Origin of the sequence: Xanthomonas sp. LMC-A-07, from assembly GCF_030208825.1 — a bacterium.
Lineage (GTDB): Bacteria > Pseudomonadota > Gammaproteobacteria > Xanthomonadales > Xanthomonadaceae > Xanthomonas > Xanthomonas campestris.
In genome coordinates this window covers 114,484-170,263 of sequence record NZ_JARVTF010000013.1, presented here as the reverse complement: position 1 = coordinate 170,263, position 55,780 = coordinate 114,484, and the positions used below count along the sequence as shown (strand labels likewise).

Here is a 55,780-nt window from a genome sequence, read left to right as displayed (position 1 = left end):
CAGGTGTGGACGGTGAAGCAAGTGCGGCGCGCACGCCAGCGGTGCCCGCGTGCAACAGCGCTCCACTAACGCTGCTACAGGCCGTGTTGCGCCAGCGCCCAGCCCACATGCTCGCGCACCAGGGCGGAGTCGTCATGGCGCCGCGACTCCAGCGCGGCGAGCACGTCTTCGCTGCCGGGGGCATTGCCCAGGCCAACGGCGATGTTGCGCAGCCAGCGTTCGTGGCCGCTGCGGCGGATCGGGCTGCCTTCGGTGCGGCGCAGGAACTCGGCCTCGTCCCAGGCGAACAGCTGCGGCAGGGTCGCCACATCCAGATCGTTGCGCGCGCGGAAATCCGGCTCGTCGGTGCGTTGGGCGAACTTGTTCCAGGGGCAGATCAGCTGGCAGTCGTCGCAGCCGAAAATGCGGTTGCCGATCGGCTTGCGCATGTCTTCGGGAATTGCGCCGTCGTGCTCGATGGTGAGGTAGGCAATGCAGCGGCGTGCATCCAGCCGGTGCGGCGCGATGATGGCCTGGGTCGGGCAGATGTCGATACAGCGCGTGCAGGTGCCGCAATGCGCGGTGGCCGGCGTGTCGATGGGTAGTGGCAGGTCCAGGTAGATCTCGCCCAGGAAGAACCACGAGCCGCCGCGGCGGTCGATCAGGCAGGTGTGCTTGCCGATCCAACCCAGCCCTGCATTGCGGGCGAGGGCGCGTTCGAGCACCGGCGCCGAATCCACGAACACACGGTAGCCGAACGGGCCGACCTCGGCCTGGATGCGCTCGGCCAGTTTCTGTAGCCGGCTGCGCATCAGCTTGTGGTAGTCACGCCCCAGCGCATAGCGCGCCACGTACGCGCGGCGGCCGTCGTGCAAGGTGTCCCAGGCCTCGGTGTCGTCCTTGCGGCCGTAGTCCATGCCCACCGACAGCACCCGCAAGGTGCCCGGCACCAGTTCCTGCGGGCGCGAGCGCTTGTCGCCGTGCTGCGCCATCCAGTGCATCGTGCCGTACAGGCCTTCGGCCAGCCAGCTGCGCAAGTGCGCTTCGTCCTCGCCCAGCTCGATGCCGGTGATGCCGCAGCGCTGAAAGCCGGCCTCGCGCGCAAGCGTGCGGATGCGCGCGGCGGCATCGGTCGGGTCGGGGCGGGCAAGGACGGCGGACATGGCGACAAGTATAGAATTCCCGGCATGTATGCACCGCTCGCTCTTTACGACACCGCTGCCGCGCGCATGCTGGACGCGCAGGCCACCACGCTGCTCGGCGGCGACGGCTACACGCTGATGCAGCGCGCCGGGCAAGCCGCCTGGCAGTGGTTGCAGGAACGTTGGCCGCGCGCACGCCGCATCGTGGTGGTGTGCGGCACCGGCAACAATGGCGGCGACGGCTATGTGCTGGCGCGGTTGGCTCACCGGGCCGGACGCCAGGTGCAGGTCGTGCATCTGCCCGACCAAGGGCCAGCCAGCGAACTGGCGCAACGCGCCTGCACGGACTATCTGGCCGTGGGCGGTGCGATCGCGCTGTTCCCGTGTGCGCTGGCGCATGCGGATGTGCTGGTGGATGCGGTATTCGGTATCGGTCTCAACCGCGCGCCCGATGCGCAGATGAGCGCTTTGTTCGATGGCATCAACGCCGCCAGCGTGCCGGTGCTGGCGCTGGACGTGCCCAGTGGCATCGATGCCGATCGCGGCATCGCACCCGGCAGCGCCGTGCGTGCCACCGCGACCTTGCAGTTCATCGTGCCGCATGTGGGCCTGTACACCGGCGATGCGCTGGAATACGCCGGCGAGCGCGACCTTGCCATGCTGGAGGTGCCGGGCTCGGCATTCGACGGCCTGGCACCGGTTGCGCAGCGCTGGGAGCGTGATGCACTGGCCGCGCATCTGCTGCCGCGCCGACGCAATACCCACAAGGGCGAATCCGGGCGTGTGCTGTGCGTGGGCGGCAATGCCGGCAGCGGCGGCGCCATCATGCTGACCACTGAAGCAGCCCTGCGCAGCGGGTCGGGCCTGGTGCAGGTGGCAACCCGCGCCGAGCATGTGGCGCCGCTGCTGGCGCGCTGCCCGGAAGCGATGGTGCGTGGGGTACAGGACGACGCCGACATCACCGCGCTAGCCGAGGCCGCCGATGCGGTCGCTCTGGGCCCCGGGTTAGGCCAGGACAGCTGGGCGCGCGCCTTGTGGGGCGGTGTGCTGGCATCGGCCACGCCCACCGTCATCGACGCCGACGCCTTGAACCTACTCGCGTCCACCGCCATGCCTGCGCGGGGTCCGCGCGTGCTCACGCCGCATCCGGGCGAAGCGGGGCGTTTGCTTGGTCAATCCACCGCACAGGTGCAGCGCGACCGCCTGGGCGCTGCGCGTGCGCTGGCCACGCGCTTTGATGCGGTGGTGGTGCTCAAGGGCGCCGGCACCGTGGTGGCTGCGCCAGATCGCTTGCCGCGCCTGATCGACGCCGGCAATGCCGGCATGGCAGTGGGCGGCATGGGCGACCTGCTGACCGGCGTGATCGCCTCCTTGCTCGGCCAGGGCTGGGCGCCCTTCGATGCCGCCAGCCTGGGCGCCTTGCTGCACGCCTGCGCCGGCGATGCTGCCGCCGCCGACGGCGAGCGCGGCCTGCTTCCCACCGACCTGCTGCCGGCGCTACGCCGTCTGGCCAACGCTGGAGCCATTGCATGACCACGCTGCACGCCTTTCTGGCCGACGTCGATGCCACCGAGCAGGTCGGGCAGGCCCTGGCGGCCGCCCGGCCCGCCACCGCCGTGGTGCAGTTACATGGCGACCTGGGCGCCGGCAAATCCACCCTGGCACGTGCCTTGTTGCGCGCGCTCGGCGTCACCGGCCCGATTCGCAGCCCCACCTACACGCTTGTGGAACGGTATCCCCTGACTGCCGGGGGCGAAGCCTGGCATCTGGATCTGTACCGCATCGGCCACGCCGGGGAGCTGGATTTTCTCGGGTTGGACGAGGGCAGTGCCACTCTGTGGCTGGTCGAATGGCCGGAGCGCGGGGCTGGCGCTTTGCCTGCGGCGGATCTGGAGGTCGAATTGGCAGTGGCCGGGGAGGGACGCGCGCTGACCCTGCGCGGCGCAAGCCCAAGCGGGCAGGCATGGGTGAACGAGCTGGCAGCACGGGACGAGTTGCGGGCGCTTTTTGCCGCCGCACAAGAGGAATGAACGCCAGGTTATGGATTATTAAGGGAAATTGCCTTGCAATTCATGCGTTCGGGTGATTGAATCCGGCTCCATGACCCAGGGGAGCCACCATCGCTTTGCTTTTGCCCTGACCGCCGGCCTGAGCCTGGCGGTTTTTAGTGCGTGGGCAGGCGAAATCAAGCAGGTGGATGTCAGCACCGGGGCCACGGGCACGCGTGCAGAGATCCAACTTGCCGGCAGCGGCGGGTTTAAGACCTTGTCGCTGGCCAATCCCAATCGATTGGTGGTGGATTTCCCGGCCTCCTCGGCAAAGAGCGGCTTGAAGCTGCCGGCCGCCGCCGGGCTGGTGACGTCGGTGCGCACCGGCCAGCCGGTTCCGGGGACCTTCCGGGTCGTGTTCGAGCTGGCAACGCCAGTCACCGCGCTGAAGCCGCAGATGCAGACCCTGGGCAGCGCCTCGACGCTGGTGATCGAGTGGCCCGGAGATTTCGCGCCGGCCAAGCCGGTTGCTTCAACATCGAGCGCTGTGCCAGCAACAGCAACGCCGCCAGCCGCAGTGCCTGCCACACGTCCGCTGGATGCACAGGCGGAAGCTGCACGTGCCACTGCGGCGCTCGCGGCCTCCGCACAGCGCGCCTCGGCGCTTCCACCGCCAACCCCGGCAGCAGCGCCCACGCCGGTACCCGTGCCTGCATCGGCAATGCCGACAGTGACGCCTGCGCCGGTGCCCACGACGATTGCTACTGGCGTGCCGACTCCGCGTCCCGGGACGGTTGCCGCATCAGGCGCGCCCGCCACGACCGGCGGTACCCGCACCGCGATCGCCACGGGCACGCCGTCGCCGGCGGTCATCTTGAACGGTGGCAACGTGGCGCAGGTCGCGCCGCAGGGCGCAGCTGTGACGTCGGCCGGTGTGGCTGCCGCCGATGCGCAAAATGACGATGTACCGCCGCGCCCGCTGCTGCCAAGCGAGGCATCGCGCGTCAAGATGGCACCCGGCATGCGTCCGCTGGTGGTGGCCATCGATCCCGGTCACGGCGGCCAGGACCCCGGCGCCATGGGCCCGACCGGCAAGCGCGAAAAAGACGTCACGCTGGCCATCGGCCGCGAGCTCGCACGCCAGATCAACGCCACGCAGGGCATGAAGGCGTATATGACCCGCGATACCGACGTGTTCATTCCGTTGCCGATGCGCGCGCAGAAGGCACGCTCGGCCAAGGCCGACATCTTCATCTCCATTCATGCCGACGCCGCGGAGAACCGCAGTGCCACAGGTTCATCGGTCTATGTGCTGTCGACCAAGGGCGCGTCGTCGCAGCGCGCACGTTGGCTGGCCGACAAGGAAAACGCCGCCGACCTCGTCGGTGGCGTGCGCCTGCAGCAGACCGAAAGCACGCTGGCCAACGTATTGCTGGACCTGGCCCAGAGCGGCCACATGAAGGCATCCGAAGACGCCGCAGGCCATGTGCTGGGCGGTTTGAAGCGCATCGGCAACAATCACAAGCCGCAGCTGGAACGCGCCAATTTCGCGGTGCTGCGCACTTCCGACATGCCGGCGATGCTGGTGGAAACGGCCTTCATCTCCAACCCGGATGAAGAGCGCCGGCTGATCGATCCGGCGTATCAACGCAAGATCGCCTCCGCGGTGCTGGACGGTATTGATACATTCTTCACCCGTCAGCCGCCCCCGGGCACCTTGTTCGCGGCACGTGCGCAGGCCGAGGCCGACGCCGCAGTCGGCACCGTGGCCGGCGGCAGCCGTTGAGCCGCTCGGCTATCATTCCGCACTGATTCCTCGATGACGGCGCCTGGCGCCGCCGGATGGCCGTGCCGACGTTTTTCCCCTTGATTTCATCATTCGCCCATGCGGGCAGCCAGTGCGTGCGCGCAGCGCATCTGCCAGGGAGCGCCCGCTGATGGCGATCCGGCAATTGCCCGAAATCCTGATCAACCAGATCGCTGCCGGCGAGGTGGTCGAGCGCCCGGCATCGGTCGTCAAGGAACTGGTCGAAAACGCCCTCGATGCCGGCGCAACGCGCGTGGATATCGATCTGGAAGAGGGCGGCGTGCGGCTGATCCGCATCCGCGACAACGGCGGCGGCATCGCGCCGGAAGAGCTGCCGCTGGCGGTGTCGCGTCATGCCACCAGCAAGATCGCCTCGCTGGATGATCTGGAAACCGTCGCCACGCTGGGCTTCCGTGGCGAAGCCTTGCCGTCGATCGCCTCGGTCAGCCGCTTTACGCTGGCCTCGCGTCGCCCGGATGCCGAGCATGGCTCCGCGCTGCAGATCGAAGGCGGGCGCCTGGGCGAGGTGATGCCGCGTGCGCATGCGCCGGGCACCACCGTCGAGGTGCGCGAGCTGTTCTTCAACGTGCCGGCACGGCGCAAGTTCCTGCGCGCCGAGCGCACCGAGTTGGGCCATATCGAAGAGTGGCTGCGTTCGCTGGCACTGGCGCGCCCGGACGTGGAATTGCGCGTCTCGCATAACGGCAAACCGTCGCGGCGCTACAAGCCGGGCGATCTGTATTCGGACGCGCGGCTGGGCGAGACCTTGGGCGAGGATTTCGCGCGCCAAGCGTTGCGCGTGGACCACAGCGGTGCCGGCCTGCGCCTGCACGGCTGGGTAGCGCAGCCGCATTACTCGCGTGCCAGTACCGATCAGCAGTATCTCTACGTCAACGGCCGCTCGGTGCGTGATCGCAGCGTGGCTCACGCGGTGAAGATGGCCTACGGCGATGTGCTGTTCCACGGGCGCCAGCCGGCGTATGTGCTGTTTCTCGAGCTGGACCCCGCGCGCGTCGACGTCAACGTGCACCCGGCCAAACACGAGGTGCGCTTCCGCGAGGCGCGGCTGATCCACGACTTCGTCTATCGCACCCTGCAGGACGCACTTGCGCAAACCCGTGCCGGCGCGCTGCCCGCTGATGTTGGCGTCGGCGGGTCGGCAGCCTTCGGTATTGGTGCCGGTGCTGTGCAGGGCGGCGGAAGCTACGTCGCTGGCGCCAGTGCAGGGTACCCGGGCGCTGGCAGTGGCTCCGGCTATGCAAGCTGGGCGCCGTCGCAGGCACCGCTGGGTTTGCGCGTGGACGAGGCGCGCGCCGCCTACGCCGCGTTGTATGCGCCTGCGGCCGGCAGCGCGTTGCGCGACGACGGGCAACCGGTGCTGTCCGGCACCGGCTTGCCGGCGACCGCGCACGACAGCGGAGTGCCGCCATTGGGCTACGCGGTGGCGCAGTTGCACGGCATCTATATCCTCGCGGAAAACGCCGAAGGCCTGATCGTGGTCGACATGCATGCCGCGCATGAGCGTATCGGCTACGAACGCCTCAAGCAGGCGCACGACAGCATTGGCCTGCATGCGCAGCCGCTGCTGGTACCGATGACGCTGGCAGTGGGCGAGCGTGAGGCCGAAACCGCCGAGCGCGAGGCCGATACGCTTGCCAGCCTGGGCTTCGAGATCACCCGCAGCGGCCCGCAATCGCTGCACGTGCGCAGCATTCCGGCGCTGCTCGCCAACGCCGACCCGGAAGCGTTGTTGCGCGATGTGCTCGGCGATCTGCGTGAGCACGGCCAGAGCCGGCGCATCGCCACCGCGCGCGACGAGTTGCTGTCCACCATGGCCTGCCACGGCGCGGTGCGTGCAAACCGCCGGCTCAGCGTGCCGGAAATGAACGCCTTGCTACGCGACATGGAGGCCACCGAGCGCTCGGGCCAATGCAACCATGGCCGGCCAACCTGGGCCCGGTTTACGCTGGGCGAAATCGATCGCTGGTTCCTGAGGGGACGTTGATGACAGTGCTGCACAGGGGGAGGGGCTGGCTGCTCGGCATGTTGGTAGCGGTAGGTGTGCTCGGCTGTGGCCGCGAGGCACCACCCGCACCGGCGCCAGTGGCGTTGGACAAGACGTTTCTGGCCGATAACGCCGCCTGGCGCGAGGCGCGCCTGACCGAGCTGCGCGCGCCCGATGGCTGGACCAGTCTGGTCGGCCTGCATTGGCTGTCGTTGAAGGCGCACTACATCGGCCGCAGTGCCGACAGCGGTATCCGCCTGGCCGTGGGGCCGCCCAAGATGGGCATGGTGTCCAGCGAGCGCGATGCGGTGTGGTTCGTGCCCGAGCGCGGCGCGGCACTGACCGTCGGCGGCAAACCGCTTACCGGCAAGATCCGCTTCCAGTCCGATGTCGATCCGCAGCCAACGCTGATCGGCTTCGACGACGGCAAGGGCGTGTTGAGCCTGATCCACCGCGGCGATCGCTACGCGCTGCGGGTCAAGCATGCCGATGCGCCGTCGCGCACCGGGTTTGCGGGGCTGGAGTACTGGCCCATCGATCCGTCCTGGCGCATCCAGGCGCGCTACGTGCCCAACAATGTCGGCAAGACCATTCCCATCGTGGATATCGTCGGCATCAGCAGCGAGCAGCCCAATGCCGGTGCGATCGAGTTCGAGCGCGATGGCAAGACCTATCGGCTGGAAGCCATTGGCGAGCCGGGTCGCCCGATGTTCGTGGTGTTCGCCGATCGCACCAGCGGCCACGGCAGTTATTCGGCCGGGCGCTTTCTTGATCTGGAAGCCCCGGACGCCTCCGGGCACGTGGTGGTGGACTTCAACCGCGCCATCAACCCGCCGTGCGCGTTCACGCCGTTTGCGACCTGCCCGTTGCCACCGCCGGAAAATCGCATCGACCTAGCCGTATCGGCGGGCGAAAAAGCCTACAAGGCAGCGCATTGATGCGCTGGATGACACGGACGCGTCGCGCGCTGCTGCCCGCCTGCGCCGGCCTGCTGGCGATCGCTGCATTGTGGGGCGGCACAGCGGCTGCCGCCTCGGCCCGTGGCGCCGCTGCTGCCGCCAGCCCGCCGGTGCCGCTGCTGTGGAAGGTCGATGGCAATGGCGGCACGCTGTATCTGCTTGGCTCGTTCCATCTGCTCAAGCCCGACGACTACCCGCTGTCGCCGGATGTGCTGCAGGCCTTTGCGCAGGCCGACCGGCTTACCTTCGAACTGCCGCCGGCCGATGTGCAGTCGCCCGAATTGGCGGCCAAGATGCTGCGTGCCGCCCGCCGCAGCGATGGCAAGCGCTTGCAGGATGCGCTCGAAGCCCCGACCTGGCAGGCACTGGCCACGCAGGCGCGCAAGCACGGCATCCCGCTGGAGAGCCTGCAGCCGATGAAGCCGTGGTTTGTCGCCCTGACGCTCAGCCTGGCCGAGATGCGACGCCAGGGCATGCAGGCCGATGCAGGGCTGGACAATTACCTGATGCAGCTGGCGCAGGCACGTGGCAAACCGGCCGATGGCCTGGAGCGCGCGGACGAACAGATCGCCCTGCTCGACAGCATGACTGCGACCGAACAACAGCAACTGCTGGCCGAAACCCTCGATGAGGCCGGTGCCGCCGATCAGGTCAACGCGCTGCACGACGCCTGGCGCCGTGGTGACGTCCATCTGCTGACCACGCAAATGGCCGAAGACATGCGCAAGCAGTATCCCGCGCTGTATCAGGACATCAACGTCGAGCGCAATGCGCGCTGGGTGCCGCGTCTGGAGCAGCGGCTGGGCAAGCAGGGCGGCACTACGCTGGTGGTGGTCGGTGCCTTGCACCTGCTGGGTCGCGACGGGGTGGTGGAGCGTCTGCGTGCACGCGGGTATCGCGTGGAGCGGATCTGCACGGCCTGCGCGGAGCAGGCCGGCCACTGACGTGATGACCGGGCGCGGCGCAGGTTGCGCCACGCCGGTCAGGGCTCAGCCGCGATTGCGGGCCTTGCCGGTGGTGCCGGTCGCGTTGCTGCTGCTGGTTCCGCTGCCTAGACCGCTGCCCATGCTGCTGCCGGGCGGGGTGGGCGGCGTACCAGGGCCACCCGGGCGGCCGAAGCCGGCGCCGAAGTTGCGCTGGAATTCCTGCCAGAGCTCGAGATTGCGCTCGGTGAGCTGGTTCATCATCGCCCAGGGCGTCTGCCCGAGCAGGTTGCCCATCTGCTGGCGGAACTGCTGCTGCTGGTCCAGGAACACCTGCATGCTGCGCTCCAGGTAATTACCCATGAAGCCCTGCAGGGAGTCGCCGTAGAAACGGATGATCTGGCTCAGCAACTGGGTGGAGAGCATCGGCTCACCGTCCTGTTCCTGGTCGGCGATGATCTGCAGCAGCACAGCGCGGCTGAGGTCTTCGCCGCTTTTTGCATCGCGGACCTCGAACTCCTCGCCGTCGATGATCAGTTGGCGCACATCCTCGATGGTGATGTAGCTGGAAATTTCCGTGTCGTAGAGACGGCGGTTGGGGTACTTCTTGATGATGCGAAGTCCGGCCATGGAACGTTCACTCACAACGATAGTGCGCGCAGGATGGCGCACCGCAGCAGCGCTTGCAACAGCCAGAACGCCTTATTTTCTTAAGCAGACGGGAAAAAAATGCTGCGCAGCATGATTTGACACGGATTTCCATGCTGCACCGCTCATCTGCAGCAAACGTTACCAGCCCATGTGGTGGCCGCCGTTGATGTCCAGGTTGGAGCCGGTAATCCACGCAGCCTCTTCGGCCACCAGAAACGCCACTGCATAAGCGATTTCCTCCGGCCGCCCAAGCCGGCCGGTGGGGATATCGGCGACGATCTTGGCGCGCACTTCTTCCGGCACTGCCATCACCATGTCGGTGGCCACGTAGCCCGGCGACACCGTGTTGACGGTGATGCCGAAGGCCGCATTTTCGCGCGCCAGCGAGATGGTGAAGCCATGCATGCCGGCCTTGGCTGCGGCGTAATTGGCCTGGCCGTACTGGCCTTTGAGCCCGTTGATGGAGCTGATCTGGATCACCCGGCCCCAGCCGCGCTTGCGCATGCCTTCGATCACCGGGCGGGTCACGTTGAACACCGAATTGAGATTGGTGTTGATGACGTCGTGCCACTGCTCGGCGGTCATGCGATGGAACGTGGTGTCGCGGGTGATGCCGGCGTTGTTGACCAGCACTTCGATCGGCCCGAGTGCGGCTTCCACGTCGTCCACCAGCGCGCGCGCATGGTCGGACGAGGCTACATCCCCACGAAACAGGGCGAATTCGTAGCCTTGGGCCTGCATGCGCTGCTGCCACTCGCGTGCTTTTTCTTCGTTGCGGAAATTGCTGGCGACCCGGTGACCCTGGTCGGCCAGGCGCTTGCAGATGGCGGTACCGATACCGCCGGTGCCGCCGGTGACCAACGCGACGCGAGATGTCATGCGCAACTCCAATAAGCAGATAGGGCTGGCGGCGCCCGCGACGCTGCGGAGGCGTCAGGGCGAAAGCCGGTGCTGGGTCGCAATTCTAGTCAAGCCGGGGCGTCGATGCGCGTGGCAGCGTCCAGGCTGGCAACGCGCGGCAGCCGCTGCGGCGAAAAATGCTGCACAGCATGCTGCAGCACTCCGGCCACCGATACATGCGCGGGCAGGACCTCCGGTGCCTGGCCCAGCGCCCGCCAGGCCGCGCGCAACGCCGGCAGCGGGTCGCTGTCATCCACTGGTTGCGCCGCATGCGACTTGGAAAGCTTGCGCCCGTCGGCGCCCAGGATCAGCGGCAGATGCAGATAGCGCGGCGGTGCCACGCCCAGGGCCTGCTGCAGCACCAATTGGCGCGGGGTGGAGTCGAGCAGGTCCGCCCCGCGCACCACATCGGTAATGCCCTGCGCCGCATCGTCGACCACCACCGCGAGCTGGTAGGCCCAGTAGCCGTCGGCACGGCGCAGGACGACGTCGCCTACCTCGGCGTACACATCCTGGGTGATGCGCCCCTGCAGCGCGTCCTGAAAGCTTGCCTGGGTGTTCGGCGGCACCCGCAGGCGCACGGCGCGGCGGATGCCCAGTGGCGCCACGCAGACGTGGTGTATGCCACCCATCGCGGCTAGCTCTGCGCGGCTGCAACTGCATTCGAACGCCGCACCGCTGCGCAGCAGCCGCGACAGTGCTGCCTCGTAATACGCATCGCGGTCGGACTGATACAGCACCGGCCCGTCAGCGTGCAGCCCGAACGCAGCCAGCGTATGTAACTGGCGCTGCGAGGCGCCTGGCTCGGCACGCGGCGGGTCGATGTCTTCGATTCGCACATGCCATTCGCCACCGGCATGGCGCGCGAGCAGCCAGCTGCCCAACGCAGCCAGGAGCGAGCCGAAGTGCAGGGGGCCGGTGGGCGAGGGCGCGAAGCGGCCGCGGTAGGGGAGTGAGGACATGGGCAGCTGAATCGTCGGTCAGGTGCTTGCTTGATTTCAACCCGCCACGTCCGCAGATCCGCAGCAGTTCATCCTCTTTGCGTGCGGAGCCACTGCCTCTATGTTCAACCGTGTCGTCCTGTTTCTCTTGACCAACTTTGCGGTGCTGATCCTGGCCGGCATTGTGATGTCGGTGCTGGGCGTCAATCCGGCACAGATGAGTGGGCTGCTGGTGATGGCCGCCATCTTCGGCTTCGGCGGCTCGTTCATTTCGTTGCTGCTGTCCAAGTTCATGGCCAAGCGCAGCACCGGTGCGCAGGTGATCACCGAGCCGCGAACGCAGACCGAGCGCTGGTTGGTGGACACGGTGCGCCGCCAGGCCCAGGCGGCCGGTATCGGCATGCCGGAAGTGGCCATCTACGACGGACCGGAAATCAACGCCTTCGCCACCGGTGCCAACCGCAACAATGCGCTGGTGGCGGTTTCCACCGGCTTGCTGCAGCACATGCGCGAAGACGAGGCCGAGGCCGTGCTAGGCCATGAGATTGCCCACATTGCCAATGGCGACATGGTCACCATGGCCTTGCTGCAGGGCGTGCTGAACACCTTCGTGATCGTGCTGGCGCGTGTGGTGGGCGGCATCATCGACAGCGCGCTGTCTGGCAATCGCGACAGCGGGCGTGGATTTGCCTACTACATCATCGTATTCGTGCTGGAGATGGTGTTCGGCCTGTTCGCCACGATGATCGCGATGTGGTTCTCGCGCCGCCGCGAGTTCCGTGCCGACGCCGGTGGCGCGCAGCTGGCCGGCCGCAACAAGATGATCGCCGCGCTGGAGCGTCTGTCGCTCAATCACGGCCAGAACACCTTGCCCTCGCAGGTGCAGGCGTTCGGCATTTCCGGCGGTGTGGGTGAGGGCTTGCGTCGCCTGTTCCTGAGCCACCCGCCGCTGACCGAGCGCATTGCCGCCTTGCGTGCGTCCAGCGGTACGGCGATGTAAGCCAGCGGTTTGCCTCTCAATAAAAAACCCGCGTCATGCGGGTTTTTTGTTACAGCGTGTTTCTTTGAGTCTCGGCAGCGCACCGCCGCGACAAACCGCACACGGCGCCAGCCAGCATGGCGCCTTACGCGGGTGGTTATGGCCTCAGCCGAACTCGTAGTTCATCAGCGGGCCGGTGGGCGCGACGAAGTCGCCTTGAACGTAATCGACCCCCGCAGTGAAGAAGCTGCTCATCGACTGCGCATCGGCTACGAACTCGGCCACCGTGAGGATGCCGGTCGGCTGCGCCCGTGAGGTGATCTCGCGGATCTTTTCCTGGCTTTCGCGGGCAGAGGCGATGTCGCCGGTGATGCTGCGGTCGAGCTTGAGGAACGCGGGCTGGAAATGTGCGAGCAGCTGGAACGAATCCAGTCCCGAACCGAATTGCTCCAGCCCCACCTTGCAGCCCATTGCCGAGACCGAAGCCAGGAATTGCTGGGCGTTGCGCAGGTGAGTGAATACCTTCGATTCCGGGGTCTGCAACCACAACCGCTCGCCTGGCACGCCGTACACCGCCAGCTGTTCGCGGATGGTGTCGATCATCTGTGGGTCGGAGAACGAATTGGGTCCGATGCGCACCAGCAAGTGGGTCTTGTGCCCGGCGCGCTGGCGCTCGCCCAGCTGGCGGATCGCACGTGCCACCACCCAGCGGTCGATCTCGGTGATCAGGTCGTGTTCTTCGGCAATGGCCATGAACGCATTCGGCGACATCATCTCGCCATTGCGCTCCAACCGCAGGAACGCCTGATACAGCTCCAGCGGCTCGCCCTGCAGGTTGAGCACGGGCTGGTAATGCAGCAGGAAGCCGTCGCCGATCAGTGCCTCGCGCAACTGTTCCACCCAACGCTCGATGCGTTCTTCCTCGGCGCGATCGGCGGCGGCCGGGTCGAAGATGCTGACCGCATTGCCACCGAGCTCGGCCGTGGTGCGCACCGCCTCGGTGCCGCGGTTGAGCACCTGCCCGATGCTGGCGATCTTTTCGCCGATCTGCACACCGCCGATGCTGACCGTGACCGTGGCCGAGCGTTCGCCAACACTGAACACGTGCTGCGCAAACGCGTCACGCACCAATTCGGCCAGCGCATGCGAGCGCGCATAGTTGCCGTCCATCAACAATGCAAAGCTGTGCTCGCCGAAGCGCGCGGCCACCACGCTGTCGTCCAGCACGCTGGCCAGGTGCGCCGCCAGTGAGGCGATCAGTGCATCCGCCGAATCCAGGCCGATCTCCGGCAGGATCCGCGCGTAATGATCCGGTTCGATCAACAGGAAGCCGGACTGGCCTTCGCTGCGGCCGGCCTGTGCCACCGCCTGTTCGAGCGCCACCATGAAGGTGGGGCGGTTGAGCAGGCCGGTGACCTGGTCGCGTTGGCGCAGGTCTTCGACCTCGCGCGCCAGTTCCGGGTCGAACTCTTCGCGGCGCCGGAACACCACCTGGATGCAGGGCTCGCCCTCATAGGTGGCGGTGGCAAATTCCATGGTCGCCGGAAAGGTGTCTCCCTCCAGCCGCCGCGCGTCGACCTTGTACTGCGCGGGCGGTGGCTCGCCCTTGGACAGGGCCTTGAGCAGTTGCTTGAAATCGTCCACGTATTGCGCGGCGATCATGTCCAGCAGCGACACGCCTTCCACATCCTCGAAGGATTCGAAGCCGAACATCTCCAGATACGCCTCGTTGGCGCGGATATGCATGCCTTCGTGGACGTAGGCGATCGGGTCGCGCGATGAGGCGATCAGTGCATCGCAGCGGCGCTCGGTTTCGCGCATCTGCGCTTCGATACGACGCAGGCCACGGCGTGCCTGCAGGTCGGCCCACTCCGAGCGCACCAATGCCAGCAGATGTTCGGTGCGATGGCGCAGCGCGATCGCGCGCACGCCATGCGCAGCGGCTTCGACCAATGCGTTCTCTTCGATGCGATCGGCCAGCTGGATGATCGGGATGTCCTTGCCGCTGCCGGCAATGTGCTGCTGCAGGGCCGACATCGGAATCTGCTGCGCCTGGCCCTGCACCGCCAGGTCGATCTGCCCGGACAACATGCTGCCGAGCTCTTCCGGTGTCTGCGGGCGTGACGGCCGCACGGCGATGCCGCCGTTGCGCAGCGCGGTCACGATGGCCTCGGCACTCTCCACGCTGTCATCGACAATCATCAGGCGGAGGGTGAGATCTTTGCCTTTCTGCATGCGCGGCTCCCTAGAGACGGGCTTTAATACACGAAGGGGTTCGGCGCGTCCATGTATGTGGACGGGCGCGCAGCGACGGTGAGACCTAGGCCACGCTTCCGGCAGCATGCCCGGACGCCCAGGCCCATTGGAAGTTATAGCCGCCCAGCCAACCGGTGACGTCGAGCACTTCGCCGACGAAGTACAGCCCGGCCACCAGGCGCGACTCCATCGTCGCACTGGACACCTGGTCGGTGTCCACGCCGCCCAGCGTGACCTCGGCGGTGCGATAGCCCTCGGTGCCGCTGGCCACCAGCGGCCAGCCACCGAGCAGGTCGGCAGCTGCGCGTAGCTGCGGTGGATCGAGCTGGCGCACCGGCTTGTCCAGCAGCCACACCTCGCACAGCCGCTGCGCAAAGCGCCGTGGCAGGACCTCGCCCAGCACGTTGCGCAGCTCAGTGGCCCCGCGTAGCTGCTTTTGTTCGCGCAGCCAGGCCTCGGCGTCATGGCCTGGCAGCAGGTCCAGGCGCAGATCATCGCCGGGCTGCCAGAACGAGGAGATCTGCAGGATCGCCGGCCCGCTGACGCCACGGTGGGTGATCAGCATGAAGTTGCGGAAACTGGCGCCATTGCAGTGCGCCTCGACCGGCACGGCCAAGCCGGACAGATCCTGCAGGCGTTCCTGATGCTTGCCGCTGAGGGTGAGCGGCACCAGCCCGGCGCGGGTAGGCAGCAGCTGATGACCGAATTGCCTGGCCAGAGTGTAGCCGAAGCCGCTTGCGCCCATGCCCGGAATCGACAGCCCGCCGGTCGCCACGATCAGCGCCTGCGCCTGCACGCGGCCTTGGCTGGTGTCCACGCTGAAGCCGTCGCTGTCGCGGCGCACCGCCTGCACCTCGCATTGGGTGCGGATCTGCACGCCGGCCGCCTCGCATTCGTCCAGCAGCATGCGCACGATCTGCTTGGACGACACATCGCAGAACAACTGGCCCAGCTCTTTCTCGTGATAGGCGATGCCGTGCTGCTCCACCAGTTCCACGAACGCGCCCGGGGTGTAGCGGGCGAGGGCGGACTTGCAGAAGTGCCGGTTTGCCGAAACAAAGTTGGCCGGAGCAGTGCCGGTATTGGTGAAGTTGCAGCGCCCACCGCCGGACATCAGGATCTTCTTGCCCACCTTGTTGGCGTGGTCGATCACCAGCACCTGCCGCCCGCGGCGACCGGCCGTGAAGGCGCTCATCAGCCCGGCAGCGCCGGCGCCGATGACCAGCACATCGCAACGCGTGCTCATTCCGCCGGGGCTTGTCGCACGATGGGCGTGAGCGTGACGGTGCCTTGGTCGGCCAGCATCTGCACTTCGCCGTCCTGGATGATCACGTCAAAGCGCATGCCGCGCTGGATCAGCGCACCGAGCGCCTCGGTGGCCTGCGATTCGAGCTCCAGCACGCGCAGGTTGCGGTGCCGGCCGAGTGCGTTGGCATGCTTCTTCCACCAGGTCTCGGTGGCCTGGCCGCCGTACCCGATGACGACTACTTCCCGCGACCGGTTGCAGGCCTTGCGGACGCGGCTCTCGTCGGGCTGGCCCAGGTCGATCCACAGGTCGGGGTCGCCGGTGTAGTCGCGCCGCCAGAGATCCGGTTCGTCGTCATTGCTCAGCCCGCGGCCGAACTCCAGGCGGTCATCGGCGAACAGGGCAAACGCCAGCAGGCGCACCATCAGGCGTTCGTCGGTTTCGGAAGGGTGCTGGGCCAGGGTCAGCGAATGGTTGGCGTAGTAGCCGCGATCCATGTCGCTGATCTGCAGTTCCGCCCTGCGGACGGTGGCGGTGAGAGCCATCGGGAAACCAGTTGCAAAGGGCGGTCATGATACGCCTGCAGGCTCCGCGCGAGGGTCTTCATGGCCGGGCGGATTGCCGTGCCAGCCAGCGATCCAGTTGCGCCGCGAACGCCTGGCGGTCGCGTGCGTGCAGCGCAGGCGGCCCGCCCGTGGCCACGCCGGCACCGCGCAATTCCTCCAGAAAACCGCGCACCGACAGGCGCTCGGCGATGCTGTCGCTGCTGAACGGCTCCCCGCGCGGACTGACCGCTGCGGCGCCGCGTTCCAGTACGCGCGCCGCCAAAGGAATGTCCTGGGTCACTACCAGATCGCCAGCGTTGACCCGCTCGGCAATGGCGTCATCGGCCGCATCCGGGCCGCCGGGCACCTGCAGCGCCCGCACATGGGCCAGGGTTGGCGTGTGCAGGAAACGGTTGGCGACCAGGGTGACGGAGATACCGGTGCGCTGGGCGGCGCGGAACAAAATGTCGCGAATGACCGCCGGGCAGGCGTCGGCGTCGACCCAGATCTGCGCAGGACCTGACGGGAGTGGCGTATTCATCTAGGAAATCGGGAAGGAAATGGCCTGACAGGGGGTCAGAATGCGCCCGACAGCAAAACTTTTGTCCGAAGGTGTCGCTTTTTGCATAAAACACGAGTACTGTGCACCCACTGTGTTTGCAAGGGTCACCGTGAATCGTGGCCTGGTGTAGCTAGATCTCATTCGATCCCGCTCCATCGTTCCGCTTTACCAACGCCTGCAACTCAGTCTCAGCGCCGGTTTTTCGGTTGCTGCGATTTATCCATCTAAAAGTTCAGGAGTTAGTAAAATGTCAGATCGTCAGAACGGTGTCGTGAAGTGGTTCAATGATGCCAAGGGCTTCGGCTTCATCACCCCGGAAAGCGGCCCGGACCTGTTCGTGCATTTCCGTGCCATCCAGGGCACCGGCTTCAAGTCGCTGCAGGAAGGCCAGAAGGTCTCCTTCGTCGCCGTGCAGGGCCAGAAGGGCATGCAGGCTGACCAGGTGCAGGCGGTCTAATCCGTCTGCAACCGTAAGGTTGCCAAAAACGCCGGGCGCGCAAGCGTCCGGCGTTTTTTTATTGTCTGCGATTTGTCGCGTCGCCCCAATCTGCACGTTCGGCGCCACCGCGTTGCACGCCGGTGCGAGGGTTTACGGATGCGGTGAGCACGGCAATGACGTGGGCCTGGGTAGGATGTGCGCTTTCCGCACGCCGGCTCTCCCATGCTTACTGTCCACCACCTCAATAATTCCCGCTCGCAACGCGTGCTCTGGTTGCTGGAAGAGCTGGCATTGCCGTACCAAATCGTGCGCCACGAGCGCGACCCCAAGACCATGCTGGCGCCGCCTGCGTTGCGCGCGATCCATCCGCTGGGCAAGTCGCCGGTGGTGGTCGATGGTGCGCTGACCATCGCCGAGTCCGGCGCGATCCTGGAATACCTCACCGAGCGCTACGACACCGAATGCGCGCTGTCGCCGTCGGCGCGTCCAGCGGAGTCTCCCGAGCGCCTGCAATTTCGGTACTGGATGCATTACGCCGAAGGCTCGGCGATGCCGCCATTGCTGATGACGCTGATCTTTGGGCGCATCTGCTCAGCCCCGATGCCCTTTTTCGCCAAGCCCATTGCGCGCGCGATTGTCGACAAGGCGATGTCTGGCTTCGTCGGGCCGCAACTCAAGTTGCACATGGACTGGATGGAGCAATCGCTGGGCGGCAGCGGCTGGTTCGCGGGTGAGCGCTTTACCGCGGCCGACATTCAGATGAGTTTCCCGGTGCAAGCGGCGGCTGCGCGAGGCGGCGGGCTGGAGGCCTACCCCAAGCTGCGCAGCTTTATCGAGCGCATCGAGGCGCGGCCGGCATATCAGGCCGCACTGAAGAAGGGCGGGCCGTTTGAGCTGCAGCGGGCCAAGCCCGCCACCTGAGTCGTTCGCAGCTAGCCGGCTGACTGATGCGGGCTGCCCGATAGGCGGGCTCTCCCGTCAAGGAGCCTTGCAGTTACGCAGGAACTGCAGGGTGTCACGCAAGGCGGGCGAGTCGGCCGGGTTTTTGCGCAGCGACAGCACCAGGCCCATGTGCCCCATGCCGGGATAAAACGTGGTGTTTGCCTGGACGCCGACGCGCCGTTCGGCAGCGGCCAGCGAGGTGCTGTTGCGTGGCTCCACGACGCGGTCGTCTTGTCCATGCAGCAGCAACATCGGCGGCTCGTCGCCATCTGCGTGAACCACAGGCTGCGACGCGGCCTGCTGTGCGGGTGAGGTGCCGAAGACCTCGATGAGTTCGGGGTCGGTCATGGGCGAGAAATCATACGGACCGGCAAGTCCGACGAAACCGCACAGTTGTTGCGGACGCAGGCCCTGCGCCTGAAGCCACCTGCGATCCGTCACCAGCAGCCCGGCAATATGCGCGCCTGCCGAATGCCCCATCACCGCCACGCGTGTCGGGTCGCCGCCATAGGCCTGCGCATGTTGATAGCCCCATGCCGTTGCCTTTGCGGCATCGGTCATGAAGCCGTCCAGCCCGACCTGCGGATACTTGCGGTAATCGGCGACCAGCGCGACCACGCCCTGACGCGCGAGCGAGCGGCCGACCCAGCTGTAGTTCTGGCGCGTGCCGCGCTTCCAGGTGCCGCCGTAGAAGAACACCACCACCGGCGCATTGAGTGCGTTGCGCGGTTGATAGACGTCCAGCGCCAGCCCGAGGGCCGGGTCGAACACCTCGTTGCGGTGCTCGATCACGCCCTCGCGACTGGTGGCGGCATTGATGCCACCGAAGAACACACTGCTGCAGGCGCTCAAGGTCAGCGAACCAAGTAGCACGAGGGCGGGGCGGAACCAGCGGGAAGCGCGTGAGGGCATGGGCGGTGTCGCTCGAAAGGCAAGAAGAGAGGGTGCTGGGCGCGTGGTGACTGCAGGCAGGCCGAGCCTGCTTGGCAATGGTGCAGCAGGTGAAGATACGATGCCGGCGCGCGCGTGGATGCGCGCTGCCCGCATGCGAAGTTCATCGCCAGTGCCCTAGGCTTGCACGCATGACGCATCTTCAATTCGATAACCGTTTGCGCGCCCAGTTGCCGGGCGACCCGGAAGAAGGCCCACGCCGCCGCGAAGTGCTGGCAGCCTGGTCTGCAGTGCAGCCGACGCCGGTCGCTGCGCCCACGCTGCTGGCGTATTCGGCCGATGTGGCGCAACGCCTGGGCCTGCGTGCCGAGGATCTTGCCAGCGCACAGTTTGCCGAGGTGTTTGGCGGCAATGCCTTGTATCCGGGAATGCAGCCGTGGGCGGTCAACTACGGTGGCCACCAGTTTGGGCATTGGGCGGGGCAGCTGGGCGATGGCCGCGCGATCTCATTGGGCGAGGCCCTCGGGGTCGATGGCGGGCGCTACGAACTGCAGCTCAAGGGCGCCGGGCCAACGCCGTATTCGCGTGGGGCGGATGGCCGCGCCGTGCTGCGTTCGTCGATCCGCGAATTCCTGTGCAGCGAGGCGATGCATTACCTGGGCGTGCCGACCACCCGGGCGTTGAGCCTGGTGGGCACCGGTGATGCAGTGGTGCGCGACATGTTCTACGACGGGCATCCGCGCCGCGAGCCGGGCGCGATCGTGTGCCGCGTGGCGCCCTCGTTCATTCGATTCGGCAATTTCGAACTGCCCGCCGCGCGTGGCGACGTCGATCTGCTACGGCAGTGGGTGGACTTCACCCTGGCACGCGATTTCCCTGACCTGCCGGGCAGTGGCGAAGACCGGATTGCCGCCTGGTTCGGCCAGGTGTGCGAGCGCACTGCGGTGATGGTTGCGCACTGGATGCGTGTGGGCTTCGTGCATGGGGTGATGAATACCGACAACATGTCCATCCTGGGGCTCACCATCGACTACGGCCCCTACGGCTGGGTGGACGATTACGACCCGGATTGGACGCCCAACACCACCGATGCGCAGGGTCGCCGTTATCGCTTCGGCACCCAGCCACAGGTGGCGTACTGGAATCTGGGGCGGCTGGCTCAGGCACTGTCGCCGCTGTTCGGCGATGCGGCGCCCTTGCAGGCCGGGCTGGACCAGTTTCGTGACACCTATCTGGCCTGTGACCGGCGCGATACCGCGGCCAAGCTGGGGCTGGCCGAGTGCCAGGACGAGGATCTGCACCTGATCGACGACCTGCGTGCGCTGATGCGCGAAGCGGAGATGGACATGACGCTGACCTTCCGTGGCCTGATGAATCTGTCGCCGCAGCGGCCAGACGCCACTGTGCTGCGCGAGGCCTTTTACGACGAGACCAAGCGTGCTGCGCAGGCGCCAGCGCTGGACGCCTGGCTGCAGCGGTATGCCGCACGTTGCCTGCAAGACGGCGCGTCAGATGCGGTTCGCGCTTCGCGGATGCGGGCGGCCAACCCGCGCTACGTGCTGCGTAATTATCTGGCGCAGCAGGCGATCGACCAGGCCGAGCAGGGCGATCTGTCGGGCGTGCACGCGCTGCTGGAGGTCATGCAGCGCCCGTACGACGACCAATCCGGGCGTGAGGCATTCGCGGCCAAGCGCCCGGACTGGGCGCGAGACCGCGCGGGATGCTCGATGTTGTCCTGCAGTTCCTGACGCGCTCATGTCGGCAGCGGTTGTCGGCGCCGCACAGTCGGCCTGCTCGCCTAGAATAGAGCGCTCCCACTGGCCACGACCGCCATGAACGACTGCAGCCGCTGCGCCGGTTCCACCTCTTCCGGACCGACCCACTGGTCGGGCCGGATCCGCGACATCGCCGATTTTCCCAAGCCGGGCATCGTGTTCAAGGACATCACGCCGCTGTTGTCCGATGGCCCGGATTTCGCTTCTGCGCTGGATGAAATGGCGCAGCCCTGGCGCACCACACCGCTGGATGCGGTGCTGGCCATCGAGGCGCGTGGCTTCATTCTGGGCGCGGCGTTGGCGCGCGAGCTGCGCACCGGCTTCGTGCCGGTGCGTAAGCCGGGCAAATTGCCCGGGCGCACGTTGATCCAGGAGTACGCGCTGGAATACGGCACCGACCGCATCGAGATGCACGAAGATGCCCTGCCGCGCGGTGCACGGGTCTTGATTGTCGACGATGTACTCGCCACCGGCGGTACCCTGCGTGCAGCCCTGGGCCTGGCCGCGCAGCTGGAGCTGGAAATCGTCGGCGCGGCGGTGCTGGTGGAGCTGCAGGCCCTGCAGGGCCGCAGCAAATGGCTCAACGATGTGCCGCTGCTGGCGACGCTGAGCTACTGAGCAAGGGATCGCTGTACCGGTGCAGCGGCCAGACCGCTGCATCGCGGAGCCCATCTGAGTGGGCTCCCGATTCGGCGATGCGCGCTGCCTAGAGCTTGGTGACCCGGAAGCGACGGCCCTTGATCTTGCCGGCCTGCAAGTGGGTCAGTGCACGAGCGACCTGCGCCCGCGCAATCGCCACGTACGAGCGGGTGGGGTAGATGGCGATCTTGCCGATCGCCGCACCCGACAAGCCCGCTTCGCCGGTCAATGCGCCAAGAATGTCGCCGGCGCGCAGTTTGTCGGTCTTGCCGCCGTCGATGCGCAGCGTGGTCATCGCGGCCAGCGGCAATTGCGCCGGGCGCGCGGTGGCCAGCGGTGCGCGCGACCACTTGAGCGGCTGGCCGTGCTCGGCCTCCAGCGCCTGCGCACGGGCGCTTTCGCGCGGGGCCACCAGGCTGAGTGCCAGGCCGTGCTTGCCGGCGCGCGCAGTCCGGCCGATGCGGTGGCGATAGGTTTCGGTGTCGGTGGGAAGCTCGTAATTCACCACCGCCGCGAGGTCTTCCACATCCAGGCCGCGCGCGGCCACGTCACTGGCAACCAGTACGTTGCAGCTGCGATTGACGAAGCGCACCAGCACCTCGTCGCGGTCGCGTTGCTCCATGTCGCCATGCAATGCCAGCGCGGAGAACCCGAACTCCTGCAGCGAGCCGGCCACTTCGTCCACTTCCTTGCGGGTATTGCAGAACACCACGCTGGATTCGGGATTGAAGCGCAGCAGCAGCCCGGCCACCGCCTTCTGCCGATAAGTGGGGTCCACTTCGAAGAACTGCTGGTCAATCTCCGGCGCGTTGTCCGCGCCTTCCACGGTGATTTCCACCGGGTCCTTCAACAGCTCGCGCGCCAGCGTGCGGATGATGTCGGGGAAGGTCGCCGAGAACAGCAGGCTCTGACGGTGTTTGTCGCAGCGGCTGGCGATCTCGCGGATGGGTTCTTCAAAGCCCATGTCGAGCATGCGGTCGGCCTCGTCCAGCACCAGCGTGCGCACGCCGCCCAGATGCAGGGCGCGTTTGCGCGCCAGTTCCTGGATGCGGCCGGGCGTGCCGACCACGACCTGCGGGTCGTGCGCTTCGAGCGATGCCAGCTGCGGGCCGAGCGGCATGCCGCCGGTGAGCACCAGCAACTTCATGTTGGGAATGCCGGTGGCCAGCTTGCGCAGCTGCTTGCCGACCTGGTCGGCAAGCTCGCGCGTGGGGCACAGCACCAGCGCTTGCGCACGGGTCAGTGCCGGGTCGAGCTTTTGCAGCAGGCCCAGCCCGAACGCGGCGGTCTTGCCGCTGCCGGTGGGCGCCTGGGCAATCACATCCAGCCCCTGGAGGATCGGCGGCAGGCTCTGCGCCTGGATCGGCGTGAGGGTGGTGTAGCCCAGGGCATCGATGCCGGGGGCCAAGGCTGGCGAGAGCGGCAGCGCGGAGAATTCGTTCATGGCGCATTTTAGCCCGGGATTGGGCATTGGGGATTTGGGATTCGTCACCGCGACAGCCCGCGCTCCTGCCAATCCCGAATCCCCAATCACCAATCCCGTACAATTGCGCCATGCCTTTAATCACTCTGCAAAGCGTCGACTACAGCGTCGGCGGCCCCTTGTTGCTGGAAAAAACCGACCTGACGATCGAGCCGGGCGAGCGTATCGCCCTGATCGGCCGCAACGGTGCCGGCAAATCGACCCTGATGAAATTGATCGCCGGCGAGCTCAAGCCCGATGACGGCGAAGTGCGCGTGCAGCAGGGCGTGCGGATCGCGCGGTTGGAGCAGGAGGTTCCGCAGGGAACCGGCGGCAGCGTGTTCGACGTGGTGGCCGACGGGCTGGGTGAACTGGGTCACTGGCTGGCCGAGTTCCATCAACTCAGCCACGCCGAGGTCTTCGATGCCGATGCCTTCGGCAAGGTGCAGGCCAAGATCGATGCGGCCGAGGGCTGGGCGTTGGATCAGCGCGTCAGCGAGACGCTGACCAAGCTCGATCTGGACGGCGATGCGGAGTTCGCGCGGCTGTCCGGCGGCATGAAGCGACGTGTGCTGCTGGCACGCTCGCTGGTAGCTTCGCCGGACGTGCTGCTGCTCGACGAGCCGACCAACCACCTGGATATCGAAGCCATCGATTGGCTGGAAACTTTCCTGAAGGGCTGGAACGGCAGCGTGCTGTTCGTCACCCATGACCGGCGCTTCCTGCGCGCGTTGGCCACGCGCATCGTCGAGATCGATCGCGGCCAGGTCACCAGCTGGCCAGGCGACTGGGCTAATTACGAGCGCCGGCGCGAAGAGCGGCTCAATGCGCAGGCGCAGGAAAATGCCCGCTTCGACAAGATGCTGGCGCAGGAAGAGATCTGGATCCGTCAGGGCATCAAGGCGCGCCGCACGCGCGACGAAGGCCGCGTACGGCGGCTGGAATCGATGCGCAACGAACGCGTGCAGCGCCGCGATCTCACCGGCAATGTGCGCATGGAAGTCTCGCAGGGCGAGTCGTCCGGCAAGAAGGTGATCGAGGCCAAGGAAGTCACCTTCGCGTTCGGCGCGCGCACGATGGTCAAGGACTTCTCGAGCATCATCCAGCGTGGCGACCGCATCGGCCTGATCGGCCCCAACGGTAGCGGCAAGACCACCTTGCTCAAGCTGTTGCTGGGTGACCTGCAGCCGCAGCAGGGCGAGATCCGCATCGGCACCAATCTGCAGATCGCCTATTTCGACCAGTACCGGGCCACCTTGCGCGAGGACTGGAGCGCGATCGAGAACGTGGCCGAAGGGCGCGACTTCATCGAGATCAACGGCAAGCGCAAGCACGTGCATGCGTATCTGCAGGACTTCCTGTTCACGCCCGAGCGTGCACGTGCGCCGATCACGCGCTTGTCCGGTGGTGAGCGCAATCGCCTGCTGCTGGCGCGCCTGTTCGCGCAGCCGTCCAACCTGCTGGTGATGGACGAACCGACCAACGACCTGGACGTGGAAACGCTGGAGCTGCTGGAAGAGCTGCTCGGCGAATACACCGGCACCTTGCTGTTGGTCAGCCATGACCGCGACTTCCTCGACAACGTGGTGACCTCCACGCTGGTGATGGAAGGCGATGGCCTGATCGGCGATTACGTCGGCGGATACAGCGATTCGCTGCGCCAGCGCCGCACCGCGCCGGCCAATGCGATGGCGGTGGCCAAGGCCTCGGCAACTGCTGCGGCGACCACGCCGGTGGCCGCTGCTGCACCGGTACCGGCCGTGGCCGAGGAGGCTGCGCCCAAGCGCAAGCTCAGCTACAAGGAAGCGCGCGAGCTGGAGCAACTGCCGGCGCTGATCGAGACCCTGGAGCAGCAGGTCGCCGCATTGACCGACGCCATGAACGACCCGGCGTTCTATCAGCGCGATAGCGCGGCGATGACCGCGCACACTGCCGCCCTCACCGATGCGCAAGCGCAGCTGGATGCGGCCTACGCACGCTGGAGCGAGCTGGATCGCTGAACAAGTGTGCGGGGCAGGTGACGCCGATACGCACGTGCTGCGTCGGCGTAGCAGCTGTCTTGCGCGTCAGTCGCAGGCGCTTGCCGGCGCGACGAAGGCGGCAAAGCTGCGTCCGCGCGCCGCCCAGGCGGTGGCGGCTTCGTCGAGGATGTCGAGCAGGCTGTCGCGGTCGGCCGGTGCGTGGGTGGCCAATGCATCGGCACCATCGAGCAACAGCGCGTAGCCGTGTGGTGCCGGCAGCCAGCTGAGATCGCGCAGGGCATCACTCAACGCGTCCCAATTACGACCGAAGCCTGGCGGGAAATCGAGCTGGATTGCCAGGCGCATCAGCAGGGTGCGTTTGTCGGCGCAGGCCGCCAGATCCACCCGCAGGATGCGCAGCCCGGCATCGCGTGCCAGGGCGGCCATGGTGTCCAGGTCCTGGGTCTGCGCCTGGTACACGCCTGACTGCTGTGGGTCGGATAGATCCAGCGCAAAGTCGCCGGCACTCATGGTGCCTGCTCCGGGGTGGGGCCCTGGAAGGATTTGAAACTGGCGTAGTGATCGTCGCTGTAGTACCAGCTCTGCGGCGGCGTGCCGCCGGTGACGATCCGGCGTGCGCCGCGATCGGCGCTGCCGGGCGTGTCCACGGTGTACTCGTGGTAATAGCCGCGCGGCCGTTCCGGCAGCCGCTGCTCACGATTGCCGAACACCGCGCCGTCCTGCGGATAGGGAAACGGCCCGCCGCGTTGTATCAACACGATGGTTGCCATGGCTTCGGTCGGCAGGAATGCCGGCAGCCGCGGCACCTGGCGCGCCGACGTTACGGCTGGTGCGGCAGTCACCGGTGCCGACAGTTGCGGGGCGAACTGCGGCTTGGGCGTCTGCACGACACGCATGCCCCAGAGCCCGGCCACAAGCAGGACGATGGCGACGATCAGCAAGGCGGGTTTGCGCATGGGTGGTCCGAAGCGAAAGAGGCAACCGCAGCCATGGCGGATGAGAGACCAAGTATGCCGTCGCGCGACTGTGTCGACTTTGAACGTGGCGGCGGGGAAGGGCACGCCCGGTTCACGCCCAAGTAACCGGGGCATGGTGCAAGGTGTGCAGCCGAGGAACTGCGGCACTGCGCAGGTGATGGGATGAAGTTTCCCTCGCCTCACCCTTGGTAAGCGCAGTCCAGGTCCTTACCATCTACCCCGCAACGCCCGGTCTTTTGCCGGGCGGCAAGTCCAGGAGACCCTCATGGCTTATACCCTTCCGCAGTTGCCTTACGCTTACGACGCGCTGGAACCGAACATCGATGCGCAGACGATGGAAATCCATCACACCAAGCATCACCAGACCTACATCAACAACGTCAATGCGGCGCTGGAAGGGACCGAGTACGCCGACCTGCCGGTTGAGGAGCTGGTCTCTAAGTTGAAGAGCCTGCCGGAAAACCTGCAGGGCCCGGTGCGTAACAACGGTGGTGGCCATGCCAACCATTCGCTGTTCTGGACCGTGATGTCGCCCAACGGTGGCGGCGAGCCCAAGGGCGAGGTCGCAAAGGCGATCGACAAGGACATCGGCGGTTTCGAGAAGTTCAAGGAAGCCTTCACCAAGGCCGCGCTGAGCCGTTTCGGTTCGGGCTGGGCATGGTTGAGCGTCACCCCGGACAAAAAGGTTGTAGTCGAAAGCACCGCCAACCAGGACAGCCCGCTGTTCGAAGGCAATACGCCGATCCTGGGCCTGGACGTGTGGGAACACGCCTATTACCTGAAGTACCAGAACCGTCGCCCGGACTACATCGGCGCGTTCTACAACGTGGTGAACTGGGACGAAGTCGAGCGCCGTTACCACGCCGCGATCGCCTGAGTCTTGAGTTGACGCTGTAACGCAAGAAGGCCGGGAGCGATCCCGGCCTTCTTCGTTTATTGCGGTCTGTCGTGTAGGAGCGACCTTGGTCGCGAAGAGGCGTTCCCTGGGAAAGCTCCATCGCGCGCGAGCGCGCTCCTATGATTGCCCGGGTGCCGATCAGAACTTCGAATCGAATTCGCGTGCGTAGCCGGTGTTGACGATCACCTTCTGCAGTGCGTCGCTGATCTTGATGTTGCCCGCCACGATCTGCTGCGTTTCCGGGCCCATGTTGTCCATGCGCGGCGGGGTGGCGCCCTTGTAGTCGCAAACGCGGCCACCGGCCTCGCGCACCAGCAGCACGCCGGCCGCGATGTCCCAGGCTTTGACGCCGGCTTCGAAATACGCATCGGCACGGCCGCAGGCGACATAGGCCAGGTCCAGCGCGGCCGAGCCGGTCCGGCGCACGTCTTCTGCCTGCACCAGCAGCGCGTCCACGCACTTGAGCTGGGCGCTGGCGCGTGCACGCTCGCGCGGCGGGAAACCGGTGTGGACCATCGCGCCTTCCAGATCCTTGCGTTCGGCAATGCGGATGCGGCGATCGTTGAGCACTGCGCCTGCGCCACGGCTGGCAGTGAACAGCTCGTTGCGCAACGGGTCGAAGATCACCGCGTCGGTCGGCTCGCCATTTTCCACCAGCGCAATCGACACGCAGTAATGCGGGAAGCCGCGCAGGTAGTTGCTGGTGCCGTCGAGCGGGTCGATGACCCAGGTGTAGCGGCCACTCTTGCCGCCCTGCACACCGCCTTCTTCGCCGAACACGGCGTATTCGGGGTAGCCGCGCTTGAGTTCCTTGATGATGACCTTCTCGGCATCGGCATCGACTTCGCTGGCGTAGTCCATGCGGCCCTTCTGCACCACGTTGAGCGCATCGAGCTTGTTGATACCGCGCAACAGCACATTGCCGGCGAGGCGGGCGGCTTTGACCATGACGGTGACGGCGGGTTTCTGCATGGTTAAAGCTCCCGTGAAGGCAGAATCGGAAATGGCGAAGGTAAAAGAGCGGTCCGGCGCGAAAGCCGGCCGCGCAGTTTACCATCTACGGCCGAACTGCTCCCCAATCTCCGTTCATGTCCGTCAGTCAGCGCATCCGTTTTGTTCTCGTCGGTACCCAGCATCCAGGCAACATCGGCGCCGCCGCGCGCGCGATGAAGACCATGGGGCTGACGCGCCTGGTGTTGGTCGCACCGGAAAAGGCACTCGATGAAGATGCCTACCGCCGTTCCGCAGGCGCCGAAGACGTGCTCAGCGATGCACCGATCTTCGAGACGCTGGCCGAGGCGGTGGCGGACTGCACGCTGGTGATCGGCTGCACGGCGCGCGCGCGCCGGGTAGCGCTGGAAGAGTTGGCACCGGACGCGGGCGCGGGCCGCGCCTGCGCCAAGGCGGCCGAACCGGCCGAGGTGGCGATCGTGTTCGGGCGCGAGCGCACCGGGCTGACCAATGATGAATTGCAGCTCTGCCATGCGGCTGTGCATATCCCGTCGGACCCGCAGTTCAGTTCGCTCAACCTGGCCTCGGCGGTGCAGGTGCTGGCCTACGAGGTGCGCCTGGCACAGCTTGCGGCGGAGGCCACGCCCGCAGCACAGGCCGCGCCGGCCGCGGACAGCGGTGGTCCACGTGAGCTGCCGGCCAGCCATGCGCAGATGGAAGGCTTGTTCGGCCAGCTGGGCCAGACCCTGGACGAGATCGACTTCCATAAGGGCCGTGCGCCGGATTCGGCGATGCGCAAGTTGCGCCGGCTGTTGCTGCGCGCGGAAATGACCGAGCAGGAAGTGCGTCTGCTGCGCGGCATCCTGGCCGATGCCCAGCGCATGGCGGGGCTGGCGCGCCAGGCCGGAACCTGACGGCTGTCACAACCTGGAAGATTCGGCTAAGGTGTCGGCGACTCTAGGGGAGTAGCTGGTTTGCGCGGTCTACGATGCTGTCTGATTGCGTGGCTGCTGGCCTGCGCAAGTTTCGCCGCGACGGCTGCGGCAGCGCCTTCTTCGGTCCTGGTCCTGGGGCGTATCAGCGATGATCCGGCCACCCATTACGATCAACTCAAGCCGCTGCTGGACTACGTGGTGCCGCGCATGCGCGGGGTCGGCATCCGCAGTGGCGAGATCCTGATGGCGCCGGATGCGCGCCAGATGGCCAGTTACCTGCGCCGTGGCCGGGTGGACTGGGTCAGCGAAACCGCCGGTGCGGCGATGCTGCTGGAGCAGCGCGGCAGCGCACATCCATTGTTGATGACCGAACGTGGCGGGGTGCGTGACTTCCACACGGTGTTCTTCGTGCGGCGCGACAGCCCGATCCGTTCGCTGGCGCAGTTGCGTGGCCACACGCTGGCGCTGCAGAACGCCTCGTCCACCAGTGGCTACCTGGTGCCGATGCTGGAGCTGGTGCGCAATGGCCTGGCCTGCGATGTGCTGCTGTCGCCCGACGATACCCAGGTGCTCGGTTCGGTGGGCTACCTGTTGGTCGGCTCGAAGTTGAACATCGCCGCCTTCGTGCACAAACGGCTGATCGACGCCGGCGCTTTCAGTAACCTCGATTGGGACGACGAGCGCCACCTGCCGCCCACGTTCAAGCGCGAGTTCCGCATCGTGCACCGCAGTGCGTCGGTGCCGCGCGCGGTGGAGATGGTGCGTACCGGCATCGATCCGGCGGTGGAGCGGCGCCTGCGCGCGGTGCTGTTGCAGGCCGCGGCCGACCCGCAGGCCGGCCCGGCGCTGAAGCGCTTTTTCGGCACCACGGCGTTCCATCCCGTGGACGCGACCAGCCGCGCGCGCCTGGAGGCGTTGCGCAACGGGCTGCAACAGGTCAGGACGCAGGTGGAATGACGCAGGTGCGCTTTGGATTGCAGGCCCGGTTCCTGCTGGTGATGGCGCTGACGCTATTGCTGGTCGGCGCCATCCTGGCCTCGCTGTTGCAGCGGCAAAGTTCGATGCAGCGCGAGGTGCGCAGCCTGAGCGCGCAGATCCTGCATGAGTTGTTCGACCGCAGCCTGCGCACGCGTGGCGAGACCCTGGCCACCGAGCTGGCCTCGGGCCTGGCCAACCCGCTGTACTACTCGGATCTGGCAGCGGTGGGCGCGCTGGTGCGCAATGCCTCGCGCCAGCAAGTGGTGAGTTACGTGCTGGTGTTCGACCGCCGCGGTCGGCTGGTGCACGACGGCAGCGCCACGCTGCAGGGCTATGGCCAGCCCATGCAGGACCCGCTCGCTGCCAAGGCGATCGCCGCGCCGGCCCTGCTGTTGCAGTCTTCGCCGGAAGTGCTGGATGTGACGGTGCCGATCAAGGTCGGCGACCAGCGCATCGGCGGCGTGCGGGTGGGCATGTCGCGCGAGCGCGTGCGCAAGATCGAATCCAGCGCCAACCTCACCCTGGTGCAGAATCTCAATGCGATCGGCAAGCGCGATCTGGGCTGGCTGCTGGTACTGCTGGCCGCGCTGGTGGCGCTGGGCATCCTGCTGGCCATCTATGTGCAACGCACGCTGGTGGCACCGGTGCGCCTGCTGGCGGCGGCGGCGCGGCAGATCGAACGTGGCGACTATCTGGTGCAGCTGCCGCCGCATCCGCGCAATGACGAAATCGGCGAGCTGATTTCCGCGTTCGGGCGCATGAGCGAAAGCATTGCCCGGCACGATCGCGAGGTGCGCCACATGGCCTACACCGACGCGCTGACCGGGCTGACCAACCGCCTGGGCTTCCGCGAAGGCCTGGACCATCTGCTGCACACCGCACGCAGTACCGACAGCAAGCTGGCGCTGTTGTTCGCCGACATCGACGACTTCAAACGGGTCAACGACACCCTGGGCCACGAGGCCGGGGACGAAGCGCTGCTGCAGTTCTCCAGTCGCATCAGTCGCGCGGTGGCGGCACTGGGCGGCGATGACGCGATCCTGGCGCGGTTCGGCGGCGACGAGTTCGTGATCCTGCTGCAGAGTGGCGATGTGACCTTGCTCGCCGCGCAGCTGGCCGACCGCCTGGTGCATGAGTTGAGTAGGCCGTTGAACGTGCAGGGACGCGAGGTGTTTTTGGGCACGTCGATCGGCATCACCTTGTTCCCGGACGATGCCAACGACGCCACGGCGCTGCTGAAGAACGGCGACATCGCGATGTACCAGGCCAAGGTGGCCGGCAAGAATTGCCACCGGTTCTACAGCCGCGCAGCCGACCATGCGGTAGAGCGCCGCGTGCACATGGAGCACGAGTTGCGCGGTGCCTGGGAGCGTGATGAGTTGCGGTTGGTCTATCAGCCGATCTACCGCACCAGCGACCGCGTGCTGGTGGGTGTGGAAGTGTTGCTGCGCTGGCAGCACCCGGCGCTCGGCACGATTCCGCCGTCCACCTTCATCGATATCGCCGAGCAGAGTGGGTTGATCGAAGTGATCGGCCCCAAGGTGCTGCGTGCGGCCTGCCTGGAAGCGGCCAAATGGCCGGTGGTGGGCGAGGGCTTGTTTATTTCGGTCAACGTCTCGCCGCGGCAGCTGCGCAGTGGCGACCTGATCGACACCGTGGCCGAGTGCCTGGCCGAATCCGGCCTGCCGGCTGCGCGCCTGCATCTGGAGCTCACCGAGACCGCGGTGATCGGCGACGAGATGATGGCTGCGAGCCTGCTCGATCAATTGCACCGCACCGGGGTAAAGGTGTGGTTGGACGATTTCGGCACCGGCTTCTCCGGCCTGAGTCATCTGCGCCAGGTGCCGGTGGATGGCGTGAAGATCGACAAGAGCTTCATCGCCGACCTGCAGCGCGACCCCGACGACCTGGCCCTGACCACGGCCATCATCGGCATGGCGCATTCGTTGGGGATCACCGTGGTGGCCGAGGGCATCGAGCAGGAAGCGCAGTTCAACCTGTTGCGCGACCGCGGCTGCGACCTGGGCCAGGGCTACTGGTTCAGCCGCCCGCTGAGCCCGACCGACATGGTCAAGCTAATCGCGGCGGGCTGACGAGTGCCTCAACCGGCTTGATGACAGCGCCTGTGCTTGGTGTCGCCTAACCGATTGCGGGGCAGTGCGGCTAGCTACGTAGGAGCGCACCTGTGCGCGATGGGGCTGTCCCGGCAACGCCCGTCGCGCCCAAGCGCGCTCCTACGGGATGTGGGGTGCCCGGTCGCGCCCGTGTGCGCTCCTACGAGATGGCGGTTTGGTCCATTTCTCTGCAGGCGAGCGAGTGCGCTCAACCGATGGGATTGCAGCCGCATCTTGTCGGCGTTACCTAATCGATTGCAGAGCAGCGCGGCTAGCTACGTAGGAGCGCACCTGTGCACGATGGGGCTTTCCCGGTAACGCCCGTCGCGCCCAAGCGCGCTCCTACGGGATGTGGGGTTGGTTTGTTTCCCCGCAGGCGAGCGGCAAGCTGCGCTCAACGTGCCAATCTTGACGCCATCGAGTCACTCAAAGTGGCCGCTTTCCCGTATCGCCGGGAATCTCGCGCACCAGACGCGGTACCAGATAGCCGGACAGGCGCGTTGCCAGCTCGGCATGCAGCGCACGGGCGCGTGCGTCGTCGACTTCGAAATGCGCCACGCCGGCCACGCGGTCCAGCTGATGCAGGTAGTACGGCAGCACGCCGGCGGCGAAGCTGCGCTCGCTCAGCGCCGCCAGTGCGTTGACGCTGTCGTTGACGCCGCGCAGCAGCACCGCCTGGTTGAGCAGCTGCGCGCCGGCACCACGCAGCGCGTGCAGTGCGGCGTCGACCTCGGCATCGAATTCATTCGCATGGTTGGCGTGGATCACGAAGGCCACCGGCCACGGCAGGCTGCGCAGCCACGCCAGCAGCGGCGCATCCACGCGTTCGGGCAACACTACCGGCAGGCGGCTGTGGATGCGCAGGCGCTTGAGATGCGGAATGGCGGTCAGGGCGTCGGTGAGCTCGGCCAGCTTGGGCGTGGCCAGCGACAACGGGTCACCGCCGGAGAGCAGTACCTCGTCGATGTCCGGATCGGCGGCGATCGCCGCCACGGCCTCGCGCCAGCCATCGCGGGCGGCGGTTTCCTCGGCGTAGGGGAAATGGCGGCGGAAGCAGTACCGGCAATGCACCGCGCAGCTGCCGGTGGCGATCAGCAGCGCTCGGCCGCGGTATTTCTGGATCACCCCGGTGGTGGTGCGGGCGGCGCCATCGCCCACCGCGTCGAGTGCGAAACCGGGCACCACGCGCATCTCCGCATCCAGCGGCAATACCTGGCGCAACAGCGGGTCGTTCAGGTCTCCCGGGCGCATGCGCGCCACGAAGCTGCGCGGCACACGCACGGCGAACTGGGCCGCGGCGTCCTCGCTGATGCCCGCCGCCTGCGCGTTCAGCCCCAGCAGCGCCAGCAGCTCACGCGGGTCGCGCACGGCCTGCCGCCACAGCTGTTGCCAGCGCGGGGGCTGCAGGGCGGGCGGTGTGGATGGCTGTAAGGCGAGTGGGGCTGCGGTTATCATGTGCGGTCACAAAAGCAATGCCCGCCGGTTGCGGCGGGCGCCCCATTCTAATCCGGCCGGCCAGGAAGTGGCGGGCCGTCGCCTTATCGAGGAGCTGCACCATGGCCACTGTTGGCATGAACGACGTCAAGAACGGCATGAAGATCCTGGTCAACAACGAACCGGCGGTCATCACCGAGACCGAATACGTCAAGCCGGGCAAGGGCCAGGCCTTTACCCGCATGAAGTACCGCTTCATCAAGTCCGGCCGCGTGGTGGAAATGACCATGAAGGCGACCGATGACGTGGAAGTGGCCGACGTGGTCGATACCGACATGCGTTACCTGTACACCGACGGCGAGTACTGGCACTTCATGGACCCGGAAACCTTCGAGCAGGTGCAGACCGACAAGGCCGGCATGGGCGGCGCGGAGAAGTGGCTCAAGGGCGAAGAAGACTGCATCGTGACCTTGTGGAACGGCGCCCCGATCTGGGTGCAGCCGCCGAACTTCGTCGAGCTGAAGATCACCGAGACCGACCCGGGCGTGCGTGGCGATACCTCTGGCGGCGGCGGCAAGCCGGCCACCCTGGAAACCGGTGCGGTGGTGCGCGTGCCGCTGTTCGTCAACCAGGACGAAGTGATCAAGGTCGACACCCGCTCGGGCGAGTACTCGGCGCGCGTCAAGTAATCCCGATGCACCTGGGACGCCGGTCCGGCCGAGCAGTGCGCAGTGCCAGTGTCCTGATGGTGCTGAGTGGCACGCTTGCGGCGTGCCCGGTGTTTGCACAAACGGGCGCCACCGCCTGCGACGCGCAGAGCGTGGCCGCGGTGGCCGCGGTTGCGGCCTCCGGCGTGGTGGGTGGCGCTGCAGCGGCGGTGCCGGCGGAACGTGCCGTGGCGCAGACCTGCAAGCCGTGGCCGTACGATCCAGCCATCCGCTTGGCGGCAATCGCGTTTGCTGGCGATGCCACCACCCCCGCTGGCGAGCGCGACCTGGAGTTGCGCGTTGCAATGCTCGATGCCGGTAGTGGTGAGGTGGTGGCGTTGTATGCCCAGGCAATGGGCGAGGATGCCAGCCTGGAACTTGCGGCCGACAGTCTGCGCCTGGACACCGCGCGCTATGACCTGGCCAAAGGCGTGCGCGCGTTTGGTGTCGTGGTGCACAGCGTCGCGCGCGGCGCCAGTTGCCCGGATTTCGACAGCGACGACGCATTGACCTTGCTGGTCCGCGAAGGGCGCCGGTTACGCCCGGTGCTGCAGCAGAACCTGACTGTCTGGCGACAGGTGCAAGGCGAGTTATGTAACTGGGGGAAGGCAGGCGTGGTGACCGAGCGCGGCACCTTGACGCTGTCGATGGACACGCCGGTCCACGCCGGCTACGCCGACATCGCGCTGACCGCAAACGTGGTGACCTCCACCACGGTTGAGGGCGCACAAGACACCGAACGCACGCGCCGCCAACGCCAAGTGTTGCGTTACAACGGCATGCGCTATGTGCCTGTGTCACGCTCCACCGACTCCTGGCCGTTCGGCAACTAACTTCAATGGATCCGCTCATGACCAACGCCCCGCCCGAACCCTGCGACCTGCTGATCGAGGCCGGCTATGTGGTGCCGATCGAACCGCACGCGGTGGTGCTTGAAGACCACGCGGTGGCGGTCAGCAACGGTGTCATCGTTGCCGTGCTGCCAACGGCCGACGCACGCGCGCGTTTCGCGCCGGCACGCACCGTGTCGCGCCCCGACGCGGCGCTGATGCCCGGCCTGGTCAACGCGCACACGCACAACCCGATGACGCTGCTGCGCGGCGTGGCCGACGATCTGCCGCTGATGGTGTGGCTGCAGCAGCACATCTGGCCGGTGGAAGCGGCAGTGATCGGCCCGGAATTCGTCGCCGATGGCACCACCCTGGCGATCGCCGAGATGCTGCGCGGCGGCACCACCTGCGTCAACGAGAACTACTTCTTTGCCGACGTGCAGGCGGCGGTCTACAAGCAGCACGGGTTTCGTGCGCTGGTGGGCGCGGTGATCATCGATTTCCCCACCGCCTGGGCCTCGTCGGACGACGAATACTTCGCACGTGCCGGCGAGCTGCACGACCAGTGGCGCGACGATCCGCTGATCAGCACCGCGTTTGCACCGCATGCGCCGTACACGGTGAACGATGCCAACTTCGCGCGCGTACGCATGCTGGCCGACCAGCTGGACATGCCGGTGCATCTGCACACGCACGAAACCGCGCAGGAAGTGGCTGATTCGGTGGCGCAGTACGGCCAGCGCCCGCTGGCGCGGCTGGATCGTCTGGGCCTGGTCAACGACCGCCTGATTGCGGTGCACATGACCCAGCTCACCGAGGCCGAAATCCACCTGTGCGCCGAGCGCGGTGTCAGCGTGGTGCATTGCCCCGAATCCAATCTCAAGCTGGCCTCGGGCTTTTGCCCGGCGTGCGCGCTGCAACGTGCCGGCGTGAATCTGGCGATCGGCACCGACGGCTGCGCCAGCAACAACGACCTGGACATGTTCAGCGAGAACCGCACCGCGGCGATCCTGGCCAAGGCGGTGGCCAACGATGCCACCGCGTTGGACGCGGCCACCACCTTGCGCGCCGCCACGCTGGGGGGCGCACGCGCACTCGGTTTTGGCGATCGCATCGGCTCGATCGAGGTGGGCAAGCAGGCCGACCTGGTCTGCGTGGATCTGTCTGCGCTGGAAACCCAGCCGCTGCATCACGTGTTGTCGCAGCTGATCTATGCCGCCGGCCGCCACCAGGTGACCGATGTGTGGATCGCCGGCAAGCCCAAGCTGGTGCAACGCGAGCTCATCGACATGGATACCGCTGCCCTGGTCGCCAATGCGCGCCAGTGGCGCGACCGCATTCGCACCGTCCGCGCCTGAGCGCGGCCATCGCATCACGGAGAGCCACATGAATCCGAATCCGCAATCCACATCGTCCAATTTCCACCAGACCGAGCTGGACAAGTTCGCTGCGCTGGCCAACCGCTGGTGGGATGCCGACGGCCCGCAGAAGCCGCTGCATGCGCTCAATCCGGTGCGGCTGGACTACGTGGCCGCGCGGGTCGCGCTGCCGGGCGCACGCGTGCTCGACGTCGGCTGCGGTGGCGGCCTGCTCAGTGAAGCGATGGCGCGCCTGGGTGCGCAGGTCACCGCGATCGACCTGGCGCCGGAGCTGGTGAAAGTGGCGCGCCTGCACAGCCTGGAATCGGGCGTGCAGGTGGACTACCGCGTGCAGTCGGTGGAAGACCTGGCCGCCGAGCAGCCGGGCAGCTTCGATGCGGTGACCTGCATGGAAATGCTGGAGCACGTGCCAGACCCGCTGGCGATCATCCGCGCCTGCGCAAGCCTGCTCAAGCCGGGCGGCACGCTGTTCCTGTCCACGCTCAATCGCACCCCGGCAGCGTTTGCGCTGGCGGTAGTGGGCGCCGAATACATCGCGCGGCTGCTGCCCAAGGGCACGCACCACTACAAGGATTTCATCAAGCCATCCGAACTGGCCGCCTGGCTGCGCACTGCCGAGCTGCAGCTGCAGGACGTCAGCGGCATGCTGTACGAGCCGTGGCGCAACCGCGCGCGGTTGTCCTCGCGCACCGAGGTGAACTATCTGGCGTGTGCGGTGAAGCCGTGACGAGCGGGGAATGGGGAATCGGGAGTTGGGAATCGCAACGGCGGTTGGTTGCGGTCTTGATGTCGACCGGTTCCTGCCCAATTGCCGACCGCGCTGGGATGGCGGTGCGTCTGTGAGGTTTCCGCGTGCGGTGTTGTTCGACCTGGATGGCACCTTGCTCGACAGTGCGCCGGACATGTTGGCCACCGTCAACGCGATGCTGAGCGAGCGCGGGCTGCCGTGCATCACGCTGGCGCAGCTGCGACCGGTGGTGTCGAAAGGATCGCGCGCCATGCTTGCTGTGGCCTTCGCGCATCTGGATGCGGCCGCGAGCGAGGCGTTGGTGTCGGAGTTCCTTCAGCGCTATGAAGCGCTGCTCGGCACGCAGGCGCAGTTGTTCGACGGTGTCGAGGTCATGCTGCAGCGCCTGGAGCAGGCCGGCTGTGTCTGGGGCATCGTCACCAACAAGCCCGAATACCTTGCGCAACTCATCCTGCCGCAACTGGGCTGGCAGCAGCGCTGCGCGGTGCTGATCGGCGGCGATACGCTGGCCGAGCGCAAGCCGCATCCGCTGCCGTTGCGGGTGGCGGCCGAGCGCATTGGCGTTGCCGCCGCGCAGTGCGTCTACGTGGGTGACGACGAGCGCGACATCCTGGCCGCACGTGCGGCGGGCATGCCGTCGGTGGCTGCGTTATGGGGCTACCGGCTGGGCGATGACGACCCGCTGAGCTGGCAGGCCGACGTACTGGTGGAACAGCCGCCGCAGTTGTGGGAGCCGGCCGCCTGGCCGCAGCCCTGATCTTTTCTTTCGCTTTTCTGGACCCGCCATGAGCCAATCCAGCGCCCTGGACAGTTTTCTCGACAAGTGGCGCAGCCGCTGGCCGGAATGGTCGGTGGCCGAGCCCTTCATTCCCGAACCGCAGCGTCGCCTGGCCGCGGCCTGGTTCGCATTGCTGCAGGAATGGGAGGACATCATGAACATCGCCGGCGACCCGTTGCCGGCAGACGCCAAGCTGGCCTGGTGGCAGCAGGAATTGAACGACTGGTCGAACCAGCGCTCGCGTCATCCATTGGGGCGCGTGCTTGAACCGGTGCGCGCACCCTGGGCGCAGTTGGCCGACACCTTGCCGGTGATGCAGGCCGCACGTGCGCAACCGGACGACCTGGCGCAGGCCATGGCGCGGCTGCAGGCGTTTGCCGAAGCGGTGGTGGCGGTGGAAGCGGTGGTCTTCGCACGTACACGCAGCAGCGATGCCACGGCCGTGGTGGTGCAATGGCTGGATGCGCGCCAGCGTGTGGCTGGTGACAGTGCGGCGCCGGGTGGCGTCGGTGCGCCGGCCTGGCGTGCGCAGCTGTTGCGCGCGTGGCCGCGCAAGGCGGCGCTGGCCAGACCGCATCGGGTCTGGTCGCGTCTGGCGCGGCTGCGCCTGCAGCGCGAGTTGGCCGGCCGCACGGCCTATGCGCCACCGATGCAGCAGCTCTGGCACAGCTGGCGCGCAGCCAGCGGCGCTGAATGAATAACCGCTGCTGCGGCCAGGCCGGCCGCAGCAGCGCCACAGACACGCGGACACCGCGTTGCCTAGATCGGTGAGTCGGGCAGCACGCTGTGGTACGCAATGAAGGCATCGTCGCATTGCAACGGCGCGCCCGGCCCAGGCCGGCCCTGCAACTGCACATCGTTGGCCGCCGACTCGGTGAGCTGATCAAAGAAGCTCACCGGCCCGCCTTTGAAGGTGAAGTGCACCGCGCCCGGGTTGCTGGCTGGGCCACCAAAATGCGGCTGCGCAAAGGCGACCGGGCCACCATCGAGCACCACATTGTCCAGCGACATGGTGATGGGCAGGGTGGTGGTCGCATCGCGATAGCCGTAGAAGCTCAATTCGCCGCCACCGAATGCCTTGGAACCCAGGGAGTGCACATTGGTCAGTGCAATGCCGCTGAACCGCGGCAACTGGTCGCGTGTGGCCGGGTTGGCGTAGTTGGCGTCGAATACCAGCGGCCGCGCAACCCCGCGCATGCAGATGTTCTCGAAACTGATGTCGTAGACCTGGCCGCCGCGTGAGGCATCGGACTTGATACGCAGGCCATTGGCCGAATAGGGATCGCGCTGCACATCGTTGGCGTTGAAGCCGTCGATGCTCAAGCCGCGCACGGCGATATGGCGCATCCCCGAATCGGTTTCGCTGCCGAGCGAAAAACCGTGTGTGTAGTAGAACTGGTTGTAGGCGAACAGCATGTTTTCCGAGGCAATGCTGCGCTTGTTTTTGGCATGCGCCTTGATCGCCACGCCGTCATCGCCGGTACCGATATACGAGTACGCCAACAACACGTTCTTGGATTGGCCAGGGTCGAAACCGTCGGTGTTCTTGGCGGTTTCCGGGGTGAAGCAGCTGGCGTGCGGATTGACGTCCGGGGTGCTGCCGGCAGGGCAGTGGTAGCCGGGGCGCGAATACACCAGGCTGGGCGCGAGAATCTTGATGCCCCAGGCGGTCAGGCCCACCACGTTGTCGGTAGTGACGTGGAAATTGGGCGAGTTTTCCAGGGTGATGTCGTATAGCGTGAAGTCGGTGCTGTCATCGATCTGCAGCAGACGTGGCACGTGCTGGCTCAGGCCCTTGGTGACGTTGAGATAGGCCAGATCCCACCAGCTGGCCGTGCCCGCATTCGGTCCTGCTGTGAGCGTGCTGCCGCCGCGGCCGTCGATCTTGCCGGCGCCCACGATCGCGCTCTTGGCAGTGTCGGCGACGTGGATCAACGGGTTGCAGGACTTGGCCTTGTCGGTGGTGGCGGTGCCGCAGGTGCCCAGGCCATTGTCGTAATCCTGCGGATTGCGCGAGCCGAACAAGGTCACGCCGCGATCGATCCACAACGTCACGCCGCTCTTGATGGTGAGAGGGCCGCTCAACAGGCCGGATTCTCCGCCATCGCCGACCACCAGACGCACCGCGCTGCCGGCAGGGCAATCGTCGATGGCCGCCTGCAGGCGTGCGGTGTCGCGTTTGGACTGGGTGGGATCCTGGTCGAGCGCATCCAGCGAGCCGGCAACCGGCACCAGCGCAGCCTTGAGCGTTGTGCAGACCTGGCTGGGGAGCGCGGGCTGCTGCACGACACCCCAACTGGTGGAGATGCTGTGCGCGGTATCGGCAACGTCAAGCCCATGCGGGCGTGCTGCACTCGCCTGAAACGTGGCAAGGCCGAGGAGTGCGAGCGAGAGTGGCGCGAGCGCGGGAAGGCGAGGGTGCGGTTGCATCGGCGGTTCCAGGCGGGGAGGGAAGTGGCAGCGGGAGATGACAAAAAGGGATGCGATGCGTGCTGCAAGGAATAAGCGCAGGTCGCTGCGATGGCGCGCAACGCTGTATTTGCGCGGTGCGCCGCTCACCTCATGCGAGAGATACACAGTTCAGCGCGGATGCGAGTCGCATGATTGATCGTGTGCGTGATTGGTCGGATGGCACGCCACCATCGCGCGTTTGCCTGGCGCTCGAAAACCGGCAAGCGAAGTCGGCACCGCCAAGCCGAAGCGAGTGCTAAGTCTGATGATGTGTTGGCTGGGAGCGGCAGCCTGCGTGCCGAGCTGATGTTTAGACGTGCGCGCAGTTGCCGGGCGCGGCGCTGCAAGTCCTGCGCTACGGATGGCTTACCGCCGAGAGCGCTGCGAGATCTATCTCACCAGACGCATGGAGGTGCATGGCGTCTCGATGTCTGCGAAGCGCTAAACGCAAAAGCGCATGCCGCGTTGCGGTCACGCTGCCGCCATCTGGCTGTCATCCTGGCGCGGCATCAAACGGCTGGCGCTAAGGCAACAAGCCGTACTCATTGCAGCGGTTCTCCACATAACAGCAAGCCAGGGGCCGTTATGTGGGTTCAGTACCCGCTGCGATATCCGTTGCACCTCGCCGCGTAATCACAGCGAGGCAGATCACCTGTTTAGCGAAGCAGGTCCACTGCGCTGGCGACACCGCCGGCATGCGCAAACACGCGTGCCGGCGGCCGACGCTGCTATCGCACGCTGCGGTCTGGATCAGTCGGCACTGCCAGCACCGCTGTTGCCGTATTCGAAAAAGCGGTTGGCCGAATTGGTGCAGTTGCTGCTGCAAAACGGGCGGCTGGCGGTGGAGGCATTCCATGGCGCGGTCTTGCGGATATGGCTGCCCAGCGTGGAATCGCGGATGGTCACCTGGCCATTGGGTGAGGTGCCGTTGACGTACGCGGACAGGCCACTGACGCCTTCGTCCCATGCGCGCCCGAGGTAGGTTTGATTGTCCGGCGAACCGGAGCCCGCCACGAAGCGGCTGTTGATCGCCAGAAAGCCGTAGCCGCTGCCCGGGCGCGTGCTTGGCGCAAAAATATAACCGCCACGGCTGCTGCCCAGGCGCGCGCCGGCCGAGCGAATGATTGCGTTGTCGAACACGCCGATGCCGGACCCGAAGATGAAATCGACATCGCCTTCGATCGTGCTGCTCTTGAAATAGGCGCGGATCACGTTGGCGGCGTTGGTCGCGCTGATCAGCAAGGTGTCCTGGTTGCCGGTGACCAGCACGTCCTCAAAGCTGGCCTGGTCGCCGCGCACCGCCAGTGCCACTGCCGATTGATTGTTGTCGGCGTAAGTGCCTTCGACATAGTTGTTGTCGAAGCGCAGATGTCGTGCCTGGAAGCCGCTGGCACGCACGGTAACCGTCGCGCTATTGGAGGTGCCCACCGTGGCAGCTGACGCATTGCTGGCGCAGGGGTGACTTGCGGTGCCGGTTGGCTTGGGCGTGGGGTTGGCGTTGTTGTAGCGGATGACGGTATCGGTCGTGGCGCTGCCAAGCCCGAACAGGGTCAGTGGCGGTGCACCGCTCGGCACGCACACCAGCTCGGTGTAGGTGCCGGCCTTGACGCTGATGTAGCGGCGCGTGCTGCCACCGGCGGCCACCGCCGCGTCGATTGCCGATTGCACCGTGCGATAACGGGTGGAGCCATCGGCGGCCACTGCAAAGTCGGCGGTCAGCAGCGCCACGCCGGCGGTGGGGTTCCAGTTGTCGGTCACCAACGCTGTGATCGGGCCGGCCTTGGCGAGCGCCTTGCTGATCGTATACGTGCTTGCTTCGCTGCTGGTGAGCTGCGGGCGGCTGGCGGTGCCGGTGAGGGCAGCAGCATCAAGGCTGATCAGGCTCAGCAGCGCGGTGGCGAGGCAGGTGGTGCGGATATGCGATGCAGACATGGGATGACGCTCTCCAGAGAGGATGCGCTTGCCGGATGGCAAACGCCAAACACCATCGGTGTGCCGCGCGCTGGCAACGCAGCCGCAGGCGGTGCACGCCGCTGGCTTGCGAGACAGACGTGCTGACATCGCACGCGCGGTGCGGCGATGCTACTGCCGCGGCCGCTTGGCGGCGGCGCGCAGCAGCGGCAATGTGCAAGAGCTTCGCCGGGGTCACGCTTTGCACTGTGCGCGCGTCGCAACATCGCATTGCTGGGCAAGGCGAATATGCGTTTGCACAACGGCATTGCCATGCAACCATGCAGGTCCACGCGGCATGCAACGGCGCACGTCGTCACATGCCGTGGGCATGCCGGCTTCCAGACTGACGCACCCGCAGAAACATGCGCCTAGTCAGGAATCGAAGATGGCAGATCCCAAAGAACTGCAAGACAAATTCTGGAAAGCCCTCAAGTCCGATCGCACCGTGATGCTCGGCCTGGATGGCGTCGAAGACGGCCATGCGCGCCCGATGACCGCGCAGATCGAAGGCGACAGTGGTGGCCCGATCTGGTTCTTTACCTCCAAGGACAATGCCTTGATCGCGATGCTGGGCCAGGGCCGCCGCGTGATCGGCGCGTTCAGCAGCAAGGGGCATGACCTGTTCGCCAGCATTAGTGGTTCGCTGCGCGAAGACACCGACCCGGCCGTGGTCGATCGCCTGTGGAACCCGTACGTCGCAGCCTGGTACGAAGGCGGCAAGGACGATCCCAAGCTGGCGCTGCTGCGCCTGGACGCCGATCACGCGCAGATCTGGCTCAACGGCTCCAGCCTGCTGGCAGGCATCAAGGTGCTGCTCGGCGTGGATCCGAAGAAGGACTACCAGGACAAGGTGGCGGACGTTCCGCTGCGCTGAGGTGACTTATAGCGGCTGACAACACGTAGCGAGCAGTCGTCAGGTGGGGTGCGGCCGCGTGGAGGAACCGGAGTGTACGTGGGTACATGCCGATTCCGAGCACCGGCCGCGCCCGCCTTGCGGATGCGCAGTCGTTTTGACCGCTGCTCTTAGCACGCACACACAGCCGTCAAAGCAGTGTGTGCGTGGCGGCCGTCGTCACCGCACCGCTCACCGATGAGCGACGACGTCCTTGCAATGCTGGCACGCCAAGCGCGGAGCGTGCCGATGCGCGTGCACCACCTCAACTGCATCTCCACCTGCCCGCTGGGCGGCCACCTGATGGATGGACGCACGCACGGCGTGCTCGAGCGCGGCCACCTGAGCTGCCATTGCCTGTTGGTGGAAACCAATGCCGGTCTGGTCTTGATCGACACCGGCTTTGGGCTGCGCGATGTCGCCGAGCCACGTGCGCGGCTTAGCGCGTTCTTTCTGGCGTTGGTGAAACCGGATTTGCGCGAAGACATGACGGCGATCCGGCAGATCCAGCGCTTGGGCTTCGATCCGCGCGATGTGCGGCATATCGTGCTGACCCATCTGGATTTCGACCATGCCGGCGGGCTGGATGATTTTCCGCATGCGCGTGTGCATCTGATGACGCGTGAGCGTGATGCAGCGCTGGCGCAATACACCTGGATGGACCGGCAACGCTTTCGCCCGCAGCAATGGTCCACGCGTGGGCAATGGCGCACCTATGACAGCACCGCCGGCGCGGCCTGGATGGGCTTGGAGTGCGTGCATGATTTGCACGGGCTACCGCCAGAGATCCTGCTGGTGCCGCTGCCCGGCCACACGTTCGGGCATGCCGCCGTTGCGGTGCGCACCCCTGAGCGTTGGCTGCTGCTCGCCGGCGATGCGTATTTCTATCACCGCGAAATGGACCCGCAGCCCTACTGCACGCCCGGGCTGCGTTTCTATCAATGGATGCTGGAAAAGGACCGCACTGCAAGGCTGCATAACCAGCAACGGTTGCGCGCACTGCGGCAACAGCACGGTGCGGAGGTGGAGGTGTTCTGTTCGCACGATGTTGTGGAATTCGAACGCGTTGCCGGGCTGCCCGCACGCTTGCCTGCAGGCGCGTTGCAACACGCGCCCACGGCGTGAGCACGAGCGCTTCACTTCGCCAGAACGTGCCGCAGCGCGATCATGCGCCACCAGTGCCGCAGCAGCCAAGCGGTGCGCTACAGGAGAAGCACGATGCAGCAGATTGAAGTAGGCCAGATGGTGTTCTTGCGCGATGGCGAAGTGGGCGTTGGTGCGGTGCGCGAAGTGCGCAGCAATGGGGCCGAGTTGGTGATCAATATCGAAAACGGTGGCGACTTCACCGTGGCCACCTCGGTGGTGCGCGATGTGCATTCTGGCAAGGTGATGCTGGATGTGGAACAGCTCCCCGAATCAGTGCGCGCCGCCTTGCGCAAACCGCACGAGAACGAATTGCCTACCAGCACCTACGCGGCCAGCGATCCGCAGGATGGCGCGCTCAAGTAAGCGCGCGTGTCAAGCTGGTGATTCGCAAACGAGCGCATGGCGCCGCCGATCCAGGCAGCGCCATGCGCTCTTCGCTTAGTCGGGCAGCAGGAAGTTGCGCGGCGCTGCTTGCGATGCGGTATCGGTGCCCAGCAATGGGCGATCCGCTTCGTCCTTGAGCTGCACACCAGAGAGTTTGCGTCTGAATGCCTCGCGCAGCAGGTAGCCGAGTTTGTGGCTCGCCTCGGCATAGCTCAGGCCTTCGCCACGGATATTGGAAATGCAGTTGCGTGCCGCATCGGTATGCCCAACACGTGGCGCATAGGTGAGATACAGCCCCAGGCTGTCTGGCGAGCTGAGCCCCGGGCGCTCGCCAATCAGGACGATCACCGCTTGCGCCTGCAGCAGTTCGCCCACCTCATCGCCAATCGCCACGCGGCCTTGCGCAATCAGGGTCACTGGCGCCAACGACCATCCTTCGTGCGCGGCCAGCGCATCGATCTGCTCCAGCATCGCGCCTGCATGCCGATGCACCGCCAGTGCAGACAGGCCGTCTGCCACCACCACCGCCAGATCCGCGCCACCGCCATGCACGGCGGTCGTGCCACGCAGCTGTTCGGCCGCCTCATCGCTCAGGCGGCGGCCCAGGTCGGGCCGTTGCAGATACAGATGACGGTCGGATGCCGCGCTATGCAGCAACACGCTGCGGCGGCCGCGCTGCTGCAGCACCGCCTGCAACGGCGCAGGATCGAACGCAAGGTGCACGGCATCGCGCGCCTGCGCATGCGCAAGCTGGAATTCCAGATGCGAAGCGGTTGGCAGGCTGGTGCCGGCTCGCCCCAACGCGATGCGGGCCGGTGTCAGCGCGCGCAAGCGTGCCCACGCATCGCGGGGCGGTGTGGTTGGCGTGCTCATCCGCGTGGCTCCGCATCCAGCTGTGACAGCGCCTTGCGAAACGGTGCCGGCATCTCACTGCCCAACTCGAACCGGCCATCGCGCAGGCGCAGGATGCCTTGCGTCTCCAGCCAGTGTTCGAACTCCGGCGCGGGACGTAGGCCCAACGCCTGCCGCGCGTACAGCGCGTCGTGGAAGGAGGTGGTCTGGTAGTTGAGCATCACATCGTCCGAGCCCGGAATGCCCATGATGAAGTTGATGCCGGCGGTGCCGAGCAGGGTCAGCAGCATGTCCATGTCGTCCTGATCGGCTTCGGCATGGTTGGTGTAGCAGATGTCGCAGCCCATCGGCACGCCAAGCAGCTTGCCGCAGAAATGGTCCTCCAGCCCCGCACGGATGATCTGTTTGCCGTCGTAGAGATATTCCGGGCCGATGAAGCCCACCACGGTATTGACCAGCAGCGGGTTGAACTGGCGCGCCACCGCGTAGGCACGCACCTCGCAGGTCTGTTGGTCCACGCCATGATGCGCATTGGCCGACAGCGCGCTGCCCTGGCCGGTTTCGAAATACATCACGTTGTTGCCCACGCTGCCGCGCTGTTGCGACAGGCCCGCGTCCCGCCCTTCCTGCAGCAACGCCAGGTTGATGCCGAAGCTGGTGTTGGCCGCTTCGGTGCCGGCAATGGACTGGAACACCAGATCCACCGGCACGCCGCGGTTGATCGCATCGATGGTGGTTGTGATATGCGCGAGCACGCACGCCTGGGTGGGGATGCCGTAGCCAGTGATCACCGCATCGAGCATGCGCAGCAGCGCGGTGGTCGCGGCCAGGCTGTCGCTGGCCGGATTGATGCCGATCACCGCATCGCCGTTGCCGTACAGCAGGCCATCCAGCACGCTGGCGGCAATGCCGGTGGCATCGTCGGTGGGATGGTTGGGCTGCAGGCGCGTGGACAGGCGGCCACGCAACCCCAGCGTGTTGCGGAAGCGGGTGACCACGCGGGTTTTCTGCGCGACCAGGATCAAGTCCTGCACCCGCATCAGTTTGGAGACGGCGGCCACCATTTCCGGCATCAGCCCCGGTGCCAATGCCGCCAGCGCGGCGTCGTCGGCTTGCGCGCCCAGCAGCCAATCGCGAAACCCGCCAACGGTAAGGTGCGCCACCGGCGCGAACGCGGCAGCATCGTGCTGATCGACGATCAGGCGCGTGACCTCATCAATTTCATACGGCACCACCGCCTCGTCGAGGAAACGCCGCAGCGGCAGCTCCGCGAGCGCCATCTGCGCGGCGACACGCTGCAGCTCGGAGTGGGCCGCCAGCCCGGCCAGCTGGTCGCCCGAGCGCGCGGGCGTGGCCTTGGCCAGCAGGTCCTTCAGATCGGCGAAGCGGAAACGCTCGCCGCCGGCACTGAAGGCAAATTCACTCATCCCGCGAGACTCCCGGCGTTGGGGCGGCCACGCAAGCTCAGCAGGCAACACACCGCACCGAACAACAGCAGGCCCACGAAGACCAACGCCACCAGCGGGTTGAACCAGACCATCGCCACCAGGCACACCAGCGCCAGCAGCAAGGCGATCGCCGGCACCACCGGGTAGCCGGGTGCACGGAAGCTGCGCTCCAGCGTGGGTTCGGTACGGCGCAATTTGAACAGGCTGAGCATGCTCATCACATACATCACGATGGCACCGAATACGGACATGGTGATCATGGCCGCGGTCAGCGACATGCCCTGAATCTTCACCACGCTGTCGCTGCAGATGGCCGCAATACCGATCACGCCACCGGCCAGGATGGCCCGGTGCGGCGTGCGGAAGCGCGACAATTTCGCCAGCCCGTGCGGCAGGAAGCCTGCGCGTGCCAGCGCGAAGAACTGCCGCGAATAGCCCAGGATGATGCCGTGAAAGCTGGCCACCAGACCGAACAGGCCAATCCACACCAGCATGTGCAACCACGTCGAGCTGTTGCCCACCACCGCCTTCATTGCCTGCGGCAACGGGTCGTTGATGTTGGACAGTTGGCGCCAGTCACCGACGCCGCCGGCAAACACCATCACACCCAGCGCCAACACCACCAGAGTAAGAATGCCGGCGATGTAGGCGCGTGGAATGGTCCGCTTGGGGTCCTTGGCTTCTTCGGCGGCCATCGCCGCGCCCTCGATCGCCAGGAAGAACCAGATCGCAAACGGGATCGCGGAGAAGATGCCGGAGATCGCCGCCGGCCCGAACTGATTGCTCCCGGCCCAGCCATTGGCGGCAAAGCGCGCCACGCTGAAACCCGGCGCAACCACGCCCATGAACACCAGCAGCTCGATCACCGCCAGCAAGGTCACGATCAACTCGAAGGTGGCCGCGATCGCCACACCCACGATGTTCAAGCTCATGAAGATCACGTACGCCCCGATCGCGGCGACGCGTGGGTCCAGCGTGGGGAACTGCACATTGAGATACGCGCCAATGGCCATGGCAATGGCCGGTGGCGCGAACACGAATTCGATCAAGGTCGCCAGCCCGGCGAGCATGCCGCCATAGGTGCCGAACGCGCGCAGGCTGTAGGCGAACGGGCCACCCGCATTGGGGATGGCCGTGGTCAGTTCGGTGAAACTGAAAATGAAGCAGGTGTACATCACCGCCACCAGCACCGTGGTGACCAGAAAGCCCAAGGTGCCGGCCGTGCCCCACCCATAACTCCAGCCAAAATATTCGCCTGAAATCACTAGCCCGACTGCAATGCCCCACAGTTGCCAGGTGCCCAGGGTCGGCTTGAGTTGCTCGTTGCTCATGTCGCACATCTCCTGCGGTCGGGGGAGGGGAGACGAAGCGCGTCGGTTGCCAGACTGGGCCGCGACACGCACTGACCGTCGCTGGCTGATCGGCCGCTGTCACCGGCAATGATCGACGCTCTCCCGGTTATACCCCAAAGCCCGGCGACGGACACAAGCGCAGCGGGTAGGTGTGGTGCAACGTGGTGGCGTTCCGATCTTTATTAACTTTCCTGATGCTTGACCTCCGGTTCCGGAGAGACAGGCCCAGCTCCCGGTTCCCGGTCTGGTCTGGTCTGGTCTGGTCTGCGAGTTCAGCATGTCTGCCCTGTGCTCGCGCAGTGGCACTAGCGTGTCGTTGGCTCACGCTTTTAGTGCCGCATAGCCTCGCACGCGCAGCAAATCCATTCGATTAATCGACAAGTGGGTGGAATCACCGACAGGCCGCTGTGCGGCCGCAATTGCTGAAAGCACCTCTCCCTGCGGGAGAGGGTTGGGGTGAGGGTACGGTTGCTTAGTTAACCAGCAGCCGGCGCGCCCTCATCCGGCGCTACGCGCCACCTTCTCCCGGTGGGAGAAGGGAGGTGTCCAAGGGTGGTTGTGAGCGTGCACGGGTTGAGCGCTTGATGCGCAAACGCTGGCATTGCCACAGCCCACAGCCCAGGCATTCGATCAATCAACAATTGTAAGCAATCGTCGACGACACGCTTCGCTGCCGGCAAGTGAAAGCCCCTCTCCCCCGGGAGAGGGGTTGGGGTGAGGGTACGGTTACTCAGTTAACCAGTAGCAGCCGCACCCTCATCCGGCGCTACGCGCCACCTTCTCCCGAGGGGAGAAGGGAAAAGCCGCCCACTGGCACTTACTTCCCGCGCTCAAGCACCAACAAGGGGTCGATACGCACATCGAACCAATTCATCCCCCAATGCAGATGCGGCCCGGTCGCGCGCCCGGTGGCGCCCACCGCGGCGATGACCTGCCCCTGTTCCACGCGATCGCCCACCTTCACGTCGATCCGCGACAGGTGCAGGAAGTTCGAACTGATGCCGAAGCCGTGGTCGAGCAGCAACGTGCCGCCGGTCAGGTACAGATCCGGTGCCGCAAAGGTCACCACGCCAGCGGCGGGCGCCTTGACCGGCGTGCCGGTGGGCACGGCGATATCCATGCCCGAATGACCGGCGCCAGGCTGGCCGTTGTATACGCGCGCGTTGCCGAAGCGGCCGCTGATGCGGCCCTGTACCGGCCACACGAAGGGCTGCGCAAAATCGGCGCGTGGGTCGTCGCGATCGCGTGCGGCAGTGACCTGCGCCTGCTCGCGCTTGATGCGCTCGGCAATGGCCGGTGGTGGGTTGACGGTCTTTGGCGGCACGCCGTTGACGCGCTCCACCGGCCAGTCGCGCGGAGTGACCGCGATGGTTGCGGTCTCCTTTCCACCATCGGCGCGGGTGATCTGCACCTGCAACGGGCCGGTGGCGTCACGGCCGATGCCGAACACCACGCTGCCGTAACCGCTCACGCGCAGCGCGCGGCCAGCGTACTCGACCCGGCTGCCCGCCGGCACCTTGCCGATCACCATCGCCCCTTGCGAGGCGCTGGCCGGAAACACCGCGCGCCCGTCTGCAGCGGCGGGCTCCTGCGCGCATACCGGCACCGTGAGCAATGCGCACGGCGCCAGCGCAAGCGCCGCGCCCATCAGCAGTGCACGCATCAGCGGTCGAAGGTCAGGCGCTGGCCGGCGGCACTGCCCACCAGCTGTTCGCCATCCCATACCTGCTGGCCGTTGACCCAGGTCGCAGCGATGCGTGAGCGGAAGGTGGTGCCTTCGAACGGCGACCAGCCGCACTTGGACAGCACCTGTTCGCGCTTGACGGTGAACGGCGTGTTGTCGATCAGCACCAGGTCGGCGAAGTAGCCTTCGCGCAGGAAGCCGCGCTGCTCCACGTCGAACAACTGCGCCGGCGCATGCGCAAACTTCTGCACGATGCGGGTGATCGGCAGCTTGCCTTCATGCACGAGCTCCAGCGCGGCGACCAGCGCGTATTGCACCAGCGGCAAGCCCGAGGGCGCCTGCGCATACGGCTTCTGCTTTTCGTCCCAGGTATGCGGGGCATGATCGGTGGCGAGCACGTCGATGACGTCTTCGGCCAAGGCCTCGATCAATGCCAGGCGGTCCTCGGGATCCTTGATCGCGGGATTGCATTTGATCAGGTTGCCCAGGCGCGCGTAATCGCTGCGGTCAAAGCGCAGGAAATGGATGCAGGTCTCGGCGGTGATGCGCTTGCGCACCTTGCCATCGGCATCCACCAGCGGGCCGGCTTCGAACAACATCAATTCATCGGCGGTGGAGATGTGCAGCACGTGCAGGCGGGTGTTGTGCTTGCGCGCCAGCGACACCGCCAGCTGCGAGGACTTCAGGCAGGCTTCGCGCGAGCGGATGTCCGGATGCATCTCGGCAGTCAACGCCTCGCCGTACTTCTCCTTGTAGGCGGCCATCGTGGCATCGATGGTGGGGGTGTCTTCGCAGTGGGTGATGATCGGCGTGGGGGCGTCGCGGAAGATCGCATCCAGCGTCTCGGGGTTGTCCACGAGCATGTTGCCGGTGGAGGCGCCCATGAACACCTTGATGCCGGGTGCGGTCTTCGGATCCAGCGACTGGATGTTGGCCAGGTTGTCGTTGCTGGCGCCCATATAGAAGCCGTAGTTGGCCCAGGCGCGCCCGGCGGCCGCATCGTACTTGGCCTGCAGCGCGTCGGCGTTCAGGGTCGGCGGATTGGTGTTGGGCATGTCCATGAAGCTGGTCAGGCCACCGGCCACCGCGGCGCCGGATTCGGTGGCGATGTCGCCTTTGTGAGTCAGGCCCGGCTCGCGGAAGTGCACCTGGTCATCGATCATCCCGGGCAGCAGCCAGCGGCCGGCCGCATCCACCACGGTGTCGCCGGCAGCCGGTGCGATATGGCTGTCGATGCGGGCGATGCGGCCGCCTTCGATCAGGAGATCGGCGTCGAACTCCTTGCCTTCATTGACCAGGCGGGCGTTGACGATGACGGTTCGGCTCATGGATGGGGTCCTTTGCAGCTGCAGGAAGAGGGGGAAGATGCGGGCGCATCGGGGACGGGGTCGAACCCGCCCGGATGGAACGGATGGCAGCGGCCAAGGCGGCGTGCAGCCAGCCAGCTGCCGCGGAGCGGACCGAAGCGGGCGATGGCAGTCATCGCATACTCCGAGCAGCTGGGCGCAAAACGGCAGCGCGGCCCCAGCAGGGGGCTGATGAACCGCTTGTAGAAGCGCAGCAGCGCGATGAGCAGGCGTCCGATCACTTGCCAATGATATGCCACTTGGATTAATACGTGGTTGCCGGGGGTCTGTGGGGTAGGCTATAAAGGCCCGCTTTCCCGGGCCCCGGGGGAACCAAGGAAGAGCGTTTCGTGGCTGCTAAAAAAACTGCACAAAAGGCCGTCCAGGCCGCCAAGAAGTCCGCCAAGCCTGTTGCCAAGAAGGCCGCGGCGCCTGCCGCTGCCAAGCCGGCCGCCAAGAAGGCGACCCCGGCCGCCAAGCAACCGGTTGCCAAGAAGGCACCTGCGACCAAGACCGCTGCCAAGCCGGCGCCGGCCTCGAAACCCGCAGCGCCCAAGCCCGTGAAACCCGTCGCCAAGAGTGCTGCCAAGCCGGCGGCGAGCAAGGCAGCTCCGGCTGCCGCCAAGCCGGTCACCAAGCCGGTGGCCACCAAGTCCGTACCGAAGCCGGCCACCACGCCGGCTCCGGCCAAGTCAGTCCCGGTCAAGGCTGCCAAGCCCGCGCCCGCACCGGCCCCCAAGGCCGTCCCTGCAAAGCCGGCGAAGTCTGCGACCCCGTCATCCAAGAATCCCGTGCCCGTTTCGAAATCCTCAGCAAAAACGCCAACCAAAACCGAAGCCCCCGCCAAGCCCGCCGCGACCCGTCCGGTCGGCAAGGTGGCCGTGGCCGTGACCTCCAAACCGTCGGGCTCGACCCCGAAGGCCAAGTACAAGGTCGTCGATTACAAGACCGACGAAACCACCGGCCGCCCGATCCTGCCGCAGGGCTACAAGCCCTCCGCGGACGAGGAGTACATGAGCAAGCTGCAGCAGGAGTACTTCCGTCAGCGCCTACAGCGTTGGCGCAACGAGATGGTGGAAGAGTCCAAGCAGACCATCGAGAACCTGCGCGAAGAAGTGCGTGACATCGGCGACGAAGCCGAACGTGCCACCCGCGAAACCGAGAACTCGCTCGAGCTGCGCGCGCGCGACCGTGCACGCAAGTTGATCTCCAAGATCGACAGCACGCTCAAGCGTCTGGAAGACGGCGACTACGGCTACTGCGTAGACACCGGCGAAGAGATCGGCCTGGACCGCCTGGAGGCGCGCCTGACCGCCGAGCGCACCATCGACGCCCAGGAGCGTTGGGAACACCTGCAGAAGCAGCAGGGCGACTGATCACCCGTTAGGGCGGTTGTCTATTGTTGCGACCAAGCCCCGCCTAGTGCGGGGCTTTTGTCGTGGGCTGCGCGACCGGCGGTGGTCAAGGGCAACTTCGCATTCGACAAGGTCCAGCGCCTGCCCGGCAACATCGGCTACGAGAAGTTCCGCCTCTTCGCCTACCCGTATCTGGCGCCGCAACCGCGAGTTCGGCAATGGACTTCGTCGCTAATACCGATGCGCTGATCATTGACCTGCGCGATAACGCTAGCGGCGACCCGGCGACCCGGCGATGGTGGCGTAGCTGACCAGCTATCGTTTTGACACGCGCGCGCACTTGCACGAGATCGTGACCCGCAAGGGCGGAGAGACCGAGCAGGCCTGGACCATGCCGGGTCTGCCAGGGCAGGCCTTTGGTGGCAGCAAACCGGTGTACCTCCTGAACAGCCGGCAGACCTTTCCGCGGCCGAAGACGTTGCGTATGCGCTGCAGGCGCTGGCGCGCGCCACGGTGGTGGGCGAGGTCACCGCTGGCGGTGCGCATCCAAGCCGCGGCTTCAAGATCAGCAACCAGGTTGTTGCGGTGGTGCCCTACGCCCGGTTAGTGAGCCCGATCACCCGCGGCAATTGGGAGCGCAGTGGCGTGATCCCCGACGTGGCGGTGCCGGCCGCAAAGGCGCAGCAGACGGCCTACCGATCAGGCGCGCTGGCGCTGATCGCTGGGGCGGCCAATGAAGGCGAGGCCGCGCGCTTGCGGGCGTTGCTGGAGGCGCCCAGCCAGTAGTTGTGTCGCGGTTGCGCGCGCATCGAAGCTTCACAACCAAAAGCAGCGCACTTATAGGAGCGCGCTTGCGCGCGAGAGGCGTTCCCGGGAATGCCCTCGCGCGCAAGCGCGCTCCTACGTAGGCATGCGTTGATCGAGACGCCAGCTAATGTATGAATCGCCAAGAAAGCGGGGACGGTAGCCCGCGCCACGCTGTGATCGCGGCGGCTGTCAAGGCGGCCGTGTATATGCCGCCTACTCCCGCGATCAGCGGCGCACACTCTCGACCCTATTGCGTGCGCGGACTGCAGCGGCTACTGCAAGCCCAGCCCAGAGGGATGTGTGCAGCGCGTTGTGCAGCAGTCGCACACGCATCGCCTCACACGCGACAGCAATGCCCTTGTAGGAGCGCGCTTGCGCGCGAGAGGCGTTCCCGGGAATGCCCTCGCGCGCAAGCGCGCTCCTACGTGGGGCATGCGTTGATCGAGACGTTGGCCAATCTACGGATCGCCAAGAAGCGGGGACGGTAGTCCCGCGCCAAGCGATGTTCCTGGGGGCCTGCCTATACGACGGTAGCGGCGTCACGCGTTGCTAGTAGCGGCTGTTCACACGGTCGTATCTGCGCCACCATTTCGCGCGCAGGCGCACGCAAAATCGACCACGCTGCATATAGCGGCTACTGCAGATCGCGCACATCCAGCTTGCGCAGTTTCGGGGCCTTCCACGCAGTGGTCGCCACCACGCCCAGGGTCACGCAGCCACCGATCACCACCGCCGGCACCAGGCCGACCAGTCGCGCCATCACCCCGTCGTAGAACGCGCCCAGCTCGTTGGACGAGCCGATAAAGATGCCGTTGATCGAGGACACCCGGCCGCGCATCGCGTCCGGTGTGGCGAGCTGCAGGATGGTTTGCCGCACCACCACCGACACGCCGTCGCACATGCCGTAGGCCAGCAGGATCGCCGCCGATAACCAGAAGTGGCGCGACAGGCCGAAGGCGATCGTGCACAGCCCGAACCCGGCCACCGACAGCAGCAGGATGCGCCCGGCGTTGCGCTGCAGCGGGTGCCGCGCCAGCCATACGCCGACCAGGATCGAGCCCAGCGCAGGTGCGCCGCGCAGGATGCCCAGCCCTTCCGGCCCGTAGTGCAGGATGTCGTGGATGAAGGCCGGCAGCATCGACACCGCACCGCCGAGCAGCACCGAGAACATGTCCAGCGCCATCGCGCCGAGCATGATCTGGTTGGACAGCACGAACTGCGCGCCTTCGGCAATGCTGCGGAAGATCGGCGCACGCGGGCCTGCGTTGACGGGCTCGGTCACGCGCAGCAGGAACAGCGCCAGGATGGCCACCAGCGCTACGCTTGCCGCTACGCCATAGGCCAGGCCCTTGCCACCCCAGGCGACTAGCACGCCGCCCAGCGCCGGGCCGATCACCATGCCGGCCTGGAAGGTCACGCTGCCGATGCTGGCGCCACGCGCGAAGGCCTCGCGCGGCAGGGCGCGTGCGAACAAGGCGTTGTACACCGGCGACAGGAACGAGCGCGCGGCGCCGGTCAGCGCGATGGCCGCATAGATCGGCCACACGCCGTTGACCGGTACCCAGCCATGCGTGATCGCCATCAGGATCAGGGCGGTGGCCACCAGGCCCAGCGCGGCCATCATGCCGAGCCGGCGCCGCGGCAGATGGTCGACCAGGTACCCGGCGAACGGCGCGATGCAGAAGAACGGCAGGATTTCTGCCAGCCCGATCAATCCCAGCGACAGCGGACTGCGGGTGATCTCGTAGATGTGCCAGCCCACCGTCACCGCAACGATCTGGTAGGACAGCATCGCGCTGACGCGGTACAGCAGGATCAACCCGAAACCGGGGTAGGTCAGCAGCGTGCGCAGCGAGGCTGCCGGTGACGGCGTGGGCGTGCTCACTGCTGTGCGCGGGCGGTGTCGCGGATGAAGGCCAGCATCGCGGCCACGCCATTGCTGCGGGTCGGTGAGAGGTGCTTGGCCAGGCCGATCCCGGCGATGTAGTCCGGCTCGGTCGCCAGGATCTCCTGCGCGCTACGGCCCGAGTAAACGCGCAGCGCCAGGTAGATCAGGCCGGAGACGATGGCCGAATCGCTGACCGCGTGGAAGTCCAGGCGCTCGGCGTTGCCCTCCGGCACGATCCACACCATCGACTGGCAGCCGTGCAGGCGGTGTTCTTCGCTCTTCCACTGTTCCGGGAAGGTGGGCAGCTTGCGGCCCAGGTCGATCAGGTACTGGTAGCGCTCGGACCAGTCGCCGAAGAAGGAAAACTCCTCGGCGATGGTGGCTTGCGCTTCGACGGCGGTGGGTTCTAGCGGGAAGGGGGTGGTGGTCATCAAAACTCCAGAATCATTCGCAAAATCCAGGGTAGTTCGGTCAAAGCCC

51 protein-coding genes and 1 other RNA gene are annotated in these 55,780 nt (G+C 66.2%); 27 read left to right on the top strand and 25 right to left on the bottom strand.

Annotation, left to right across the window (positions count from 1 at the left end; genetic code table 11):
- Positions 1 to 74 precede the first annotated feature (74 nt).
- Positions 75 to 1,142, bottom strand: coding sequence for a tRNA epoxyqueuosine(34) reductase QueG (queG, locus tag QRM89_RS14730; RefSeq protein ID WP_285448334.1), 1,068 nt, complete (start codon positions 1,140 to 1,142; stop codon positions 75 to 77).
- A gap of 24 nt (positions 1,143 to 1,166) precedes the next feature.
- Between queG and QRM89_RS14725 the strand changes: the two genes are divergently transcribed.
- The 6 genes from QRM89_RS14725 to QRM89_RS14700 all read left to right on the top strand — a co-directional run bounded on the left by QRM89_RS14725 (position 1,167) and on the right by QRM89_RS14700 (position 8,824).
- Entirely contained in the window at positions 1,167 to 2,654 is a 1,488-nt protein-coding gene (locus QRM89_RS14725; RefSeq protein ID WP_285448333.1) for an NAD(P)H-hydrate dehydratase, read from the top strand.
- On the top strand, positions 2,651 to 3,151 hold the full coding sequence (gene tsaE / locus QRM89_RS14720; protein ID WP_285448332.1) for a tRNA (adenosine(37)-N6)-threonylcarbamoyltransferase complex ATPase subunit type 1 TsaE: 501 nt from the start codon (positions 2,651 to 2,653) through the stop codon (positions 3,149 to 3,151). Before QRM89_RS14725 ends, tsaE begins: the two co-directional genes overlap by 4 nt.
- 70 nt (positions 3,152 to 3,221) lie before the next feature.
- The gene (locus tag QRM89_RS14715) at positions 3,222 to 4,895 is read left to right on the top strand and encodes an N-acetylmuramoyl-L-alanine amidase (RefSeq protein WP_285448331.1); all 1,674 of its coding nucleotides are present in this window, start codon (positions 3,222 to 3,224) and stop codon (positions 4,893 to 4,895) included.
- A gap of 151 nt (positions 4,896 to 5,046) precedes the next feature.
- Positions 5,047 to 6,921, top strand: coding sequence for a DNA mismatch repair endonuclease MutL (gene mutL / locus QRM89_RS14710; protein WP_285448330.1), 1,875 nt, complete (start codon positions 5,047 to 5,049; stop codon positions 6,919 to 6,921).
- Positions 6,921 to 7,859: a DUF1684 domain-containing protein gene (locus QRM89_RS14705; RefSeq protein ID WP_012438136.1), complete on the top strand. Its 939-nt coding sequence runs from the start codon at positions 6,921 to 6,923 to the stop codon at positions 7,857 to 7,859. The genes mutL and QRM89_RS14705 overlap by 1 nt, the downstream gene beginning before the upstream one ends.
- Positions 7,859 to 8,824 (top strand): TraB/GumN family protein, encoded by a 966-nt coding sequence (locus QRM89_RS14700; RefSeq protein ID WP_285448329.1) that lies wholly within the window; start codon positions 7,859 to 7,861, stop codon positions 8,822 to 8,824. The genes QRM89_RS14705 and QRM89_RS14700 overlap by 1 nt, the downstream gene beginning before the upstream one ends.
- A 45-nt stretch (positions 8,825 to 8,869) precedes the next feature.
- On the opposite strand, the gene phaR is transcribed toward QRM89_RS14700, so the two are convergent.
- From phaR to gluQRS, 3 genes are all read right to left on the bottom strand, one after another.
- Positions 8,870 to 9,433: a polyhydroxyalkanoate synthesis repressor PhaR gene (phaR, locus tag QRM89_RS14695; protein ID WP_228424614.1), complete on the bottom strand. Its 564-nt coding sequence runs from the start codon at positions 9,431 to 9,433 to the stop codon at positions 8,870 to 8,872.
- A 159-nt stretch (positions 9,434 to 9,592) separates the two neighbouring features.
- Positions 9,593 to 10,333 (bottom strand): beta-ketoacyl-ACP reductase, encoded by a 741-nt coding sequence (locus tag QRM89_RS14690; RefSeq protein WP_014507974.1) that lies wholly within the window; start codon positions 10,331 to 10,333, stop codon positions 9,593 to 9,595.
- An 89-nt stretch (positions 10,334 to 10,422) separates the two neighbouring features.
- The gene (gene gluQRS, locus QRM89_RS14685; protein ID WP_285448328.1) at positions 10,423 to 11,316 is read right to left on the bottom strand and encodes a tRNA glutamyl-Q(34) synthetase GluQRS; all 894 of its coding nucleotides are present in this window, start codon (positions 11,314 to 11,316) and stop codon (positions 10,423 to 10,425) included.
- Positions 11,317 to 11,416: 100 nt separating this feature from the next.
- On the opposite strand from gluQRS, the gene htpX reads away from it, so the two are divergent.
- On the top strand, positions 11,417 to 12,295 hold the full coding sequence (gene htpX, locus QRM89_RS14680; RefSeq protein ID WP_114998906.1) for a protease HtpX: 879 nt from the start codon (positions 11,417 to 11,419) through the stop codon (positions 12,293 to 12,295).
- Between the two features lie 144 nt (positions 12,296 to 12,439).
- On the opposite strand, the gene QRM89_RS14675 is transcribed toward htpX, so the two are convergent.
- From QRM89_RS14675 to QRM89_RS14660, 4 genes are all read right to left on the bottom strand, one after another.
- Positions 12,440 to 14,509, bottom strand: coding sequence for an EAL domain-containing protein (locus tag QRM89_RS14675; protein WP_228439742.1), 2,070 nt, complete (start codon positions 14,507 to 14,509; stop codon positions 12,440 to 12,442).
- Positions 14,510 to 14,594: 85 nt separating this feature from the next.
- On the bottom strand, positions 14,595 to 15,776 hold the full coding sequence (locus QRM89_RS14670) for an NAD(P)/FAD-dependent oxidoreductase (protein ID WP_285448327.1): 1,182 nt from the start codon (positions 15,774 to 15,776) through the stop codon (positions 14,595 to 14,597).
- Positions 15,773 to 16,321, bottom strand: coding sequence for a YaeQ family protein (locus tag QRM89_RS14665; RefSeq protein WP_011037433.1), 549 nt, complete (start codon positions 16,319 to 16,321; stop codon positions 15,773 to 15,775). Before QRM89_RS14665 ends, QRM89_RS14670 begins: the two co-directional genes overlap by 4 nt.
- Before the next feature lie 58 nt (positions 16,322 to 16,379).
- Positions 16,380 to 16,862 carry a YaiI/YqxD family protein gene (locus QRM89_RS14660; protein WP_119959542.1) on the bottom strand — a complete coding sequence of 161 codons (483 nt, stop codon included), beginning with the start codon at positions 16,860 to 16,862 and terminating at the stop codon, positions 16,380 to 16,382.
- A 268-nt stretch (positions 16,863 to 17,130) separates the two neighbouring features.
- Between QRM89_RS14660 and QRM89_RS14655 the strand changes: the two genes are divergently transcribed.
- Both QRM89_RS14655 and QRM89_RS14650 read left to right on the top strand, forming a co-directional pair.
- On the top strand, positions 17,131 to 17,340 hold the full coding sequence (locus QRM89_RS14655; protein WP_011037431.1) for a cold-shock protein: 210 nt from the start codon (positions 17,131 to 17,133) through the stop codon (positions 17,338 to 17,340).
- A gap of 204 nt (positions 17,341 to 17,544) precedes the next feature.
- A complete protein-coding gene (locus QRM89_RS14650) occupies positions 17,545 to 18,243 on the top strand; it encodes a glutathione S-transferase (RefSeq protein WP_285448326.1) in 699 nt (232 codons plus the stop codon).
- A gap of 57 nt (positions 18,244 to 18,300) precedes the next feature.
- On the opposite strand, the gene QRM89_RS14645 is transcribed toward QRM89_RS14650, so the two are convergent.
- The gene (locus QRM89_RS14645; protein WP_042597679.1) at positions 18,301 to 19,176 is read right to left on the bottom strand and encodes an alpha/beta hydrolase; all 876 of its coding nucleotides are present in this window, start codon (positions 19,174 to 19,176) and stop codon (positions 18,301 to 18,303) included.
- Positions 19,177 to 19,346: 170 nt separating this feature from the next.
- Here QRM89_RS14645 and QRM89_RS14640 point away from each other — a divergent pair, with 170 nt between their 5' ends.
- A complete protein-coding gene (locus QRM89_RS14640) occupies positions 19,347 to 20,903 on the top strand; it encodes a YdiU family protein (protein WP_115530572.1) in 1,557 nt (518 codons plus the stop codon).
- An 84-nt stretch (positions 20,904 to 20,987) separates the two neighbouring features.
- A complete protein-coding gene (locus QRM89_RS14635; RefSeq protein WP_115530571.1) occupies positions 20,988 to 21,548 on the top strand; it encodes an adenine phosphoribosyltransferase in 561 nt (186 codons plus the stop codon).
- An 88-nt stretch (positions 21,549 to 21,636) separates the two neighbouring features.
- On the opposite strand, the gene dbpA is transcribed toward QRM89_RS14635, so the two are convergent.
- Entirely contained in the window at positions 21,637 to 23,013 is a 1,377-nt protein-coding gene (gene dbpA, locus QRM89_RS14630) for an ATP-dependent RNA helicase DbpA (protein ID WP_011037426.1), read from the bottom strand.
- A 110-nt stretch (positions 23,014 to 23,123) separates the two neighbouring features.
- On the opposite strand from dbpA, the gene QRM89_RS14625 reads away from it, so the two are divergent.
- Positions 23,124 to 25,031: an ATP-binding cassette domain-containing protein gene (locus tag QRM89_RS14625; RefSeq protein WP_042597675.1), complete on the top strand. Its 1,908-nt coding sequence runs from the start codon at positions 23,124 to 23,126 to the stop codon at positions 25,029 to 25,031.
- A gap of 66 nt (positions 25,032 to 25,097) precedes the next feature.
- On the opposite strand, the gene QRM89_RS14620 is transcribed toward QRM89_RS14625, so the two are convergent.
- Positions 25,098 to 25,523 (bottom strand): barstar family protein, encoded by a 426-nt coding sequence (locus tag QRM89_RS14620; RefSeq protein WP_114998883.1) that lies wholly within the window; start codon positions 25,521 to 25,523, stop codon positions 25,098 to 25,100.
- On the bottom strand, positions 25,520 to 25,969 hold the full coding sequence (locus QRM89_RS14615) for a ribonuclease (RefSeq protein ID WP_115530570.1): 450 nt from the start codon (positions 25,967 to 25,969) through the stop codon (positions 25,520 to 25,522). The genes QRM89_RS14620 and QRM89_RS14615 overlap by 4 nt, the downstream gene beginning before the upstream one ends.
- A 286-nt stretch (positions 25,970 to 26,255) precedes the next feature.
- Here QRM89_RS14615 and QRM89_RS14610 point away from each other — a divergent pair, with 286 nt between their 5' ends.
- Positions 26,256 to 26,867, top strand: a complete 612-nt coding sequence (locus QRM89_RS14610; RefSeq protein ID WP_011037422.1) for a superoxide dismutase — start codon at positions 26,256 to 26,258, stop codon at positions 26,865 to 26,867.
- 159 nt (positions 26,868 to 27,026) lie between these two features.
- Here the strand turns inward: QRM89_RS14610 and QRM89_RS14605 are convergent, their stop codons facing one another.
- Entirely contained in the window at positions 27,027 to 27,860 is an 834-nt protein-coding gene (locus QRM89_RS14605; protein WP_011037421.1) for an inositol monophosphatase family protein, read from the bottom strand.
- Positions 27,861 to 27,976: 116 nt separating this feature from the next.
- On the opposite strand from QRM89_RS14605, the gene QRM89_RS14600 reads away from it, so the two are divergent.
- The 3 genes from QRM89_RS14600 to QRM89_RS14590 are packed head-to-tail and all read left to right on the top strand — an operon-like array spanning position 27,977 to position 31,845.
- On the top strand, positions 27,977 to 28,753 hold the full coding sequence (locus QRM89_RS14600; RefSeq protein ID WP_115573097.1) for an RNA methyltransferase: 777 nt from the start codon (positions 27,977 to 27,979) through the stop codon (positions 28,751 to 28,753).
- A 60-nt stretch (positions 28,754 to 28,813) separates the two neighbouring features.
- Entirely contained in the window at positions 28,814 to 29,731 is a 918-nt protein-coding gene (locus tag QRM89_RS14595) for a phosphate/phosphite/phosphonate ABC transporter substrate-binding protein (RefSeq protein ID WP_115530568.1), read from the top strand.
- Positions 29,728 to 31,845 (top strand): EAL domain-containing protein, encoded by a 2,118-nt coding sequence (locus QRM89_RS14590; RefSeq protein ID WP_228419283.1) that lies wholly within the window; start codon positions 29,728 to 29,730, stop codon positions 31,843 to 31,845. The genes QRM89_RS14595 and QRM89_RS14590 overlap by 4 nt, the downstream gene beginning before the upstream one ends.
- Before the next feature lie 447 nt (positions 31,846 to 32,292).
- Here QRM89_RS14590 and epmB read toward each other — a convergent pair whose 3' ends face one another.
- On the bottom strand, positions 32,293 to 33,321 hold the full coding sequence (gene epmB / locus QRM89_RS14585; RefSeq protein WP_115530566.1) for an EF-P beta-lysylation protein EpmB: 1,029 nt from the start codon (positions 33,319 to 33,321) through the stop codon (positions 32,293 to 32,295).
- A 101-nt stretch (positions 33,322 to 33,422) separates the two neighbouring features.
- Here epmB and efp point away from each other — a divergent pair, with 101 nt between their 5' ends.
- From efp to QRM89_RS14555, 6 genes are read left to right on the top strand one after another with little or no spacing between them, the layout of a single operon-like run.
- Positions 33,423 to 33,989 (top strand): elongation factor P, encoded by a 567-nt coding sequence (efp, locus tag QRM89_RS14580; RefSeq protein WP_115530565.1) that lies wholly within the window; start codon positions 33,423 to 33,425, stop codon positions 33,987 to 33,989.
- Between the two features lie 5 nt (positions 33,990 to 33,994).
- A complete protein-coding gene (locus QRM89_RS14575; RefSeq protein WP_042597663.1) occupies positions 33,995 to 34,840 on the top strand; it encodes a hypothetical protein in 846 nt (281 codons plus the stop codon).
- Between the two features lie 17 nt (positions 34,841 to 34,857).
- Entirely contained in the window at positions 34,858 to 36,195 is a 1,338-nt protein-coding gene (locus QRM89_RS14570; protein ID WP_070694402.1) for a TRZ/ATZ family hydrolase, read from the top strand.
- A gap of 28 nt (positions 36,196 to 36,223) precedes the next feature.
- Entirely contained in the window at positions 36,224 to 36,943 is a 720-nt protein-coding gene (gene ubiG / locus QRM89_RS14565) for a bifunctional 2-polyprenyl-6-hydroxyphenol methylase/3-demethylubiquinol 3-O-methyltransferase UbiG (RefSeq protein ID WP_103701005.1), read from the top strand.
- 10 nt (positions 36,944 to 36,953) lie between these two features.
- Positions 36,954 to 37,721, top strand: a complete 768-nt coding sequence (locus QRM89_RS14560; RefSeq protein ID WP_272948210.1) for a phosphoglycolate phosphatase — start codon at positions 36,954 to 36,956, stop codon at positions 37,719 to 37,721.
- Between the two features lie 28 nt (positions 37,722 to 37,749).
- Positions 37,750 to 38,439, top strand: coding sequence for a phytoene/squalene synthase family protein (locus QRM89_RS14555; protein ID WP_115530561.1), 690 nt, complete (start codon positions 37,750 to 37,752; stop codon positions 38,437 to 38,439).
- 62 nt (positions 38,440 to 38,501) lie between these two features.
- Here the strand turns inward: QRM89_RS14555 and QRM89_RS14550 are convergent, their stop codons facing one another.
- Together QRM89_RS14550 and QRM89_RS14545 are read right to left on the bottom strand one after the other, a co-directional pair.
- Complete coding sequence (locus QRM89_RS14550) at positions 38,502 to 40,172, bottom strand: glycoside hydrolase family 28 protein (RefSeq protein WP_115530560.1); 1,671 nt, start codon at positions 40,170 to 40,172, stop codon at positions 38,502 to 38,504.
- Between the two features lie 771 nt (positions 40,173 to 40,943).
- A complete protein-coding gene (locus QRM89_RS14545; RefSeq protein WP_238150639.1) occupies positions 40,944 to 42,083 on the bottom strand; it encodes a putative acyl-CoA thioester hydrolase in 1,140 nt (379 codons plus the stop codon).
- 448 nt (positions 42,084 to 42,531) lie between these two features.
- Here QRM89_RS14545 and QRM89_RS14540 point away from each other — a divergent pair, with 448 nt between their 5' ends.
- Positions 42,532 to 43,020, top strand: a complete 489-nt coding sequence (locus tag QRM89_RS14540) for a pyridoxamine 5'-phosphate oxidase family protein (RefSeq protein ID WP_011037408.1) — start codon at positions 42,532 to 42,534, stop codon at positions 43,018 to 43,020.
- A gap of 13 nt (positions 43,021 to 43,033) precedes the next feature.
- Here the strand turns inward: QRM89_RS14540 and QRM89_RS14535 are convergent.
- Positions 43,034 to 43,108, bottom strand: a non-coding RNA gene (locus tag QRM89_RS14535) — sX9 sRNA.
- 179 nt (positions 43,109 to 43,287) lie between these two features.
- Between QRM89_RS14535 and QRM89_RS14530 the strand changes: the two genes are divergently transcribed.
- Complete coding sequence (locus QRM89_RS14530; protein WP_042597784.1) at positions 43,288 to 44,163, top strand: MBL fold metallo-hydrolase; 876 nt, start codon at positions 43,288 to 43,290, stop codon at positions 44,161 to 44,163.
- A 93-nt stretch (positions 44,164 to 44,256) separates the two neighbouring features.
- Positions 44,257 to 44,547 carry a hypothetical protein gene (locus tag QRM89_RS14525; protein ID WP_042597652.1) on the top strand — a complete coding sequence of 97 codons (291 nt, stop codon included), beginning with the start codon at positions 44,257 to 44,259 and terminating at the stop codon, positions 44,545 to 44,547.
- Between the two features lie 75 nt (positions 44,548 to 44,622).
- Here the strand turns inward: QRM89_RS14525 and eutC are convergent, their stop codons facing one another.
- The 6 genes from eutC to yidD form a co-directional block, all read right to left on the bottom strand.
- Positions 44,623 to 45,441 (bottom strand): ethanolamine ammonia-lyase subunit EutC, encoded by an 819-nt coding sequence (eutC, locus tag QRM89_RS14520; protein ID WP_042597651.1) that lies wholly within the window; start codon positions 45,439 to 45,441, stop codon positions 44,623 to 44,625.
- Positions 45,438 to 46,847 (bottom strand): ethanolamine ammonia-lyase subunit EutB, encoded by a 1,410-nt coding sequence (locus QRM89_RS14515; protein ID WP_042597650.1) that lies wholly within the window; start codon positions 46,845 to 46,847, stop codon positions 45,438 to 45,440. The genes eutC and QRM89_RS14515 overlap by 4 nt, the downstream gene beginning before the upstream one ends.
- The gene (gene eat, locus QRM89_RS14510) at positions 46,844 to 48,208 is read right to left on the bottom strand and encodes an ethanolamine permease (protein WP_042597649.1); all 1,365 of its coding nucleotides are present in this window, start codon (positions 48,206 to 48,208) and stop codon (positions 46,844 to 46,846) included. Before eat ends, QRM89_RS14515 begins: the two co-directional genes overlap by 4 nt.
- Positions 48,209 to 49,037: 829 nt before the next feature.
- Positions 49,038 to 49,883, bottom strand: coding sequence for a M23 family metallopeptidase (locus QRM89_RS14505; protein ID WP_042597647.1), 846 nt, complete (start codon positions 49,881 to 49,883; stop codon positions 49,038 to 49,040).
- Positions 49,883 to 51,232, bottom strand: coding sequence for a dihydroorotase (locus tag QRM89_RS14500; protein ID WP_115530557.1), 1,350 nt, complete (start codon positions 51,230 to 51,232; stop codon positions 49,883 to 49,885). The genes QRM89_RS14505 and QRM89_RS14500 overlap by 1 nt, the downstream gene beginning before the upstream one ends.
- Positions 51,229 to 51,510, bottom strand: coding sequence for a membrane protein insertion efficiency factor YidD (gene yidD / locus QRM89_RS14495; RefSeq protein WP_042597643.1), 282 nt, complete (start codon positions 51,508 to 51,510; stop codon positions 51,229 to 51,231). The genes QRM89_RS14500 and yidD overlap by 4 nt, the downstream gene beginning before the upstream one ends.
- A 90-nt stretch (positions 51,511 to 51,600) precedes the next feature.
- Here yidD and dksA point away from each other — a divergent pair, with 90 nt between their 5' ends.
- Complete coding sequence (gene dksA / locus QRM89_RS14490) at positions 51,601 to 52,626, top strand: RNA polymerase-binding protein DksA (protein ID WP_012438163.1); 1,026 nt, start codon at positions 51,601 to 51,603, stop codon at positions 52,624 to 52,626.
- 495 nt (positions 52,627 to 53,121) lie between these two features.
- The gene (locus QRM89_RS14485; RefSeq protein ID WP_285445788.1) at positions 53,122 to 53,391 is read left to right on the top strand and encodes a hypothetical protein; all 270 of its coding nucleotides are present in this window, start codon (positions 53,122 to 53,124) and stop codon (positions 53,389 to 53,391) included.
- Positions 53,392 to 54,046: 655 nt separating this feature from the next.
- Here the strand turns inward: QRM89_RS14485 and QRM89_RS14480 are convergent.
- Together QRM89_RS14480 and QRM89_RS14475 are read right to left on the bottom strand one after the other, a co-directional pair.
- Entirely contained in the window at positions 54,047 to 55,297 is a 1,251-nt protein-coding gene (locus QRM89_RS14480) for an MFS transporter (RefSeq protein WP_228419295.1), read from the bottom strand.
- A complete protein-coding gene (locus tag QRM89_RS14475) occupies positions 55,294 to 55,731 on the bottom strand; it encodes a SufE family protein (protein ID WP_016944485.1) in 438 nt (145 codons plus the stop codon). Before QRM89_RS14475 ends, QRM89_RS14480 begins: the two co-directional genes overlap by 4 nt.
- Positions 55,732 to 55,780 lie beyond the last annotated feature (49 nt).

Excerpts from the sequence above, each read along its gene's own strand:
- queG (WP_285448334.1), bottom strand. The coding sequence starts at position 1,142 with ATGTCCGCCGTCCTTGCCCGCCCCGACCCGACCGATGCCGCCGCGCGC.
- QRM89_RS14725 (WP_285448333.1), top strand. The coding sequence starts at position 1,167 with ATGTATGCACCGCTCGCTCTTTACGACACCGCTGCCGCGCGCATGCTG.
- tsaE (WP_285448332.1), top strand. The coding sequence starts at position 2,651 with ATGACCACGCTGCACGCCTTTCTGGCCGACGTCGATGCCACCGAGCAG.
- QRM89_RS14715 (WP_285448331.1), top strand. The coding sequence starts at position 3,222 with ATGACCCAGGGGAGCCACCATCGCTTTGCTTTTGCCCTGACCGCCGGC.
- mutL (WP_285448330.1), top strand. The coding sequence starts at position 5,047 with ATGGCGATCCGGCAATTGCCCGAAATCCTGATCAACCAGATCGCTGCC.
- QRM89_RS14705 (WP_012438136.1), top strand. The coding sequence starts at position 6,921 with ATGACAGTGCTGCACAGGGGGAGGGGCTGGCTGCTCGGCATGTTGGTA.
- QRM89_RS14700 (WP_285448329.1), top strand. The coding sequence starts at position 7,859 with ATGCGCTGGATGACACGGACGCGTCGCGCGCTGCTGCCCGCCTGCGCC.
- phaR (WP_228424614.1), bottom strand. The coding sequence starts at position 9,433 with ATGGCCGGACTTCGCATCATCAAGAAGTACCCCAACCGCCGTCTCTAC.
- QRM89_RS14690 (WP_014507974.1), bottom strand. The coding sequence starts at position 10,333 with ATGACATCTCGCGTCGCGTTGGTCACCGGCGGCACCGGCGGTATCGGT.
- gluQRS (WP_285448328.1), bottom strand. The coding sequence starts at position 11,316 with ATGTCCTCACTCCCCTACCGCGGCCGCTTCGCGCCCTCGCCCACCGGC.
- htpX (WP_114998906.1), top strand. The coding sequence starts at position 11,417 with ATGTTCAACCGTGTCGTCCTGTTTCTCTTGACCAACTTTGCGGTGCTG.
- QRM89_RS14675 (WP_228439742.1), bottom strand. The coding sequence starts at position 14,509 with ATGCAGAAAGGCAAAGATCTCACCCTCCGCCTGATGATTGTCGATGAC.
- QRM89_RS14670 (WP_285448327.1), bottom strand. The coding sequence starts at position 15,776 with ATGAGCACGCGTTGCGATGTGCTGGTCATCGGCGCCGGCGCTGCCGGG.
- QRM89_RS14665 (WP_011037433.1), bottom strand. The coding sequence starts at position 16,321 with ATGGCTCTCACCGCCACCGTCCGCAGGGCGGAACTGCAGATCAGCGAC.
- QRM89_RS14660 (WP_119959542.1), bottom strand. The coding sequence starts at position 16,862 with ATGAATACGCCACTCCCGTCAGGTCCTGCGCAGATCTGGGTCGACGCC.
- QRM89_RS14655 (WP_011037431.1), top strand. The coding sequence starts at position 17,131 with ATGTCAGATCGTCAGAACGGTGTCGTGAAGTGGTTCAATGATGCCAAG.
- QRM89_RS14650 (WP_285448326.1), top strand. The coding sequence starts at position 17,545 with ATGCTTACTGTCCACCACCTCAATAATTCCCGCTCGCAACGCGTGCTC.
- QRM89_RS14645 (WP_042597679.1), bottom strand. The coding sequence starts at position 19,176 with ATGCCCTCACGCGCTTCCCGCTGGTTCCGCCCCGCCCTCGTGCTACTT.
- QRM89_RS14640 (WP_115530572.1), top strand. The coding sequence starts at position 19,347 with ATGACGCATCTTCAATTCGATAACCGTTTGCGCGCCCAGTTGCCGGGC.
- QRM89_RS14635 (WP_115530571.1), top strand. The coding sequence starts at position 20,988 with ATGAACGACTGCAGCCGCTGCGCCGGTTCCACCTCTTCCGGACCGACC.
- dbpA (WP_011037426.1), bottom strand. The coding sequence starts at position 23,013 with ATGAACGAATTCTCCGCGCTGCCGCTCTCGCCAGCCTTGGCCCCCGGC.
- QRM89_RS14625 (WP_042597675.1), top strand. The coding sequence starts at position 23,124 with ATGCCTTTAATCACTCTGCAAAGCGTCGACTACAGCGTCGGCGGCCCC.
- QRM89_RS14620 (WP_114998883.1), bottom strand. The coding sequence starts at position 25,523 with ATGAGTGCCGGCGACTTTGCGCTGGATCTATCCGACCCACAGCAGTCA.
- QRM89_RS14615 (WP_115530570.1), bottom strand. The coding sequence starts at position 25,969 with ATGCGCAAACCCGCCTTGCTGATCGTCGCCATCGTCCTGCTTGTGGCC.
- QRM89_RS14610 (WP_011037422.1), top strand. The coding sequence starts at position 26,256 with ATGGCTTATACCCTTCCGCAGTTGCCTTACGCTTACGACGCGCTGGAA.
- QRM89_RS14605 (WP_011037421.1), bottom strand. The coding sequence starts at position 27,860 with ATGCAGAAACCCGCCGTCACCGTCATGGTCAAAGCCGCCCGCCTCGCC.
- QRM89_RS14600 (WP_115573097.1), top strand. The coding sequence starts at position 27,977 with ATGTCCGTCAGTCAGCGCATCCGTTTTGTTCTCGTCGGTACCCAGCAT.
- QRM89_RS14590 (WP_228419283.1), top strand. The coding sequence starts at position 29,728 with ATGACGCAGGTGCGCTTTGGATTGCAGGCCCGGTTCCTGCTGGTGATG.
- epmB (WP_115530566.1), bottom strand. The coding sequence starts at position 33,321 with ATGATAACCGCAGCCCCACTCGCCTTACAGCCATCCACACCGCCCGCC.
- efp (WP_115530565.1), top strand. The coding sequence starts at position 33,423 with ATGGCCACTGTTGGCATGAACGACGTCAAGAACGGCATGAAGATCCTG.
- QRM89_RS14575 (WP_042597663.1), top strand. The coding sequence starts at position 33,995 with ATGCACCTGGGACGCCGGTCCGGCCGAGCAGTGCGCAGTGCCAGTGTC.
- QRM89_RS14570 (WP_070694402.1), top strand. The coding sequence starts at position 34,858 with ATGACCAACGCCCCGCCCGAACCCTGCGACCTGCTGATCGAGGCCGGC.
- ubiG (WP_103701005.1), top strand. The coding sequence starts at position 36,224 with ATGAATCCGAATCCGCAATCCACATCGTCCAATTTCCACCAGACCGAG.
- QRM89_RS14560 (WP_272948210.1), top strand. The coding sequence starts at position 36,954 with ATGGGGAATCGGGAGTTGGGAATCGCAACGGCGGTTGGTTGCGGTCTT.
- QRM89_RS14555 (WP_115530561.1), top strand. The coding sequence starts at position 37,750 with ATGAGCCAATCCAGCGCCCTGGACAGTTTTCTCGACAAGTGGCGCAGC.
- QRM89_RS14550 (WP_115530560.1), bottom strand. The coding sequence starts at position 40,172 with ATGCAACCGCACCCTCGCCTTCCCGCGCTCGCGCCACTCTCGCTCGCA.
- QRM89_RS14540 (WP_011037408.1), top strand. The coding sequence starts at position 42,532 with ATGGCAGATCCCAAAGAACTGCAAGACAAATTCTGGAAAGCCCTCAAG.
- QRM89_RS14530 (WP_042597784.1), top strand. The coding sequence starts at position 43,288 with ATGCGCGTGCACCACCTCAACTGCATCTCCACCTGCCCGCTGGGCGGC.
- QRM89_RS14525 (WP_042597652.1), top strand. The coding sequence starts at position 44,257 with ATGCAGCAGATTGAAGTAGGCCAGATGGTGTTCTTGCGCGATGGCGAA.
- eutC (WP_042597651.1), bottom strand. The coding sequence starts at position 45,441 with ATGAGCACGCCAACCACACCGCCCCGCGATGCGTGGGCACGCTTGCGC.
- QRM89_RS14515 (WP_042597650.1), bottom strand. The coding sequence starts at position 46,847 with ATGAGTGAATTTGCCTTCAGTGCCGGCGGCGAGCGTTTCCGCTTCGCC.
- eat (WP_042597649.1), bottom strand. The coding sequence starts at position 48,208 with ATGTGCGACATGAGCAACGAGCAACTCAAGCCGACCCTGGGCACCTGG.
- QRM89_RS14505 (WP_042597647.1), bottom strand. The coding sequence starts at position 49,883 with ATGCGTGCACTGCTGATGGGCGCGGCGCTTGCGCTGGCGCCGTGCGCA.
- QRM89_RS14500 (WP_115530557.1), bottom strand. The coding sequence starts at position 51,232 with ATGAGCCGAACCGTCATCGTCAACGCCCGCCTGGTCAATGAAGGCAAG.
- QRM89_RS14475 (WP_016944485.1), bottom strand. The coding sequence starts at position 55,731 with ATGACCACCACCCCCTTCCCGCTAGAACCCACCGCCGTCGAAGCGCAA.